This window comes from Actinomadura harenae, assembly GCF_003696215.1.
In the GTDB taxonomy this organism is placed as follows: Bacteria; Actinomycetota; Actinomycetes; order Streptosporangiales; family Streptosporangiaceae; genus Spirillospora; species Spirillospora harenae.
In genome coordinates this window covers 1-56,974 of sequence record NZ_RFFG01000007.1, presented here as the reverse complement: position 1 = coordinate 56,974, position 56,974 = coordinate 1, and the positions used below count along the sequence as shown (strand labels likewise).

Annotated in this window: 49 protein-coding genes, 3 tRNA genes and 1 riboswitch (1 of these 53 cut by a window edge); of the genes, 16 read left to right on the top strand and 36 right to left on the bottom strand. The window is 72.3% G+C overall.

The features are described 5' to 3' along the window. From EBO15_RS05595 to EBO15_RS05580, 4 genes are all read left to right on the top strand, one after another. Positions 1–523: the 3' portion of an amino acid ABC transporter permease gene (locus tag EBO15_RS05595; RefSeq protein WP_122193223.1), read on the top strand. It extends 338 nt beyond the left edge of the window; 523 of the gene's 861 nt are visible here — the last part of the coding sequence; its start codon lies beyond the left edge, outside the window; it ends in the stop codon at positions 521–523. Continuing rightward, the gene (locus EBO15_RS05590) at positions 523–1,272 is read left to right on the top strand and encodes an amino acid ABC transporter ATP-binding protein (RefSeq protein WP_122193222.1); all 750 of its coding nucleotides are present in this window, start codon (positions 523–525) and stop codon (positions 1,270–1,272) included. The genes EBO15_RS05595 and EBO15_RS05590 overlap by 1 nt, the downstream gene beginning before the upstream one ends. A gap of 98 nt (positions 1,273–1,370) precedes the next feature. Continuing rightward, positions 1,371–1,763 carry an NUDIX hydrolase gene (locus EBO15_RS05585; RefSeq protein ID WP_122193221.1) on the top strand — a complete coding sequence of 131 codons (393 nt, stop codon included), beginning with the start codon at positions 1,371–1,373 and terminating at the stop codon, positions 1,761–1,763. A gap of 123 nt (positions 1,764–1,886) precedes the next feature. Beyond that, positions 1,887–2,291, top strand: a complete 405-nt coding sequence (locus EBO15_RS05580; RefSeq protein WP_122193220.1) for a hypothetical protein — start codon at positions 1,887–1,889, stop codon at positions 2,289–2,291. A gap of 426 nt (positions 2,292–2,717) precedes the next feature. On the opposite strand, the gene EBO15_RS05575 is transcribed toward EBO15_RS05580, so the two are convergent. Further along, positions 2,718–3,230: a helix-turn-helix domain-containing protein gene (locus tag EBO15_RS05575; protein ID WP_122193219.1), complete on the bottom strand. Its 513-nt coding sequence runs from the start codon at positions 3,228–3,230 to the stop codon at positions 2,718–2,720. Positions 3,231–3,423: 193 nt separating this feature from the next. Between EBO15_RS05575 and EBO15_RS05570 the strand changes: the two genes are divergently transcribed. Next, positions 3,424–4,764 (top strand): hypothetical protein, encoded by a 1,341-nt coding sequence (locus tag EBO15_RS05570; protein ID WP_122193218.1) that lies wholly within the window; start codon positions 3,424–3,426, stop codon positions 4,762–4,764. 243 nt (positions 4,765–5,007) lie between these two features. On the opposite strand, the gene EBO15_RS05565 is transcribed toward EBO15_RS05570, so the two are convergent. The 11 genes from EBO15_RS05565 to EBO15_RS05515 form a co-directional block, all read right to left on the bottom strand. Further along, a tRNA-Glu gene (locus EBO15_RS05565) sits at positions 5,008–5,080 on the bottom strand. A gap of 156 nt (positions 5,081–5,236) precedes the next feature. Then, positions 5,237–5,309, bottom strand: a tRNA-Glu gene (locus EBO15_RS05560). A gap of 40 nt (positions 5,310–5,349) precedes the next feature. Continuing rightward, positions 5,350–5,421: transfer RNA gene (locus EBO15_RS05555), tRNA-Gln, on the bottom strand. A gap of 207 nt (positions 5,422–5,628) precedes the next feature. Next, positions 5,629–6,267: a DUF2461 domain-containing protein gene (locus tag EBO15_RS05550; RefSeq protein ID WP_122193217.1), complete on the bottom strand. Its 639-nt coding sequence runs from the start codon at positions 6,265–6,267 to the stop codon at positions 5,629–5,631. Between the two features lie 97 nt (positions 6,268–6,364). Then, the gene (locus tag EBO15_RS05545) at positions 6,365–7,129 is read right to left on the bottom strand and encodes a fumarylacetoacetate hydrolase family protein (RefSeq protein WP_122193216.1); all 765 of its coding nucleotides are present in this window, start codon (positions 7,127–7,129) and stop codon (positions 6,365–6,367) included. A 27-nt stretch (positions 7,130–7,156) separates the two neighbouring features. After that, the gene (locus EBO15_RS05540; RefSeq protein ID WP_122193215.1) at positions 7,157–8,764 is read right to left on the bottom strand and encodes a cellulose binding domain-containing protein; all 1,608 of its coding nucleotides are present in this window, start codon (positions 8,762–8,764) and stop codon (positions 7,157–7,159) included. A 110-nt stretch (positions 8,765–8,874) separates the two neighbouring features. Beyond that, positions 8,875–9,234, bottom strand: a complete 360-nt coding sequence (locus tag EBO15_RS05535; protein ID WP_122193214.1) for a hypothetical protein — start codon at positions 9,232–9,234, stop codon at positions 8,875–8,877. Between the two features lie 186 nt (positions 9,235–9,420). After that, the gene (locus EBO15_RS05530; RefSeq protein ID WP_122193213.1) at positions 9,421–9,705 is read right to left on the bottom strand and encodes a GNAT family N-acetyltransferase; all 285 of its coding nucleotides are present in this window, start codon (positions 9,703–9,705) and stop codon (positions 9,421–9,423) included. A 46-nt stretch (positions 9,706–9,751) separates the two neighbouring features. Then, complete coding sequence (gene cimA, locus EBO15_RS05525) at positions 9,752–11,332, bottom strand: citramalate synthase (RefSeq protein ID WP_122193212.1); 1,581 nt, start codon at positions 11,330–11,332, stop codon at positions 9,752–9,754. 270 nt (positions 11,333–11,602) lie between these two features. Then, entirely contained in the window at positions 11,603–12,703 is a 1,101-nt protein-coding gene (locus EBO15_RS05520; protein ID WP_122193211.1) for a branched-chain amino acid aminotransferase, read from the bottom strand. A gap of 191 nt (positions 12,704–12,894) precedes the next feature. Beyond that, entirely contained in the window at positions 12,895–13,950 is a 1,056-nt protein-coding gene (locus EBO15_RS05515) for a 3-isopropylmalate dehydrogenase (protein ID WP_122193210.1), read from the bottom strand. A 97-nt stretch (positions 13,951–14,047) separates the two neighbouring features. Next, positions 14,048–14,235, top strand: a riboswitch (cobalamin riboswitch). Positions 14,236–14,266: 31 nt separating this feature from the next. Between EBO15_RS05515 and EBO15_RS05510 the strand changes: the two genes are divergently transcribed. Continuing rightward, a complete protein-coding gene (locus tag EBO15_RS05510) occupies positions 14,267–14,491 on the top strand; it encodes a CbtB domain-containing protein (RefSeq protein ID WP_122193209.1) in 225 nt (74 codons plus the stop codon). Then, positions 14,491–15,276, top strand: coding sequence for a CbtA family protein (locus EBO15_RS05505; protein WP_233615990.1), 786 nt, complete (start codon positions 14,491–14,493; stop codon positions 15,274–15,276). The genes EBO15_RS05510 and EBO15_RS05505 overlap by 1 nt, the downstream gene beginning before the upstream one ends. Before the next feature lie 76 nt (positions 15,277–15,352). On the opposite strand, the gene EBO15_RS05500 is transcribed toward EBO15_RS05505, so the two are convergent. Next, on the bottom strand, positions 15,353–16,150 hold the full coding sequence (locus EBO15_RS05500) for an MBL fold metallo-hydrolase (protein ID WP_122193208.1): 798 nt from the start codon (positions 16,148–16,150) through the stop codon (positions 15,353–15,355). 47 nt (positions 16,151–16,197) lie between these two features. On the opposite strand from EBO15_RS05500, the gene EBO15_RS05495 reads away from it, so the two are divergent. Next, entirely contained in the window at positions 16,198–16,596 is a 399-nt protein-coding gene (locus EBO15_RS05495) for a MerR family transcriptional regulator (RefSeq protein ID WP_122193207.1), read from the top strand. 54 nt (positions 16,597–16,650) lie between these two features. Here EBO15_RS05495 and EBO15_RS44050 read toward each other — a convergent pair whose 3' ends face one another. Both EBO15_RS44050 and EBO15_RS05485 read right to left on the bottom strand, forming a co-directional pair. Further along, positions 16,651–17,328, bottom strand: coding sequence for a (2Fe-2S)-binding protein (locus EBO15_RS44050; RefSeq protein WP_158628137.1), 678 nt, complete (start codon positions 17,326–17,328; stop codon positions 16,651–16,653). Then, on the bottom strand, positions 17,328–18,545 hold the full coding sequence (locus EBO15_RS05485) for an ROK family transcriptional regulator (protein ID WP_158628136.1): 1,218 nt from the start codon (positions 18,543–18,545) through the stop codon (positions 17,328–17,330). Before EBO15_RS05485 ends, EBO15_RS44050 begins: the two co-directional genes overlap by 1 nt. Before the next feature lie 133 nt (positions 18,546–18,678). Here EBO15_RS05485 and EBO15_RS05480 point away from each other — a divergent pair, with 133 nt between their 5' ends. From EBO15_RS05480 to EBO15_RS05465, 4 genes are read left to right on the top strand one after another with little or no spacing between them, the layout of a single operon-like run. Next, positions 18,679–19,776 (top strand): sugar ABC transporter substrate-binding protein, encoded by a 1,098-nt coding sequence (locus tag EBO15_RS05480; RefSeq protein WP_122193205.1) that lies wholly within the window; start codon positions 18,679–18,681, stop codon positions 19,774–19,776. After that, positions 19,773–20,510 carry an ATP-binding cassette domain-containing protein gene (locus tag EBO15_RS05475; RefSeq protein ID WP_122193204.1) on the top strand — a complete coding sequence of 246 codons (738 nt, stop codon included), beginning with the start codon at positions 19,773–19,775 and terminating at the stop codon, positions 20,508–20,510. Before EBO15_RS05480 ends, EBO15_RS05475 begins: the two co-directional genes overlap by 4 nt. A gap of 53 nt (positions 20,511–20,563) precedes the next feature. Beyond that, positions 20,564–21,748: a sugar ABC transporter permease gene (locus EBO15_RS05470; RefSeq protein ID WP_199744344.1), complete on the top strand. Its 1,185-nt coding sequence runs from the start codon at positions 20,564–20,566 to the stop codon at positions 21,746–21,748. Next, positions 21,745–22,638, top strand: a complete 894-nt coding sequence (locus tag EBO15_RS05465) for an ROK family protein (protein ID WP_122193203.1) — start codon at positions 21,745–21,747, stop codon at positions 22,636–22,638. Before EBO15_RS05470 ends, EBO15_RS05465 begins: the two co-directional genes overlap by 4 nt. Positions 22,639–23,019: 381 nt before the next feature. On the opposite strand, the gene serA is transcribed toward EBO15_RS05465, so the two are convergent. The 4 genes from serA to EBO15_RS05445 form a co-directional block, all read right to left on the bottom strand. After that, positions 23,020–24,609: a phosphoglycerate dehydrogenase gene (gene serA / locus EBO15_RS05460; RefSeq protein WP_122193202.1), complete on the bottom strand. Its 1,590-nt coding sequence runs from the start codon at positions 24,607–24,609 to the stop codon at positions 23,020–23,022. A gap of 263 nt (positions 24,610–24,872) precedes the next feature. Further along, entirely contained in the window at positions 24,873–26,300 is a 1,428-nt protein-coding gene (locus EBO15_RS05455) for a M1 family metallopeptidase (protein ID WP_122193201.1), read from the bottom strand. 150 nt (positions 26,301–26,450) lie between these two features. Continuing rightward, positions 26,451–27,086: a thymidylate synthase family protein gene (locus EBO15_RS05450; RefSeq protein ID WP_122193200.1), complete on the bottom strand. Its 636-nt coding sequence runs from the start codon at positions 27,084–27,086 to the stop codon at positions 26,451–26,453. A 360-nt stretch (positions 27,087–27,446) separates the two neighbouring features. Next, positions 27,447–28,964, bottom strand: coding sequence for a DUF2079 domain-containing protein (locus EBO15_RS05445; protein ID WP_122193199.1), 1,518 nt, complete (start codon positions 28,962–28,964; stop codon positions 27,447–27,449). Between the two features lie 104 nt (positions 28,965–29,068). Here EBO15_RS05445 and EBO15_RS05440 point away from each other — a divergent pair, with 104 nt between their 5' ends. Then, positions 29,069–29,854, top strand: a complete 786-nt coding sequence (locus tag EBO15_RS05440) for a hypothetical protein (RefSeq protein WP_122193198.1) — start codon at positions 29,069–29,071, stop codon at positions 29,852–29,854. A gap of 56 nt (positions 29,855–29,910) precedes the next feature. Here the strand turns inward: EBO15_RS05440 and ilvC are convergent, their stop codons facing one another. The 4 genes from ilvC to EBO15_RS05420 all read right to left on the bottom strand — a co-directional run bounded on the left by ilvC (position 29,911) and on the right by EBO15_RS05420 (position 36,516). Then, a complete protein-coding gene (ilvC, locus tag EBO15_RS05435; RefSeq protein WP_122193197.1) occupies positions 29,911–30,894 on the bottom strand; it encodes a ketol-acid reductoisomerase in 984 nt (327 codons plus the stop codon). A 65-nt stretch (positions 30,895–30,959) separates the two neighbouring features. Continuing rightward, the gene (ilvN, locus tag EBO15_RS05430; RefSeq protein ID WP_122193316.1) at positions 30,960–31,484 is read right to left on the bottom strand and encodes an acetolactate synthase small subunit; all 525 of its coding nucleotides are present in this window, start codon (positions 31,482–31,484) and stop codon (positions 30,960–30,962) included. 5 nt (positions 31,485–31,489) lie between these two features. Continuing rightward, positions 31,490–33,295, bottom strand: a complete 1,806-nt coding sequence (locus EBO15_RS05425) for an acetolactate synthase large subunit (protein ID WP_267898383.1) — start codon at positions 33,293–33,295, stop codon at positions 31,490–31,492. 200 nt (positions 33,296–33,495) lie between these two features. Then, positions 33,496–36,516 (bottom strand): putative bifunctional diguanylate cyclase/phosphodiesterase, encoded by a 3,021-nt coding sequence (locus tag EBO15_RS05420; protein ID WP_122193195.1) that lies wholly within the window; start codon positions 36,514–36,516, stop codon positions 33,496–33,498. Positions 36,517–36,928: 412 nt separating this feature from the next. On the opposite strand from EBO15_RS05420, the gene EBO15_RS05415 reads away from it, so the two are divergent. Next, positions 36,929–38,050, top strand: coding sequence for a PQQ-dependent sugar dehydrogenase (locus tag EBO15_RS05415; RefSeq protein WP_122193194.1), 1,122 nt, complete (start codon positions 36,929–36,931; stop codon positions 38,048–38,050). A 91-nt stretch (positions 38,051–38,141) separates the two neighbouring features. On the opposite strand, the gene EBO15_RS05410 is transcribed toward EBO15_RS05415, so the two are convergent. The 7 genes from EBO15_RS05410 to EBO15_RS05380 form a co-directional block, all read right to left on the bottom strand. Then, positions 38,142–38,681 carry a Uma2 family endonuclease gene (locus EBO15_RS05410; RefSeq protein ID WP_199744343.1) on the bottom strand — a complete coding sequence of 180 codons (540 nt, stop codon included), beginning with the start codon at positions 38,679–38,681 and terminating at the stop codon, positions 38,142–38,144. 197 nt (positions 38,682–38,878) lie between these two features. Continuing rightward, complete coding sequence (gatB, locus tag EBO15_RS05405; protein WP_122193315.1) at positions 38,879–40,363, bottom strand: Asp-tRNA(Asn)/Glu-tRNA(Gln) amidotransferase subunit GatB; 1,485 nt, start codon at positions 40,361–40,363, stop codon at positions 38,879–38,881. A gap of 14 nt (positions 40,364–40,377) precedes the next feature. Beyond that, a complete protein-coding gene (gene gatA, locus EBO15_RS05400; RefSeq protein ID WP_378239641.1) occupies positions 40,378–41,889 on the bottom strand; it encodes an Asp-tRNA(Asn)/Glu-tRNA(Gln) amidotransferase subunit GatA in 1,512 nt (503 codons plus the stop codon). Further along, the gene (gatC, locus tag EBO15_RS05395; protein WP_122193193.1) at positions 41,886–42,185 is read right to left on the bottom strand and encodes an Asp-tRNA(Asn)/Glu-tRNA(Gln) amidotransferase subunit GatC; all 300 of its coding nucleotides are present in this window, start codon (positions 42,183–42,185) and stop codon (positions 41,886–41,888) included. The genes gatA and gatC overlap by 4 nt, the downstream gene beginning before the upstream one ends. A 152-nt stretch (positions 42,186–42,337) precedes the next feature. Then, on the bottom strand, positions 42,338–44,515 hold the full coding sequence (locus EBO15_RS05390) for a putative bifunctional diguanylate cyclase/phosphodiesterase (protein ID WP_122193192.1): 2,178 nt from the start codon (positions 44,513–44,515) through the stop codon (positions 42,338–42,340). 243 nt (positions 44,516–44,758) lie between these two features. Then, a complete protein-coding gene (gene ligA / locus EBO15_RS05385) occupies positions 44,759–46,948 on the bottom strand; it encodes an NAD-dependent DNA ligase LigA (protein ID WP_122193191.1) in 2,190 nt (729 codons plus the stop codon). Between the two features lie 74 nt (positions 46,949–47,022). Then, positions 47,023–48,024: a methionine synthase gene (locus tag EBO15_RS05380; RefSeq protein WP_199744342.1), complete on the bottom strand. Its 1,002-nt coding sequence runs from the start codon at positions 48,022–48,024 to the stop codon at positions 47,023–47,025. A gap of 126 nt (positions 48,025–48,150) precedes the next feature. Between EBO15_RS05380 and EBO15_RS05375 the strand changes: the two genes are divergently transcribed. Continuing rightward, positions 48,151–50,238, top strand: coding sequence for a right-handed parallel beta-helix repeat-containing protein (locus tag EBO15_RS05375; protein WP_122193189.1), 2,088 nt, complete (start codon positions 48,151–48,153; stop codon positions 50,236–50,238). Between the two features lie 61 nt (positions 50,239–50,299). On the opposite strand, the gene EBO15_RS05370 is transcribed toward EBO15_RS05375, so the two are convergent. The 5 genes from EBO15_RS05370 to EBO15_RS05350 all read right to left on the bottom strand — a co-directional run bounded on the left by EBO15_RS05370 (position 50,300) and on the right by EBO15_RS05350 (position 55,232). After that, a complete protein-coding gene (locus EBO15_RS05370) occupies positions 50,300–51,118 on the bottom strand; it encodes an LLM class F420-dependent oxidoreductase (RefSeq protein WP_122193188.1) in 819 nt (272 codons plus the stop codon). A gap of 126 nt (positions 51,119–51,244) precedes the next feature. After that, a complete protein-coding gene (gene mnmA, locus EBO15_RS05365; RefSeq protein ID WP_122193187.1) occupies positions 51,245–52,321 on the bottom strand; it encodes a tRNA 2-thiouridine(34) synthase MnmA in 1,077 nt (358 codons plus the stop codon). Positions 52,322–52,355: 34 nt separating this feature from the next. Further along, positions 52,356–53,141, bottom strand: a complete 786-nt coding sequence (locus EBO15_RS05360) for a DUF3152 domain-containing protein (RefSeq protein ID WP_233615988.1) — start codon at positions 53,139–53,141, stop codon at positions 52,356–52,358. Between the two features lie 100 nt (positions 53,142–53,241). After that, a complete protein-coding gene (locus EBO15_RS05355) occupies positions 53,242–54,810 on the bottom strand; it encodes a multicopper oxidase family protein (RefSeq protein WP_122193186.1) in 1,569 nt (522 codons plus the stop codon). Then, the gene (locus EBO15_RS05350) at positions 54,810–55,232 is read right to left on the bottom strand and encodes a hypothetical protein (protein WP_147481386.1); all 423 of its coding nucleotides are present in this window, start codon (positions 55,230–55,232) and stop codon (positions 54,810–54,812) included. The genes EBO15_RS05355 and EBO15_RS05350 overlap by 1 nt, the downstream gene beginning before the upstream one ends. An 83-nt stretch (positions 55,233–55,315) precedes the next feature. On the opposite strand from EBO15_RS05350, the gene EBO15_RS05345 reads away from it, so the two are divergent. Beyond that, on the top strand, positions 55,316–55,747 hold the full coding sequence (locus tag EBO15_RS05345) for a MarR family winged helix-turn-helix transcriptional regulator (protein ID WP_158628135.1): 432 nt from the start codon (positions 55,316–55,318) through the stop codon (positions 55,745–55,747). Between the two features lie 60 nt (positions 55,748–55,807). Here the strand turns inward: EBO15_RS05345 and EBO15_RS44045 are convergent, their stop codons facing one another. Further along, positions 55,808–56,818 carry a hypothetical protein gene (locus EBO15_RS44045; protein ID WP_158628134.1) on the bottom strand — a complete coding sequence of 337 codons (1,011 nt, stop codon included), beginning with the start codon at positions 56,816–56,818 and terminating at the stop codon, positions 55,808–55,810. Positions 56,819–56,974: the final 156 nt, after the last annotated feature.

Sequence of the window (56,974 nt, the reverse complement as noted above, 5' to 3'; positions counted from 1 at the left end):
GATGCTCGCGGTCGCCTACACCGACGTGTTCCGCGGCATCCCGACGATCCTGCTGGTGTACCTGGTCGGGTTCGGGCTGCCCGCGCTGAAGCTGGAGGGCCTGCCGAGCGACCCGGCCGTGCTGGGCGGGCTGGCGCTCGTCCTGTCCTACGGCGCGTACGTCGCGGAGGTGTTCCGGGCCGGGATCGACTCGATCCACCCGAGCCAGCGCGCCGCCGCCCGGTCGCTCGCCCTGTCCCAGGCGCAGGCGCTGCGGTTCGTGGTGCTGCCGCAGGCCGTCCGCCGGGTCGTCCCGCCGCTGCTGAACGACTTCGCCTCGCTGCAGAAGGACACCGCGCTCGTCGCGGTGCTCGGCCCGCTCGAGGCGCTGCGGCAGGCGCAGATCCACTCGGCCGACACCTTCAACTACACGCCCTACCTCGCCGCCGCCGTGCTCTTCATCGCGCTGACGGTGCCGATGGCCCGGTTCACCGACCACCTCGCGGTCCGCGCCGAGCGGCGCCGCGCCCCCGGAGGCAAGTGATGAGCCGTCCGCTGCTGGAGATCGAGGGCCTCTGGAAGACCTACCACGCGCACCCGGTGCTCCGCGGCGTCGACCTCAAGGTGGACGCCCACGAGGTCGTCTGCCTGATCGGCGCGTCCGGCTCGGGCAAGTCCACGCTGCTGCGCTGCGTGAACCTGCTGGAGGACGTCGACGACGGCGCGATCGTCCTCGGCGGGGACGAGATCACCGCGCCCGGCACCGACCCGGACGGGGTGCGCAAGAAGATCGGCATGGTCTTCCAGTCGTACAACCTGTTCCCGCACATGTCGGTGCTGGACAACATCACCCTCGCGCCCGTCCGCGTGCACAAGCGCGGACGGCGTGACGCGGAGGAGCGGGCGCGCGAGCTGCTCGACCGCTTCGGCCTCGCCGACAAGGCGTCGGAGTACCCGGACCGGCTGTCGGGCGGACAGCAGCAGCGGGTCGCGATCATCCGCGCGATGGCCTGCGACCCGAGCCTGCTGCTCCTGGACGAGGTGACCTCCGCGCTCGACCCCGAGCTGGTCACCGAGGTCATGGGCATCATCCGGGAGCTCAAGGAGCAGGGCATGACGATGATCCTGGCGACCCACGAGATGGGGTTCGCCCGGGACATCGCCGACACCGTCTGCTTCCTCAGCGACGGCGTCCTGCTGGAGCGCGGCCCGGCCGAGCAGATCTTCAGCGAGCCGCGGGAGCCGCGCACCCGCGAGTTCCTGCAGCGCGTCCTCGCGTCCCGCCGTCTCTGACGGAGCGACGACTCGGCCGCTGACGGCACGACGACTCAGCCTCTGACGGCGGGGTCTCCGACGGTCCGGCGGCTCACGTGAACTGGGAGAATCGGGACATGGATCTCGACGTCGTCGCCTGGCTTCACGTCGCGGACGGGCGGCTTCTGGCCGTCCGTTCGCGCGGCCGGGACCTGCTCTACCTGCCCGGCGGCAAGCGCGAGCCCGGCGAGGACGACTGGACGGCGATCACCCGCGAGGTCCACGAGGAGATCGGCCTGGAGCTGGACGAGGCGTCCTTCCAGAAGCTCGGCGTCATCCGGGCCGCCGCGCACGACCAGCCGCGTTACTCGCACGTCCGGATGGCGTGCTTCACCTCGGGCCACTACGGCGAGATCACCGCGGCGGGCGAGGTGGACGAGTTCCGCTTCGTCGGCCGTGAGGACCGGGCGCTGCTGGCTCCGGCGTCCGCCGCGGCGTTCGACCTGGCTGCCGAGCACGGACTACTTTGATCGACAGTCGCGACACGCGGCAACATTGATTGACCGGAACCCCCTCCCCGTCCCACACTAAACCCGTCAGCAACTTAAAGTTACAGAACATGCTGACGTCAGATTCGGCCAACGGGGGTTTCCATGCACGACCACATCGCCTACGCCGCGGGGCGCCTCCGCGCCGCCGAGACCCTGCCGGGCCTGCTCGCCGCCGCCATCCAGGGCCTCGAGCTGGTCGAACGCGCCGCGACCGCGCTCGCCGACCCGTCCCACGGCCCCGTCCGCCCCGGTCTCGACGCCGCCCTCACCGAGGCCGGCCGCGCCTGGTCCGCGCTGTCCGCCGCGCCGACCGTCCAGGCCCCCGACGCCGGCTGCCCGCAGGAGGGCCGCGGCACCCGCGAGACCGTGGACGCCCTGCGCCGCTTCTGCCTCCAGCTCACCTCGGCCCTCGTCGCCGCGACGGCCCACACGCTCGACCCGGCCGACCGCATCGCGTGCCTCAAGGCCGCCCGCCACATCGCCCGCGTCCACATCGTCCTGAACTGACGCCCGCCCACGCACGGCACCCGGCCCACTCGCGGCACCCGGCCCGGCACGGCCGTCTCCGCGCCCGGCCTACCAGCGGAACCCCGCACTCATCTCCGCGAGCCGAACCCGCACTCGCCCCTGCGAGACGGCCCCGCACCCGGCCCTGCGGGACGCACCCGCACCCGCACCCGCACCCGACACCGCGGGACCACCCGCCGTCGACTCTGCGGGACGCACCCCGCGCTCCACCTTGCGGGACGACCCCGCGCTCCACCTTGCGGGACGACCCCGCACCCGGGCCCGTACGGTCGTTCCGCACCCGGCACCACCACCCCGCGCAGTGCCCCGCACGGCCCCCGCGCGCGAGCGCCCCGCACCGGACAGGCCCCCGGGCCACTCCCGGGACCGGCGGCCGTCTCGCGTCCGGACGGCCGCCGGTCCGGTTCAGGCGTGCTCTTCGGCCTCGACGGGTGCGCTGTTGCGGCGGTTCGCGGCCGCGCGTTCGGCGTCGGCCTTCGCGGCGGCGAGGATCATCTCGTCCACGAGCCAGCGGGACTGCGGCGACAGGTCGACCAGGGCGCGCAGCACCTCGGTGCGGACCACGCCCTCCTCCACCTCACGCCGCAGCGCCTTGAACGTCAGGTCGTCGTCGATCGGGCCCGCCTCGGACGCGAAGCCGAAGTAGCCGATCGGGACGCCGAAGAACGTCGCCAGCGCGGTGAGCGTGCGCAGCTGCGGGTTGTCCTGACGGCCGGTGCGCAGTTTCCACACGGTCGTGGACGAGATGTCCTCGCCGGTCGCGTGCGCGATCGCACCGGCGGTCTCGACGTTGTTGCGCGGCGCGGGCGCGTCCGCCGGCCACATGTTCTGGATCAGCCATTCGACCTTGTCGGCGAGCATCGCACCCGGGGTCGGCGGCTTCGTCTCACCGTCGGCTCCGTTATCCGGGTTCTCCATGCATCATCCCCTTCGCTCAGGCAACGACTTTAGTTGACTAGTACGCCAGTCGTCAGCAAGGACACATCATGGGTAACGACAAGTATCGGGCCGATCACGGATCGCGACCCGCCGGTCAGCTTGCGGGACGCCGCGCCGAGCGGGCTGCTTTCATCGTCCTCCGAGCAGGTCGTCCCTGGGGAGGTGCCCACCTGTGAGGGAATCCGTCGCCGCGCTGGCGGCCGGCGTGGTGCTGACGCTGTCGCCCGTGCCGTTAGGGGCCACACCGGCGCAGGCGTCCACGCCGGCACGCCCGGTGCCCGCGCGAACCGGCTGCACCGGGCTGACCGGTGCGGCCGCCATGCTCTTCAACCAGACCGATCTGTGCCGCAGCCTCAGCCGCGAGCTCCTGCGCGGACGCACCGACGACCTCGGGAACGTCCTGCGCGACTCCATGCGCGGCGTGCCGTCGCTGCGGCACATGCACCACTCCGAGGCCCGGCACCGGTTCTTCACGTCGCACCAGAGGCCGCCCGCGCGGCTCCCGGAGCGTCCGCGGCGCCACCCGAGCCCGGCGAGGAACGACCCGGACCGCCGCTCGCCCGGCTCCCTCCCCCGCGGCATCACCCGGCCGAAGGCCACGCCCTCGCACGGGACGCCCTCGCCCAGCGCACCGCCGGGGACGCCGAGGCCGCCCGCCCGCGTCCGCGCGGTGCCGCCCGAAGCCGACCGGCCTCAGTCGTTCGGCATGCTCTCCATCCTGATGGCCGGCCTGGTGATGCTCGGCGTCGTCCTGTTGCACCGGCGGAGCCTGCCCGCGCTCGCGTCGGCGGTGCGCGGACCGCTGCGTCCGGCGCGCCGGGACGGCACGCACGGCGTCGAGCTCGTGCGGCCCTACGTGCCGCCGCCCGCCGCGCCGCCCGCCGACGACCACCCGCTGCCGCCCGTGCCGTTCGGCCCCGAGCGGCCGGAGGCGGCCTGCACCGCGGTCCAGGTCGCCGCCGAGCTGGCCCGCCCGTCCGGCGTCGGCCTCGTCGGGGACGGCGTGGACGGCTTCGTCCGGGCCGTCGTCACCGAACTCGTCACCCGGGACGGTCCGCGCGCCCGCGTCGTCCTGTCGCGCACCGAGCTCGACCGGCTCTACGGCGGCGCGTTCGACGAGCCGCTGCGCTCGGCCCTCGAACCCGAGCTGCGCGTGTGCGAGCTGCTCGAGGACGCGATCGAGCACCTGGAGCTGGAGATCCTCGTCAGCGACGCCGAGCAGGCCAACCCGGACCTCAGCCCCACCCGCGGCCGCGGCATGCCGACCATCTACTGGATCGCCACGCCCGGGCACGACGACGACGTCGTCCTGCCTCTGGTGCGGCGCGGCCCGGCGCACCGCCCGGTGGGCGTGATGTTCGGCGTCTGGACGCATGGCCGCACCTGCTCGGTCGACGCCGACGGGACGCTCACCGCCCCGTCGGGCCCGCGCCGCGTCCCGCTGCTGACGATGGACGAGTCGCTCGCGGCCCTCCGCGCCCACGCCTCGACCGAACGCACCGGCTGGCTCTGACCGGCCGACTCTGACCGGCCGACTCTGACCGGCCGGCTTGACCCTGTCGGCTCTGACCGCCTCCCGAGCGGCCGGCGCGCCGCCCCACCGGGGTTCGGCGCCCGGCCGCCGCGGACGGCCGTGGAAACCACGTGGAAGCCCGGTGGGAGGCGGTGTGAAATGCGCCATCAAATGATCAGGCGATGATCGGCGAAAAACGAACGAGGCCCCGGTCGTGATGACCGGAGCCTCGTTCTTCGCGCGTACCCCCGAGCGGATTCGAACCGCCGTTACCGCCTTGAGAGGGCGGCGTCCTAGGCCACTAGACGACGGGGGCCTGATCTTGCCTTGAGCCTCGCGGTCTCCCGTTCGGCCTCGCTCAGCTTAGCGGATCTCGCCGGGGCCTCCGACCGGGTTTTCCCGAAACGTCCCCTGACAAGATCGAAGCCCCGACCGCGTGTGCGGCGATCAGGGCTCTCACCTGCTGTGTGCGTACCCCCGAGCGGATTCGAACCGCCGTTACCGCCTTGAGAGGGCGGCGTCCTAGGCCACTAGACGACGGGGGCCTGCGCGACACCGATCCCGCTTCCGCGAGATCGGGATCAGCTGGGGTACCAGGACTCGAACCTAGACTAACTGAACCAGAATCAGTCGTGCTGCCGATTACACCATACCCCAGTGCCGTGAGCTTCCCTTTGGCCCTTCCGGGCTTCCGTTTCGCTCGCGCCTCGAAAAGAATACAGGAGTCTGGGGGTAGTGCCAAAACGAAAAGCGGAACCCCTCGACCAGGGGCTTCCGAGCGTCTCGGCGTCGCCCGGAACCCCCCGGCGGTTCCGCCCGTCCGGGGGCCGAACGACGGCCTTCGTCCCCCGGACGAGCAGCGGGTCAGCGACCGAAGTCGGGCGGGCCGACGTGCTCCGCCGCCCACTCCCCGAGCGGGCTCAGCAGGCGCCAGGCGTCCCGGACGCGGTCGACGACCTCCCGGGTGCCCATCCACGGATCGGCGGGCCAGCCCTGGCGCGCGTAGAGCCGCGTGTGGCGCAGCAGCCCGATCCGGGGGTGGTCGGCGTCGAAGCCGCGCGGACGCGTCTTGAGCGTCTCGCCGGCGATCTCCATGCCCGCCTTCTCCAGGTCGTCCAGCAGGGCCTCGAGGGCCTTGCCGGACGCGGGCGCGTGGACGGCGGCGCGGAAGCGCTTCAGCCGCTCCCCCTGCATCGAGTACATGCCGCCCGCCACGGCCATGCCATCCGCGTCGATCTCGACGTAGAGGGGGTTGTCGAGGGCGATCGCGCCCTGGTGGTCCTTGTAGGGCGTCTTGTCCTTGCTGAAGCGGACGTCCCGGTACGGCCGGAACAGCTTGGCCGGGCCGAACTCGGGTTCCAGCTCGTCCAGCAGGGCGAGCATGGGCTCGCGAACGTGCCGCTCGTAGCGCTCCTTGTTCGCCGTCCAGTACTCCCTGCCGTTGTCGGCGAGGAGCCCCTCGTAGAAGGCGAACGCCTCCTCGTCGAAGCCGTCGAAGCTCATCGATCCCCTCCACATGCGAAAACGCGTGCGGCGTCCCCGGGGACGATCTCGGGGACGCCGTACGACGGTCGTGCGCCCGCCGGGGCGCCGGGCGCGGTCAGTCGCGCGCGACGATCCGGTTGGCGAGCGTGCCGATGCCCTCGATCTCGACGGTCACCTCGTCGCCGATCTCCATCGGCCCGACGCCCGCCGGGGTGCCGGTGAGGATCACGTCGCCGGGGAGCAGGGTCATGACCTGGGTCACGTACTCCACCAGCGCCGGGATGTCGTGGCTGAGCTGGGAGGTGCGGGCGTCCTGCTTGACCTCGCCGTTCAGCCGCGTCGTGATCGCCAGGTCGGACGGGTCGAGCTCGGTCTCGATCCACGGGCCGAGCGGGCAGAACGTGTCGAAGCCCTTGGCGCGCGTCCACTGCCCGTCCCGCTGCTGGAGATCGCGGGCGGTGACGTCGTTGGCGCAGGTGTAGCCGAGGATGACGTCCTGCGCGCGGGACGCGGGGACCTCCCGGCACAGCCGGCCGATCACGATGGCGAGCTCGCCCTCGTAGTCGACGCGCTGGGACAGCTTCTCCGGGTAGGCGACGGCCTCGCCGGAGCCGATCACGGTCGTGGACGGCTTGCTGAAGATCACCGGCTCCGCGGGCGGCTCGCCGCCCATCTCCCGGGCGTGCTCGGCGTAGTTCTTGCCGATCGCGATGACCTTGCTGGGCAGGATCGGCGCGAGCAGCCGCACGTCGGCCAGCGGGAAACGGTGCCCGGTGAAGGTCAGATCCCCGAACGGGTGCGCCGCGATGGCGGCGATGGTGTTCTCTTCGACCACCCCGAAGGACATGCCTTCACCGGTGGAGAACCTCGCGATTCGCATGTTCAGCAGCCTAATCGCCGTGCGGACTCAGAATCCGCACGCCCGTCCGGCGAGCTGGCAGCCCTCCGGGCGGGCGGGCACGCCGGTGGCGCCGAAGCGGACCGTCCAGCTGCCGCCGGGCGGGATGGCGACCGTCCCGTCGATCTCCACGTGCGTCCCGCCGTGGACGAGCTCGGCGCCCCAGATCGAGTGGACGTCGGCGCGCGGCGTGTCGAACGTGATCTTCCAGCCGGTCAGTGGGGCCGAGCCGGGGTTGGTGACGACGAACTGGCCCTCGAAGTACCCCTGGCTCTGCTGGACGATCTGGTAGGTGATCCCGTTCCCCCGCGTGACCGGCCCGGACGGCGCGGACTCCGGGGCCTCGGTCGGCGGAGGCGTCGCCCCCGGCGTCCCGGAGGGCGACTCGGACGGACCGCCTGTGGGCTCCTCGGTGGGCGAGGCGCTCCCCGACGGCTCGTCCGAGGGGCCGCCGGTGGGCTCGGGCGACGCGGACGACGTCGGCTCCGGGGATCCGCTCTCCGTCCCCGGCGAGGACACGGCGGGCGTCGCCGTCGCCGCGGCGTCGTCCTTGCCGGACGAGCCGCCGAGCAGCATGGTCGCCCCGACGCCGGCCAGGACGAGCAGCACGCCCACGGCGAGCGCGACCAGGGGCCACGGGCGTCGCCTCCGGCCGCCCGGGGCGGGCGTGGGAGTGCCCGAGGGCGCCATGACGCCCCCGATCCCCGAGCCGCCCCCGGCGGGGGCTCCTGGGGTTCCTGGGGCTCCGCTGGGTCCCGAAGGGCCGGAGATTCCGGAGGGGCCGGTCGGGGGGACGCCGAAGGCCGCCCTCGAACCGGACGGCGGGGTGCCCCCGGCCACGCTCCGGTCCCCGGTGTGCGGCCCGGCGGAGGACGGCGAGGGCGGCCCCGCGGGCGTCCGCCGCGTCTCCGGCTTGGGCGGGATGCCCTCCGCGCCCAGCGCGACCACGGCTTCGCCCGAGGGGGCGCCCACGGGCGGCGTCGGGTGGTCGGGCACGGGCGGCGGTGCGGGCGACTCATGGTGGCCGGGCGCACCCGCGCCTGCGTCCGCGCCTGCGCCTGCACCCGCGTCCGCAGACGGTTCGGCGAGACCGACCGGCTCGGCGCCGAACATGGCCGTCCAGTCGTCTTCGGAGGGTGCGGGCGGCGCAACGGGTTCCGAGGGCGCGGTGTCGTTCGGCGCGGGGGTTCCGAAGGGGATCGCGTCCGGGTCCTCGCGCCGGGGGATCGGGACGTCGGTGACCGTCACGGACGCGAGGTCCAGGTCGTCGGACGGCGGGGGGACGACGTCGACCTCGGCCCCCTCGGGGATCGTGTCGACGTCCCCGGCGGGCACGGCGGGGACAGCGGGCACGGCGGCCTCGGGGAGGTCGGTGACCGTGGCGACGGGCGCCGGGAGATCGGTGACCGTCTCGACCGGGGGCGGATCGTCGGACGGCGGAGGACCGTCGTCCACCTGCGGATCGTCGTCCGGCGGTGGCGGGGCGCCGGGCCCCGGGGCGTCGGTCAGGGTGTCGTCCGGAGTGGGGCCGGGGTCGGCGGATCGCCGTCCGCGGATCGCGAACTCCGCGGTGTTCGTGTGGTCCGGGGGGACGTACCCCGGGGAATCGCCGCTCACCTGGTCACCTCTCCAGCGCGTGGTCTCACGGGATGCGACGGTCGGCGAGGCGTTCCGGTTCGCCCCGGGACGGGATCATTCGCCGGGATGGACGGACGGCGCCGGGACGGCTACTCCCCGGAGCCGCGGCGGGCGGCGCGCCGCTGGTGCCGGTTGAGCATGTCGGTGATGAGGCCGATCGCGTCCGGGGTGGTGGTGTCCGGGGCGCCGCTGAGCCAGCGGGTGGCCTCGGCGAGCAGTTCCTCGGCGGAGTCGCCCGCCCGGCGCTCGTCGGCGAGGCGGCCGAGGACGTCGCCCAGGCGCAGCGCGGCCCCCGGGCTGCCGGCCTCGGCGGCGCGCCGGTACCAGGACGCGGCCTGTTCGAGGTCGCCGTCGCGTTCGAAGGTCTCGCCGAGGCCGAAGGCGAAGCCCGCGAACGTCTCGCCCTCGCCGGTCCGTACGGACTCGGGACGCCAGGTTCGGACGGGCATGGGTCTCTCCGGGGTCGGCTTGCGGAAAGGGCGCGCACACCGGTTGTCCCGCGGCGCGCGATCTCGAATCACTCATGGTGGCCGTCCCGCACCGCCTCCGCCACCTGTTTGGCCATGTTCACCGGCTTTTCTGGTGTTCGTGCACCTACTTCGTGTCACATCACCTGGTCAGGGCACATCTCCAGGTCAGTGGACGAGGTCCTGGTAGTCCGGGTGCTTCTCGATCCAGCCCTTGATGAACGGGCACAGCGGGACGACCGTCCGGCCGCCGCCCCGGACGTCGTCGAGGGCGCCGCGGGCGAGCGCGCTCCCGACGCCCTGCCCCTCGTACTCCGGGAAGATCTCGGTGTGGACGAAGACGACGATCCCGCCGTTGGCGCGCAGTGCGTACTCGGCGAACCCGGCGAGGGTCCCGTCGACGGTGATCTCGTAGCGGCTCTGCTCGCGGTTGTCCGTGACGACTTTGCTCATGCCCCGACAATGCCCGATCGGCGCCGGGGATTCCCGTCCGGGGCGGTCAGTTGGCGGGCTCGTGTCCCGCGTGGAGCAGGCAGTAGGTGACGGCCTCCTCCAACGCCTGCCAGGACGCGGCGATGACGTTGTCCTCGACGCCGACGGTCCCCCACTCGCGCTCGCCGTCGCTGGACTCGATGAGCACGCGGGTGCGGGCGTCGGTGCCGTGCGTCCCCTCCAGGATGCGGACCTTGTAGTCGGTCAGCTCCATGCGGGCGAGCTCCGGGTAGAGGCGTCCGAGCGCGAGGCGGAGCGCGTTGTCGAGGGCGTTGACGGGGCCGTTGCCCTCGCCCGTGGCGATGATCCGCTCGCCCTTGGCGTGGAGCTTCACGGTGGCCTCGGAGACCATCGAGCCGTCCGGGCGGCGCTCGACGATCGTCCGCCACGACTCGACGTCGAAGTGCCGGGGCCGGACGCCGGTGAGCTCCTCGCGCAGCAGCAGTTCGAAGGACGCGTCGGCGGCCTCGAAGGTGTAGCCGGTGGACTCCAGGTCCTTGACGCGGGTGACGACGGAGGCGGCGAGCTCGCCGGACAGGTCGTAGCCGAGTTCGCGGCCCTTCAGCTCGACGGACGCGCGCCCGGCCATGCTGGAGACGAGCATCCGCATGTCGTTGCCGACGGCGGCGGGGTCGATGTGCTGGTAGAGGTCCGGGTCGACCTTGATCGCGGACGCGTGCAGCCCGGCCTTGTGCGCGAACGCCGACAGCCCGACGTACGGCTGCTGCGAGGACGGCGCGACGTTGGTGACCTCGGAGACGGCGTGCGCGGTGCGGGTCATGAGCGCGAGCTGGTCGTCGGAGACGAGCCGCATCCCGCGCTTGAGCTGGAGGTTCCCGACGAGGGTGAAAAGGTTGGCGTTGCCGCTGCGCTCGCCGTAGCCGTTCGCGCAGCCCTGGACGTGCGTGGCGCCCGCGCGGACGGCGGCCAGCGAGTTGGCGACCGCGCAGCCCGAGTCGTCGTGGCAGTGGATGCCGACGCGCGCGCCGACGGACACGACGTCGTGGACGACCTCGGCCAGCTCGTCCGGCAGCATGCCGCCGTTGGTGTCGCAGAGCGCGACGACGTCGGCGCCGGCCTCGGCGGCCGTCCGGACGACCTCCAGCGCGTACGCGCGGTTGGCGAGGTAGCCGTCGAAGAAGTGCTCGGCGTCCAGGAAGACGCGCCGGCCCTCCGCGCGCAGGTGGGAGACCGTGTCGCGGATCATCGCGAGGTTCTCCTCCAGGGTCGTGCGGAGGGCCAGCTCGACATGGCGGTCGTGGCTCTTGGCCACGAGCGTCACGACGGACGCCCCCGAGTCGCGCAGGGCGGCCACCTGAGGGTCGTCGGCGGCCTTCACTCCGGCCCGGCGGGTCGCGCCGAACGCGGCGAGCTGCGCGTTCCCCAGCCCCAGCTCTGTTCGAGCGCGGCGGAAGAACTCGGTGTCCTTGGGGTTGGCACCCGGCCAGCCGCCCTCGATGAAGCTCACGCCGAGCGCGTCGAGGTGACGCGCGACGGCGAGCTTGTCGTCCACGGAGAGGTTGAGGCCCTCCTGCTGCGAGCCGTCACGCAGCGTGGTGTCGTACACGTGAAATGCGTCGCCCTGCATGTGTGAACCCTTCGAGGGAGACGGGACCGCGCCGGAAAACAGAAAGACCCCTCACGGACGTGAGAGGTCTGCGCGCCGGCGGTGTTCCGTCAGATGCCGGCGCGCCAGCCAATAATCACCAGGCTGATGCGCATGATGCCCCGAGCATGCCACACCCGTCTCAAAATCACCAACTCCCGTCTCATATAACGAGACAACACCTGGTCATGGGCATGAGAAAGCCCCGCACAGCGTCCAAAAGGGCTGTGCGGGGCCGTCTCACGAACCAGGTCAGGAGACCTTGTGGACCCAGCCGTACGGGTCGGGGCGGTGGCCGAACTGGATGCCGATCAGTTCCTCGCGCAGGCGCATGGAGACCGGTCCGGGCTCCCCGTCGCCGATCGTCCACGCGCGGTCGGTGCCCTTGACGGCGCCGACCGGGCTGATGATCGCGGCGGTGCCGCAGCCGAAGACCTCGGTCAGCTCGCCGGACTCGCAGCCGTGCTGCCACTCGTCGATGTTGATCTTGCCTTCCTCGGCCTGGATGCCGAGGTCGGGCGCGAGCGTGAGCATCGAGTCGCGGGTGATGCCGGGAAGGAGCGTCCCGGTCAGCGCCGGGGTGAGGATGCGCGCCTGGGAGCCGGAGCCGTAGACGAACATCAGGTTCATCGAGCCGACCTCCTCGACCCAGCGGTGCTCGACGGCGTCCAGCCAGACCACCTGGTCACAGCCGTTCGCGACGGCCTGGGCCTGCCCGGCGAAGGACGCGGCGTAGTTGCCGCCGGTCTTGGCCGCGCCCGTGCCGCCGGGGGCGGCGCGGGTGAAGTCCTGGGACAGCCAGACGGTGACGGGCTTGATGCCTCGCGCGTAGTAGTTCCCGCACGGCGAGGCGATGATCGTGAAGAGGTACTCGTCCGCGGGCTGGTTCACGCCGAGCTGCCGGGTCGTGGCGATCATGAACGGCCGCAGGTAGAGGCTGTGCCCCTCGGTCGTCGGGACCCAGTCGCGGTCGGTGGAGACCAGCACCTCCAGGGCCTTGACGAACAGCTCCTCGGGGATCTCCGGCATCGCCATGCGCTGGGCGGAGGCGTTCATCCGGGCGGCGTTGGCGTACGGGCGGAACATGACGATCGAGCCGTCCACCTGGCGGTAGGCCTTCAGGCCCTCGAACAGCTCCTGCGCGTAGTGCAGGACCTGGGCGGCGGGGTCGAGCGTGATCGGGCCGTAGGGCTCGAGCTTGGCGTCGTGCCAGCCCTTGTCCTTGTGATAACGGATCGTGATCATGTGATCAGTGAAGTACTGGCCCCACCCGGGATCGGCCAGGATCCCCGCGCGGTCCTCCGCCGAGACGGAGTTCTCGTTGCGGATGATCTCGAAGTCGAGCGTGCTCATCGTGGATGTCCTCTCCCGGATCGCCAGGCGGCTCCGTTGCCGCCCGACCTTCCCTAGTGCCTATTGTCGTACTTAGTCCAGACCTGGTTAACGACCTGGCCGGACCGACTTCGCCGGAGACGGCGGGCACGATGGGAAAACCGGGCGCGCCGTCTGCGGCGCGCCCGGTCATGGCTGGTCGGCGAGCGCGCCTACCCGGCTACTCGCTTGGCGATGGCGTCGCCGATCTGCGCGGTGGAGCGGACGCCCGATCCCGCGCGCTCGACGAGGTCCTCGGCCACGGCGGACTCGACCCGGCGCGCGGCCGCGGTCTCTCCGAGGTGGTCCAGAAGCATCACGACGGACAGGATAGTGGCTGTCGGGTCCGCCTTGCCCTGCCCGGCGATGTCCGGGGCGCTGCCGTGGACCGGCTCGAACATGGACGGGGCGGTGCCGTCGGGGTTGACGTTGCCGGACGCGGCGAGCCCGATGCCGCCCGCGACGGCCGCGCCGATGTCGGTGATGATGTCGCCGAAGAGGTTGTCGGTGACGATCACGTCGAACCGCCGCGGCTGGTTGACGAAGTACATCGTCGCCGCGTCCACGTGGCAGTAGTCGGTCTCGACCTGCGGGAACTCCTCGCCGACGCGCTTGAGCGTGCGCTGGTAGAGATCACCCGCGTAGGCGAGGACGTTGTCCTTGTGGACGAGCGTCAGCTTCTGCCGCGGACGCGCCGCGGCCTGCTGGAAGGCGTACCGGACGACCCGCTCGACGCCGAAGGCGGTGTTGACGCTCTCCTGCGTGGCGATCTCGTGCGGGGTGCCCTTGCGGATCACGCCGCCGGTGCCCGCGTAGAGGCTCTCGGTGCCCTCGCGGACGACCAGCATGTCGATGTCGTCCGGGCCGACGCCCGCGATCGGGGAGGTCGCGCCGGGCAGGAGCTTGACCGGCCGCAGGTTCGCGTAGTGGTCGAACTCGAACCGGGTGCGGAGCAGCAGGCCGCGCTCCAGCAGCCCGGACGGCACGGACGGGTCGCCGATCGCGCCGAGCAGGATGACGTCCTGGTCGCGCAGCTCCGTGAGGACCGAGTCGGGGAGGACCTCGCCGGTGCGGTGGTAGCGCGCGGCGCCGAGGTCGTACTCGGTCTGCTCGAACGTCAGGTCGTGGGCGGGGGCGACGGCCTCGAGAACCTTCAGCCCCTCGGCGACGACCTCGGGGCCGATCCCGTCACCGGGGATGGCCGCGAGTCGGATGCTGCGGGAAGCCATACGCAGACTGTACCGCATTGTCTCAGTCAATGAGCATGCGTCTCACACAGTGAGACCCTCGGAGGCCGATCGGACTTGACGGCCCAACCCCCCAAAGGGGACGCTTCGGCTGACAAGTTCACATTGAGGCGACGGTGTGCAGGAACCCGGTGCGATTCCGGGACGGTCCCGCCACTGTGACCAGGGAGCCTCCCCCGCTCGTGACCACGGCCCGACACCGGCCGGAAGGCCGGCGGGAGGCGGAGATCTGGGAGTCAGGACACTGACCCGTCGTCCTCCCGCTACCGGGGCGAGTGCACCCCGTGAGGAGACCCTGATGGCCCAGTCCGTCGTTTCGCCGCAGACCGCCGTTTCGCGGCCCGCGCCGCTGCGGATCCCCGTCCGCGACATCGTCCCGTGGGCGGTGTTCGCCGCCGTCCTCGGACTCGTCCTGATCTACTTCGTCGGCGCGGAGCAGGGCGCGACGTCCCTGATCTCCGGGACGTGGGTCCACGAGTTCACCCACGACGGCCGGCACCTGCTCGGCTTCCCCTGCCACTGATGGCGTCCTCGAACGTCACCGGCTCGAACGTCAACGCTTCGACGACCGCGGCCCCGGACGCCGGCGCGCCCGCGCAGGCGATGACCATGCGCGCCCTGCTGGTCCGGGGGATGCTCGTGGGGATCGCCGGGGCGGCGCTGGCGCTCGTCGTCGCGTGGATCTACGGAGAACCGCAGGTCGGAGCCGCGATCTCCTTCGAGGAGGCGCACGCCGGCCACGCCGGGCACGAGCCGGAGGTGGTGTCGCGGGCCGTCCAGAAGTCGGCCGGGCTGATCACCGCGGTCGGGTTCTACGGCGTCGCGATCGGCGGGATCTTCGCCATCGCGTTCGCCTTCGCCTACGGACGGCTCGGAGCGCTCCACGCGCGGGCCACGGCGGCGCTGGTGGCGCTGCTGGGGTTCGCCGCGGTCGAGGGCGTCCCGTTCCTGAAGTACCCGGCGACTCCCCCGGCCGTGGGCAATCCGGACACGATCGGCAGCCGGACGGCCCTGTACTTCGGCATGGTCGCGATCGGGATCGCCACCGTCGTCGGAGCGGTGATCGTCTGCCGCAGGCTCGTCCCCCGGTTCGGGACGTGGAACGCGGTCACCCTGTCGGCCGTCGCGTTCGCGCTGGTCAACGCGGTGCTGTTCCAGGTGACCCCGAAGCCGGACGCCATTCCCGAGCACTTCCCCGCCGAGACGCTGTGGGACTTCCGCATCGCCTCGCTGGGGATGCAGGCCGTCCTGTGGGCGACCCTCGGGCTGCTGTTCGGGTGGCTGACCGAACGGTCCGTACGGAAGTGAGCGGGCGGGGGCCGGCGGGTTCGCCGGCCCCCACCACCGGCCCCACCACCGACCCCACCGGCGACCCCGCGTCCGGTCAGAGGTAGCGGGCCAGTTCCCACGGGTCGTGCGCGGAGAACACCTCGACCTCGTCGCCGTGGTCGCGGACCAGTTCGCGCAGCCGGGCCTGCGTGCCGATCCGCAGGTCCTCGTGGATCTGCGACATGGTCTGGACGGCGTCCATGAGGGGGTGCGGTTCCTTCGCGTCCTGCATCTCGCGGTGGTAGTAGTACGCGTCGCCGCAGTGCAGGAGCCACCGGTCGGCGTCCCTGACGGCGACCCCGGTGTGGCCCTCCGTGTGACCGCCCAGCGGGACGAGCTTGACGTCCGCCTCCAGGCCCTTCAGCGGGATCGCGCCGAAGCCGAACCAGCGCTCGTCGGGCGTGGCGTCGTAGGCGACCCACTTGGGGTCGTGCGCCCAGTGCGCCGGACGGTAGCGGCCGTCGGCGCCCTCCGCGAGCGCGGCGTCCCGCTCGGCTCCGAGGAGGTGGACGGCGGCGTCCGGGAAGTCGGGGAGGCCGCCGCTGTGGTCGACGTCCAGGTGGGTGACGACGATGTGCCGCACGTCGGACGCGTCGTAGCCGAGCCGCTCGACCTGGCGGACGGCGGTCTCCGACTCGTCCAGCGTGGGCCCGGCCATGGCGACCCAGTCCGCGCCGAGCGTCCCCTCGGGGTCGCGGACGTTCCCGAGCCCGAGTCCGGTCTCGACCAGGACGAGACCGTCGGAGTCGGTCTCGACGAGCAGGCAGTGGTTCACGGCGGCCTTCGGCTCGGGGCCGTCGTAGGTCGCCTCGAGGGTCGTCATGGAGCCGCAGTTCAGGTGGTGGATTCTCATGCCGGATATGCTGCGACTTGAAGCGCGGTTCAAGTCAAGGGAGTTCCGTGAACGAGGCACTGCTGGACATCGGCGAGGTCGCGCGGCTCTCCGGCCTCGCGCCGTCCGCGCTCCGGTTCTACGAGTCCAAGGGCCTGATCGAGCCCGCCGGACGCAACGGGCACCGGCGCGCGTACCGTCCCGTGGTGCTGGAACGCCTCGGGGTGATCAAGTGCGCGCGCAGCGCCGGGTTCTCGATCGCCGAGGTCGCGAGCTTCCTGACGGCCCGTCCGGGGGACGGCATGCGCGAGCGCCTGACGGCGAAGGCCGATTCGCTGGACGACCAGATCGCGCAGCTCACCCGCCTCCGCGACAGCCTCCGTCACGCGGCGGTCTGCGAACACGACCCGGTCGTCGAATGCCCCGACTTCAGGCGGGCCATTGGCCGCGTCCCCGCAAGGGACTGAGCCGCGTCCCCGCAAGGGACTGAGCAGTGTCCCGGCCGGGGACTGAACGGCGACTCAGACAGACCGGCGGTCCAGGAGGGCGCAGTCGCCGCACATTTCGCCGCCGGGTGGGACCTTGTAGTACAGGCAGCAGCTTCGGCGGACGTAGCCGTACCGGGTGAACTCTCCCGCGGTGTCGAAGGGCGGGCGCGTCAGGAGGGCCTGGACGAACGGGGTCAGGGTCGGGGCCAGGTCGGGCGCCATGCGGGCCGCGTAGAGGGTCCCGGACAGGGCGGACGCGGCGTTTCCCCAGATCAGGCCGTCCGCGAGCTTGGCGACCTTCAGCATCGTGTCGCGCAGCGGGCGGAGCTGGCCGTCCACGACGGTCTCGAACGCGTTGGCCGGGGTCGCGGGCAGGCCGGTCGGGGCGGCCAGCCATAGCGCGATGGGCGCGCCCGGGGCCCAGCGCCAGTGCAGGGACGCCAGGTCGGGGACGACGCCGAGAGCGCCCGCCACGACGACCGGGGACCAGAGGCGGGACGCGATGCCCTGGAACAGGATGCTCGCGGCGACGCGCCGGTCCCCTGTCCCGAGGCGCTGGGCGTACTGGTCGATGAGGCCGTCCAGGCGCTCGGGGTCGGTTTCGGGGAGGGGACGCCAGGTCAGGTCGACCTCCTCGTCCGGGTCGGTCGAGACGGCGAAGTACGGGCCGAGGCCGGCGGCGCGGCGGAGGGCCTCCTTGACGTCGCGCATCAGCCGACCGCCGGTTCCGCGACGGTGCGGTGGAAGACGATGTCCATGGCCGTGGTGACTCCGATCGCGAGGGCGCCGAGGACGGTGGCGTCCGCTCCCAGGGCGGACGGCTCGACGGGGGGCGGGTCGAGGGGGGTCATGTCGGCGAGCCGCTCGCGGACGGCGTCCAGCAGGACGTCCTGACCGTGCCGGACGAGGCCGCCGCCGATCACCACCAGGCGCGGGTCCAGGACGGCGATCACGCTGGCCAGGGCGCGGCAGACGTTCCCCGCCTCGTACCGGACGGCCTCGGCCGCGAGCGGGTCGCCCGCGCGGGCCGCGTCGTACACCCCGGCCGTCGTCAGCCGGCCCGGCATGCCGAGACGCCGGGCCGTGGCGACGAGACCCGCGGCCGACAGCACGCTCTCCAGCATGCCGTGCCGCCGCGCCCCGGGCGCGCGGGTGAGCGGGTCGGTCTCGACGAGCGGCAGGAAAGCGATCTCGCCCGCGGCTCCGCGCGCGCCCCGGAAGAGCTCGCCATTCAGGACGATCCCCATGCCGAGGCCCGTCCCGACGGAGAGGAACACGAAGTCGGGGACGCCGCGTCCGAGCCCGTGGGCCTGCTCGCCGAGGGCGGCGAGGGCGATGTCGTTCTCGACGAGGACGGGCGCGGGCAGGCGTCCGACGAGGTCGCGGGTGACGCCCGGAACGTCCCAGCCGGGCAGGTTGGGCGCGAGGCGCAGCCGGTGCTCCCCGGTGTCGTGGACGCCGGGGGTTCCGATCACGATGTGCGTCAGGTCGGCGGGCGCGCATCCGGCCTCGGCGGCGAGCTCGTCCACGAGGGCCACCAGCTGGTCGGTCAGCTCGCCGGGACCGCCCGCCCGCGACCGGACGTCCCGCCTGACCAGCACCTTTCCGTCGAGGCCGCAGAGCGCCGCGCGGACCCACTCGCGGCCGACGTCGATGCCGACGGCGCGTCCCGCGTCGGGGTGGATCTCGTACAGCATCGCGGCGCGTCCGGCGTGGCCCGTCCGGTGCCCGACCGTGCGGACGAGCCCGGCGCGCTCCAGGTCGGCCAGCGCGAGCGACACGGTCGGCTTCGACAGTCCCGTCTCGCGCGCCACCTCGGGGCGGGACACCGGGCCGAGCTCCCGGATCCGCTCGTACACCGCCCGCTCGTTCATCACCCTCAGCACACTGGTGGTGCTGGCCACCGGCCTGCCGATCGCCGCCGTCACCCCTGGTCCCCCCAACACTGCGTCCGCGGGTGTCCACCGCGTCCCCGAACCGGATCGTCGCATGCCCTTGTTTTGTTAGGAAGCCTCTCTTACTTTCAACTCAACGGCGAGCCGACCCGAAGGCGGTGCGTGCATGCACTCCACGACCCGGTTGCGATTCCCACGAACCGCCGCTTCGGCGGCGATCCTCCTCCTCGCCCTCACCGCCTGCGGAGGCGGGGGCGGAGGCGGCAAGGGCACGTCCTCCCACGACTCGGCGACCATCGCGCTCCTGCTGCCCGAGTCCAAGACCACCCGGTACGAGGCGTTCGACCACCCGCTGTTCGAGCAGCGCGTGAAGCAGCTGTGCCCGCGCTGCTCCGTCATCTACGCCAACGCCGACCAGGACCCCGCCAAGCAGCAGAACCAGGTCGAGTCCGCGCTCACCCGGGGCGCGAAGGTGATCGCCCTCGACGCCGTGGACGCCAAGGCCGTCGCGCCGCAGGTCAACGAGGCCGGACGGCGGCACGTCCCGGTCATCGCCTACGACCGGCTCATCACGGGCGTGAACTACGCCTACTACGTCTCGTTCGACAACGTCCGCGTCGGCCGGATGCAGGGCCAGGCGCTCCTGGACGCCCTGAACGCCCGGCACACCCTCGGCAAGGGACGCGTCGTCATGCTGAACGGCTCGCCCACCGACCCCAGCTCCGCCGACTACAAGAAGGGCGCGCACAGCGTCCTGGACGGCAGGGTCCCGATCGGCCGCGAGTTCGACACGCCCGACTGGAGCCCCGACAAGGCGCAGCAGGAGATGGAGCAGTCCATCACCGCGCTCGGCCGCGACTCGATCATCGGCGTGCTGTCGGCGAACGACGGCATGGCGGGCGGCGCGATCACCGCGATGCGCCGCGCCGGATACCGTCCGCTCCTCCCGGTCACCGGGCAGGACGCCGAGCTGACGGCCGTCCAGCGGATCCTCTCCGGCGACCAGTACATGACCGTCTACCTGAACATCAAGGCGCAGGCGTACAAGTCGGCCGAACTCGCCGTCGCGCTGGCGCGCGGGGAGAAGCCCGCCGCGCCGGCGAAGGTGTCCAACGGCTCGGGCGAGGTCCCGGCGTTCCTGCTCGCCCCGACGGCCGTCACCCGCGACAAGGTCAAGGACACGATCCTCAAGGACGGCTTCTACACCGTCTCCCAACTCTGCTCCGGCAACGCCGCCACCTGCAAGAACGCGGGGCTCCAGTGACCGCGCCCGTCCTGTCGGCCCAGGGGGTCGGGCGGTCCTTCGGGGCCGTCCGGGCCCTGGACGGCGTGACGCTCGACCTGGGCGCCGGGGAGGTGACCGCGCTCGTCGGCGACAACGGCGCGGGCAAGTCCACGCTGGTCAAGATCCTGTCCGGGGTCGTGACGCCGGACGCCGGGCGGATCGTCCTCGGGGGCGAGCCGGTCCGGATCGTCCGGCCGCACGACGCCCGCGCGCTCGGGATCGCGACCGTCCACCAGGACCTCGGGCTCTGCGAGAACCTCGACGTCGTCGCGAACCTGTTCCTCGGCGCGGAGCCGCACCGCTGGACGCTGCTGCGCTCGCTGCGGATGGAGCGCACCGCGCGCGACCTGCTGGCGTCCCTGGACGTCCGGATCCCGGACCTGCGCACCCCGGTCGCGTCCCTGTCGGGAGGCCAGCGGCAGTCCGTCGCGATCGCCCGCGCGCTGCTCGGCGAGCCCCGCGCCGTCCTGCTGGACGAGCCGACCGCCGCGCTCGGCGTCGAGCAGACCGCGCAGGTCCTGGCGCTGATCCGCCGGCTGCGCGACCGCGGGCTCGCCGTCCTGGTCATCTCGCACAACCTCGCGGACGTCCGGGCCGTCAGCGACCGCATCGCCGTTCTGCGCCTGGGCCGCGACGCGGGCGTCTTCCGCACCGCGGACACCTCGACCGAGACCGTCGTCGCCGCCATCACCGGGGCCGAGGCCGCCGCGTGACCAGGAGGGCCGCGTGACCAGGACAGCCCCGTGACCAGGACAGAGGAGCAGACGTGAACCCGTCACTCGACCTGCCCGGACTCGGCGACCGGCGGCTCCGGCTGCCGCGGCCGTCCGGGAACGATCCCGGGGCGCTGCCCGTCGTCGCCGGGCTCGCGCTGATCGCCGTCGTGTTCGGCTCGCTGAACGGCCACTTCCTGTCCAGCGAGAACCTCACCAACCTCGCGCTCCAGATGGCCGCGACCGGCACCATCGCGCTCGGGATCGTCCTGGTGCTGCTGCTCGGCGAGATCGACCTGTCGGCCGGGTCGGTGAGCGGGCTGACGGCCGTGGTGATGACGGTGCTGAACGTCCACGAGCACGTGCCGTCCGGGCTCGCGGTGCTGCTCGCGCTCGGCACGGCCGCGCTGGTCGGGCTCGCGCACGGGCTGATGTTCACCGTCCTGCGGATGCCGTCGTTCGTGGTCACGCTCGCCGGGCTGATCGGCTGGCAGGGCCTCATGCTGTACCTGCTCGGCCGCGACGGGACGATCAACCTCCCGTTCGACGGCCCGGTCTCCACGCTGAGCGACACCTGGCTGCCCGCCTGGCTGAGCTGGGCGATCGTGGTCGCGGCGGGCGCGGCGTCCCTGGTCGCGGGGCTGCTCGTCCGCCGGGCGAGGACGCGGACGGGACTGCCGGTGTCCGGCCCGGTCCCGCTCGCGCTGCGCACGGGCGCGCTGGTGGCGGTGCTCGCGGCGGCCGTCGCGGTCATGTCCGGCGACCGGGGCGTCCCGCTGACGCTGGTGGTCTTCGGCGGGCTGGTCGTCCTGCTGGACCTGGCGCTGCGGCTCACCCTGCCCGGACGCTGGGTCTACGCGGTCGGCGGGAACGCCGAGGCGGCGCGGCGCGCGGGGATCGCGGTGACGCGCGTCCGCCTGCTGGTCTTCGCCGGGTCGTCGGTGCTGGCCGGGGCGGGCGGGATCCTCGCGGCGAGCCGCCTGTCGGCGGTGAACCAGAGCTCGGGCGGTAGCGACATCCTGCTGAACGCGATCGCCGCGGCCGTCATCGGCGGGACGAGCCTGTTCGGCGGGCGCGGACGGGCCTACGCCGCGCTGCTCGGCATCCTCGTCATCCAGTCCGTCGCGAACGGGATGCTGCTGCTCAACGTGGACTCCTCGGTCCGGTTCATGGTGACGGCCGGGGTCCTGGCGCTCGCCGTCGCGATCGACTCGGCCGCGCGCGGCGGCCGCCGGTGAGCGCCGGGTTCGTCCTCGGGATCGACTTCGGCGGCACCAAGATCGCGATGGCGGCGGCCGCGCCGGACGGGACCGTCCTCCGGAGCGTCCGGCTGGCGACCCGGGCCGGGGACGGCGCGCCGGTCGTCCTGGAACGCGCCCTGGAGGCGGCGCGGCGTCTCGCCGCCGAGACCGAGCGGGACGAGGGTCCCCTGGTCGCGGCCGGTGTCGCCACGTTCGGCGTCGTCCGGGGCGACCGGGTGCTGCTCGCGCCGAACGTGCCGGGCTGGGAGGAGCTGCCGCTCCCCCGGCTGCTGCGCGACGGGCTCGAGGCGCCCGTCGTCCGGCTCGACAACGACGTCAACGCCGCGACGGCCGCCGAGCTGCGCTGGGGCGGCCTCGCGGGGACGGGCACCGGCCTGTACGTGAACCTCGGGACCGGCCTCGGCGCGGGCGTCGTCGCGGGCGGGCGCCTCGTCCGCGGCGCGAACGGCGCGGCGGGCGAGATCGGCTACCTGCTGCGGTCCCCCGGCGAGCCGGGCCACGGCGCGGGACGCGCGCCCCTGGAGGAGCACGTGTCGGGCGGCGGGCTGGCGCGGCGCGCGTCCGCGCTCACCGGGCGGGAGGTCACCGCGCCCGAGCTGTTCGGGCCGTCCGTGCCCTCGGAGCTGCGCGTCCTGCGGGACCGGGCGCTCGGTGACCTGGGCATGGCGGTCGCCAACCTGGCGATCATCCTCGATCCGGAGCGGATCGTGCTCGGCGGCGGCATGGCCGCCGAACCGGCCCTGGTCTCCCGGGTCGAGCACCTGCTGGCCCGGGCCGTGCCGTTCCCTCCGGCGCTGGAACCGGCCCATTTCGGCGCGGACGCCGCCCTGCGCGGAGCCCTCGCCCTCGCGCTGGACTCCCTGTAGCGGCAGGCCGCCGGGGTCAGAGGCCGCGGCGGTCCAGGGCCGTCTGGAGGGCGCGCTTGGCCTCTTCGGCGGCGTCGTCGGACAGCGTGGCGATGGTCTGAGACGGCATGACGGAACTCCGGTCGTCGCTGGTGGTGTGGGATGCGGGGAGGGCTCGGGACCGTGGTTCGCACGTCCCCGGGTCCGGTCGGAACCCGCTCACGGCAGCGGAGGATGTCCGCGGAACGCCGCTTTCGCTCCCTTGTGACGTTACCTCCGGATCGACGACTTGTCTTGACCGGTGGCGTTTCGTCTCACCATCCGAGACGACATATGGGGTGAACTGGGCAAAAAGAACGGGCGGGTGGTCGACACCACCCGCCCGTCCCGGAATCCGGAGCCTCAGGAGTCGAGGTCGACCCGGCGGCCCATGTCGGCGCCGACCTCGGCGGCGATGGCGTCCACCAGCTGCGCCGGAATCGCCTCGTCCACGGTCAGCGCGATCAGCGCCCGGCCGCCCTTGACGTCCCGGCCGACCTGCATGCCCGCGATGTTGACGCCCGCGTCGCCGAGCAGCTTGCCGACCACGCCGACGATGCCCGGGCGGTCGCTGTAGGAGAAGAACGCCATGTGCGCCGTGGGCAGCAACTCCATGTCGTAGCCGTTGATCTCGATGATCCGCTCGTGGTGCTTCGGCCCGGTCATCGTGCCGGAGACCGAGATCACCGCGCCGTCGCCCATCGTGCCGCGCACCTGGACGATGTTGCGCCAGTCCGGGCTGTCCTCGGACGTGGTGAGCGACACCTCCACGCCCCGGTCACGGGCCAGCAGCGGCGCGTTGACGAACGTGACCGACTCCTCGACCACGTCGGAGAACACGCCCTTGAGGGCGGCCAGCTCCAGCACCTTCACGTCGTGCCCGGTGATCTCGCCGCGGACCACGACGTCCAGCCGCACCGGGACGCCGCCCGCGAGCGCGGTGAAGATCCGGCCGAGCTTCTCGGCCAGCGGCAGGCCCGGCTTGACGTCCTCGGCGACCGCGCCGCCCTGGACGTTCACGGCGTCCGGCACGAACTCGCCGGACAGCGCCAGCTTCACCGAGCGGGCGACCTGCGTGCCCGCCTTCTCCTGCGCCTCGTGCGTGCTCGCGCCGAGGTGCGGGGTGGCCACGACGTTGTCGTGCACGAACAGCGGGCTGTCGGTGCAGGGCTCGGTGGAGAACACGTCCAGGCCCGCGCCCGTGACCCGGCCCTCCTTGAGCGCCAGGTCGAGCGCGCCCTCGTCCACGATGCCGCCGCGCGCCGCGTTCACGATCCGCACGGACGGCTTGACCATGCGCAGCTCGCGGTCGCCGATCAGCCCGAGCGTCTCGGGCGTCTTCGGCAGGTGGACGGTGACGAAGTCGGACTCGGCGAGCAGCTCGTCCAGCGTGACCAGCCTCACCCCGAGCTGCGCCGCGCGGGCGGCCTGCACGTACGGGTCGAACGCGATCACGTTCATGTCGAACGCGGCGAGGCGCTGCGCGACCAGGACGCCGATCCGGCCGAGGCCGAGGACGCCGACGGTCTTGCCCTGGAGCTCGACGCCGGTGTACTTGGACCGCTTCCACTCGCCCTGCTTCAGCGCCGCGTGCCCCTGCGGGACGTTGCGGGCGATGGCGAGCAGCAGCGCGATCGCGTGCTCGGCGGCGGTGACGATGTTGGAGGTCGGGGCGTTCACGACCATGACGCCCGCCTTGGTGGCGGCCTCGACGTCGACGTTGTCGAGGCCGACGCCGGCGCGGGCGACGACGCGGAGCTTCGAGGCGTGCTCGAAGACCTCGGCGTTGACCTTGGTGGCGGAGCGGACGATCAGCGCGTCGACGTCGGCGACGGCCGGGAGCAGCGCGGCGCGGTCGGCGCCGTCCACGTGGCGGACCTCGAAGTCGTTCTCGAGGACCGCGAGGCCGGCCGGGGAGAGTTCTTCTGCGACAAGGACGACAGGCTTGCTCAAGGAACAGTCCTTCGGATGGTGGATTGTCAGCACTGGCTGTGCGAATACATCGCGAGCTCACCCCGTCGTGCCCTCGCCTGCCCTCCGAGTCTATAGGGAGCCCGGAGGCCGGACGGCGGCCCCCATGACACTCACGGGTAACCGCTGCCGGACCCTCTCGACCTGCGGAAACCCCCACGGGGAAAGGCGGAGAGGCCACCGGCCCGCCCGCTGATCGCGGACGGGCCGGTGGCCTGGGGGGAGGGAAGGAAGGACCCTGGAGATCAGTGTCCGGGCGCGACGGCCGGACGGCCCGCCGTGTACAGCCAGGTCTTGACGATGTCGTCGATGTTCTTGCCGGAGACCCGCTCGAGGTGCCGGACGAACTGGGCGACGGTCGCGTCCCCGCCGCCCTTGGCCGCCTGCCAGGTCCGCAGCGCCTTGAAGAACGCCTGGTCGCCGAGGCGCAGCCGGATGGCGTGGACGGCGAGGGCGCCCCGGTCGTAGACCTGGTCGGCGAACGGGTCCTGCGCGCCGGGGTCGCCGGGCAGCAGGTTCCACCACTCGTCGCCCGCCGGGTGCGCGTTGTAGACCTTGTCGGCCTCCGCCTGCGTGGTCGACTCCTTGGCGTGCTCCGCCCACAGCCACTCGGCGTAGGTCGCGAAGCCCTCGTTCAGCCAGATGTCCTTCCAGTTGTGGACGGACACGTTGTCGCCGAACCACTGGTGCGCGTTCTCGTGGACGACGACGCTGAAGTCCGGCTTGCCCTTGGCGAAGAACTTGGGGCTGTAGAACGGCCGCGTCTGGGTCTCGATGGCGAACCCGGCCTTGGTGTTCGGGACCGTCCCGCCGACGGCGTCGAACGGGTAGCGGCCGAACAGCGAGCTCTCCCACTTCAGGATCTCGGGAGTGCGCTTCAGGCTGGTCAGCGCGTTGGCCTTGGTGTCGGCGGGCAGGTCCGAGCCGATCGCGTACTCGTACGGCAGGCCGTTCGGGGTGCGTCCCTTGACGATGTCGAACTTCCCGACGGCCAGGGTCGCCAGGTAGGTGGCCTGCGGACGGTTCTCGCGCCAGCCGTAGGTCGTCCACCCGTTCCTGCTGTGGACGCCGGTGGACACGCCGTTGCTGATCGCCTGGTGCCCGTCCGGGACGGTGACCGAGACGTCGAAGGTGGCCTTGTCGCGCGGGTGGTCGTTGCTCGGGTACCACCACCAGGCGCTCTCGGGCTCGTTCGCCGCGACGCCGCCGGTCGTGGTCCGCTGCCAGCTGGTGAACCCGTAGATCTTCACCGAGGACGGCACGCCACTGTAGGTGACGACCGTGGTGAACCGCTTGCCCTTGCGCAGCGTCCTGGGCGGCGTGATCACCAGCTCGTGCGCGCCCTCGGCGGTGAACTTCGCCGCCCGGCCGTCGACCGTGACCTTGCTGACCGACAGCCCGAAGTCCAGGTTGAACCTGGTCAGGCCCTGCGTGGCGCGGGCCTCGACGGTGGCGACTCCGTCGAGTTGATCGGTCGCCGGCTGGTAGTGGAGCTTGAGCCCGTAGTGGGAGACGTCGTAGCCTCCATTGCCATAGTCCGGGTAGTACGGGTCGCCGATGCCCGGTGCTCCCGGCCCGGCGGTCGGCGGGGCCGCCTGCACGGCGGCCTGTCCGCTGAGCAGGACGCCGGCGGCCCCGGCCGCCGCGATCGCGGCGCGCGCGCTGCTGCGCATTCGCACTCCTTTGTGTGAAGGGGGAATTGATCGCTAAACCTACTGGAAAAGTAGGAAATACCCTGGAGCGACACTCGTGACCTTGATCACATTTGCGCAAACGGGAAACCCTGCCCTGGTCAGCCGCCTATGCTCCGCCGTCCTCTCCGGTCAGGCGGCCTCGGGCTGGGCGGCGAGGATGGACGCGACGCGCTCCGCGTCCCGGACGGCGATGTGCGGGACGTCGATGAACACCCGCATCGGCCCGGACGGGAGGCCCAGCTCCTCGGCGACCTGAAGCTGCACCTCGCGCAGCGGGACGTAGGAGAGGTACGCCCGGTGCACGTCCTGCGAGCGGTACATGGCCGTCATGACCAGCCGGTACTCCCGCAGCCGGAACGCGAGCGCCACCAGGCCCGGGACGCTGTCGGCGGCCTCCCCCGGATCGGTCAGCGACACCCACGCGCTCGTCGTCCAGGGACGCGCGCGCAGGAGTCCGGCCGCCCAGTGCAGCTGGTCGGCGCCGTGCCGGTCGCGCAGGCGCCCGCCGATCCCGTCGGCCACCTCGGCGCGCTCCCGCGCCATCCGCGACCAGTGCGCGATCCGGGCCCGGTCGCCGTACGCGGCCAGGACCGGATCGTCCCAGCTCAGCGAGGCGACCTCGAAGAGGACGGGCGGGCCCTCAATGATCGGCCCGCGCTCCTCCATGCCCGCCTCACCGGCATGCCAGACGTGCCGCAGCAGGCCGATCCACGCCTGCCCGCACGTCTCCCAGTGCTGGAGGTCGCCCCCCACGGTGGGGACCACCTCACACCCCCACCGGCGGTGATTCCGGACAGGCCACAAGGAACTGCAGAGAATCACCTTCTCGCCCGCCGCGTCGCCGGCGGTCGTTCACCGTCCGAGCGTCCCGGTCCCACCCCCTGGTCCGGTCCGCGAAAGCGCCGTTCATCACTCTCGCCCCACTGCCGCTCGGGGCGCGGTCGCCATCGCAGGTTCGCGCCGGTGCGCGGAATCACCACGGCCGTCACGGCTTGACTTCAGTATCCGACAGCGAACCCCGAAAAGGTAGATTCCCCTCGCCTTTCGGTTCGGGAAATCTTTACACGGCGTGCTGACCGAGCCGTATCGGACGTCCCGTCCAACGACACCGGGAACGGCCTCCGGCTACCGGTGCAGGACGACGTAGCCGTCCCGCGAGAACACCGTCCGGTAGCCGTCGCGCGCGAGCAGGGCGACCCGCTCCCGCTGCTCGTCCACCGAGGTGAAGGGGAACTGCGCGTAGGCGACGTCGCCGACGACCCAGTCGGCCCAGCGCGGCGTCCGGTCCCAGAGCAGGACGTGCGTGCGACCGGACAGCGCGGGACCCGCGTGGTTGACCGCCTCGACCTCCACGCCGGACGGCACCCGCGACACGGCCGCGGCGGCGGCCAGCTCGCGCGCGCTCCGCGCGTAGAGGGAGCCGTCGGCGAGGGACCGGAACGCGAACGCGGGGACGGTGACGAGCGTCCCCGCCAGCATGCCCGCGACCAGCCACGTTCCGAGCCGTTCCAGCACGGGGGCGGCGTTCGCCGAGGCCGCGCGCCGGATCCGCGCCCGGTCCTGGACGCGCGTCGCGCCGTCCACCGCCGCGAGGACGAGGACCGCGACGAGGAACGCGTTGTAGTGGTAGTGCGGCGCCCACCAGTTGTCGAACTTCCCGGACAGCATCCGCTCCAGCAGCGGCGGGACGACCACGAGCGTCAGCGGCGACACCAGCGGCAGCGCCAGGAACGGCAGGACGAGCAGCGCCATCGTCCCGAGCTTCTCCGGCGGCGTGCCGAGCGCCGTCACCGCGTCCCACGGATGCGTCAGGACGTGCAGCGCCGCGCTCCTCATGTCGTGCCCGAAGTCGGTATAGGCGAAGTAGTAGTTCCCGTTCCCGCCGAACGCCGGGACCAGCACGCGCGACGCGACGGCCGTGGTCGCGAGGCCGACGGCCACCAGCGCCATCCCCAGCGGACGGTCGCCCCGCAGCGTCCGCCTCCGGCCGAGCCCCGTCGTCGGCCGCATCACCAGCAGGGACAGGCCGAACCCGGCGACGAGCAGGCCGGAGTCCTCCTTGACCAGCAGCAACAGGACGGCCGCGACCGCCGCCCGCCCGCGGCGTCCCGCGTCGAACCGCTCGATCGCGAGGGCCGTGAGCAGCGGCGCGAACGCGACCTCGTGGAAGTCGAACCGCAGCGCCTCGGCGATCGGCCAGGACAGCGCGTACGCGAGCGACGCGCACACGGCGGCGCCGCGTCCGAGGCGGCGCCGCGCGAACCGCCAGATCGGGACGATGGCCAGCGCGAACAGCACGGCCTGCGCGACCAGCAGCGTCGCCGGGCCGTCGTGCAGCCGGTAGAGCGGCGCGATCAGCGCCAGGATCGGCGAGAAGTGATCGCCGAGGATCGAGAAGTGCGGCCCGAACCCGTTGTGAACGCCCTTGACCGGCGCGACCGGAGGCCCGAAACGACTGTAGGAGCGCACCGCCTGATCGAAGATGACCAGGTCGTACGTGCTCGTCCGGAACGCCCGGAGCCGGAGCAGCGCGAACGCCGTGTAGACGGCCGAGGCGAGGAGGACGAGCACAAGAGGCGTTGCCCAGCCGCCCGGCCGGACGCGTCCCGCGGTCCTGTCGCCCGCCGTCACCGGAGCAGCCATCAGCCGGACGCTACCAGCCGCCCCGACACGCTGTGACGATTTCACGGTGCGCAGCCGCCTGGCCCTTTAACGTAACCGTGGACCCCGCCTCGACTGGAGAGCCCGTGACCCCGGACTGCACGATCAGTGTCCTGCACGACGTCCTGCGCGTGTACGACCACCGCTTCCTGGATCTCGACCGCGCGCACCGGGACCGGCTCATGGACGGCACCCGGCGGTTCCTCGGCGAGTCCGGGCTGAGCGACGACGTCCGGTCCGCGCTGCCCGCGTCGTACCGGCTGCGGGCGTTCTGCATCCAGCGCGGCCTGCGCGACGAGCTGGAACGCCTGATCCGGGACGAGGTGGCGGGCAGTCCCGGCGGCGCGGTCGTGGTCGGCGGGCGCGTCTACGCCATGTACCCCTACCTGCGCGGCGTCCCCCGGCAGGACGCCGACATCACGGCCGAGGTCGGCGTCGAGCACCGCCTGGAGGCGCTGGCCTGGAAGGACGGTCGCGTCCGCGTCACCGGCCACGCCGCCGTCGAACGCGTCGAGACCCCTCGCACCCACGTCGAGGTCCTGCTGCGTGAACGCGCCGCGCGCAGCGAGCACCGCGTCGCCGCCGAACCGTCCGGCGGCGGGTTCCGGGTGTTCCTCGACCCGTCCGTCCTCGCGCCGGGACGCTGGGACGTCCATGTCGCGGCGACCGCGCACGGCGTCACCCGGCAGGCCCGGTTCGGCCGCGTCCGCGAGCCGGGCCTGAGGCTGGACGACTCGTTCCGGCACGTCCCGGGCCGGGACACCGAGGCGGGCCTGTACCTGACCCGGGGCGGCCACCTCGCGCTGCTGGTCAGGGAGGCGCGCGGCCCCGCCCCGCTGCGCTCCAAGATCATTCGCCGTTTCACCCGCTGACCCCGGGAACGCGAAGAGGCGGGCGCCGGAGCACCCGCCTCTCCCAGGGAACGACGTCAGTCGTTCAGCCAGCTCATCATCGGACGGAGCTTGGCGCCGGTCTCCTCGATCGGGTGCTCGGCGGTCCGCTTGCGGTACTCGGCGAACTTCGCCTGGCCCGTCTCGAACTCGTTGATCAGTTCCTTGGCGTACTCGCCGGACTGGATCTCGCCGAGGATCCGCTCCATGGCCTTCTTGGTCTCCGGCGTGATGACGCGCGGGCCGCGGGTGAGGCCGCCGTACTCGGCGTTGTCGGACACCGACCAGTACATCTTGGAGATGCCGCCCTCGTACATGAGGTCGACGATCAGCTTGAGCTCGTGCAGCACCTCGAAGTAGGCGACCTCGGGCTGGTACCCGGCCTCGGTCAGCACCTCGAACCCGGTCTTGACCAGCTCGGACGCGCCGCCGCAGAGCACGGCCTGCTCGCCGAACAGGTCGGTCTCGGTCTCCTCGGTGAAGGTGGTCCTGATGCCGCCCGCGCGCAGGCCGCCGATGCCCTTGGCATAGGCGAGCGCGAGGTCCCACGCCTTGCCGGACGCGTCCTTCTCGACCGCGACGATCACCGGGACGCCGCGTCCGGCGGTGAACTGGCGGCGGACCAGGTGGCCCGGGCCCTTCGGCGCGACCATGGCGACGTCCACGCCCTCCGGCGGGTCGACCAGGCCGTAGCGGATGGAGAAGCCGTGGCCGAAGAACAGCGCGTCGCCCTCGACCAGCGCCGGCTTGATGTCGTTCTCGAAGATCTCGCGGTGGTGGTGGTCCGGCGCGAGCAGCATGATCAGGTCGGCCTCCTCGGCCGCCTCGCGCGGGGTGAGCACGCGCAGGCCCTCGGCCTCGGCCTTCTCCCGGCTGGCCGAGCCCTCGCGCAGGCCGACGCGGACGTCGACGCCGGAGTCGCGCAGCGACAGCGCGTGCGCGTGCCCCTGGCTGCCGTATCCGATCACGGCGACGTGCCGGTCCTGGAGGACGCTGAGGTCGGCGGCGTCGTCGTAGAACATCTCAGCCACTTCTATGAGCCTTTCGTTGCGGATTCAGGGTCGCGATTCGTGACGCGGACGCGGAACTAGGCGGAGCGGTCGATGGCGCGGAGCGAGCGGTCGCTGATGGACCGCGAGCCGCGTCCGACGGCGACCATGCCGGACTGGACGAGCTCCTTGATGCCGAACGGCTCCAGGACGCGGATGAACGCGTCCAGCTTCTCGCGGTTGCCGGTGGCCTCGATGGTGACCGCGTCGGGCGCGACGTCGACCACCTTGGCGCGGAACAGGTTCACCGTCTCCAGCACCTGCGAGCGGGTCTCGGCGTCGGCGCGGACCTTGACCAGGACCAGCTCGCGCTGGACGGACTGGGACGGGTCCAGCTCGACGATCTTGAGCACGTTGATCAGCTTGTTGAGCTGCTTGGTGACCTGCTCGAGCGGCAGGCTCTCGACGTTCACCACGATCGTCATGCGCGAGATGTCGGGGTGCTCGGTCGTGCCGACCGCGAGCGACTCGATGTTGAAGCCGCGCCGCGAGAACAGGGCCGCGACCCGGGCCAGGATGCCCGGCGTGTTCTCCACCAGCACCGAGAGGGTGTGTTGGGTCATCGGGGTCACTCTCCGTTCTCCCAGTCGGGAGCCAGGTCCCGGGCGATCTTGATGTCGTCGTTGGTGGTCCCGGCGGCGACCATCGGCCAGACCATGGCGTCCTGGTGGACGACGAAGTCGATGACGACCGGGACGTCGTTGATCTCCATGGCCTTGGCGATCACCGCGTCCACGTCCTCCGGACGCTCGCAGCGCAGGCCGACGCAGCCGTACGCATCGGCCAGCTTCACGAAGTCGGGGATCCGCTTCGAGTGGAGGTTGGTGTTGGAGTAGCGCCCGTCGTAGAAGAGCGTCTGCCACTGCCGGACCATGCCGAGGTTGCCGTTGTTGATGACCGCGACCTTGATCGGGATGCCCTCGATCGCGCAGGTCGCGAGCTCCTGGTTGGTCATCTGGAAGCAGCCGTCGCCGTCGATCGACCAGACGGCCGAGTCGGGGCTGCCGACCTTGGCGCCCATCGCCGCCGGGACGGAGAAGCCCATCGTGCCCGCGCCGCCCGAGTTCAGGAACGCGCCCGGACGCTCGTACCTGATGAACTGCGCGGCCCACATCTGGTGCTGGCCGACGCCCGCGACGTAGTAGGCGTCCGGCCCGGCCATGCGACCGATCCGCTCGATGACGTACTGCGGCGACAGGCCGCCGTCCTCCGGCAGGTCGTAGCCCAGCGGGTAGGTCTCGCGCCACGCCCGCAGCTGCCGCCACCAGTCGGTGTAGTCGCCGCGCCGTCCGGCGTCGTACTCGGCCTGGACCGCGACGACCAGGTCGGCGATCACCTCGCGGGCGTCGCCGACGATCGGGACGTCCGCGTGCCGGTTCTTGGAGATCTCGGCCGGGTCGATGTCGGCGTGCACGACCTTGGCCTTCGGGGCGAAGCCGTCCAGCTTGCCGGTGACCCGGTCGTCGAACCGGGCGCCCAGCGCGACCAGCAGGTCCGACCGCTGGAGCGCGCCGACCGCGCCGACGCTGCCGTGCATGCCCGGCATGCCCATGTGCAGCTCGTGGCTGTCGGGCAGCGCGCCCTTCGCCATCAGGGTCGTGACGACCGGCGCGCCGGTCAGCTCGGCGAGCACCTTCAGCTCGGCCGCCGCGTTCGCCTTGAGGACGCCGCCGCCGACGTACAGGACGGGCCGCTCGGCCTCGACGATCAGCTTCGCCGCCTCGCGGACCTGCTTGGAGTGCGGGCGCGTGACCGGCCGGTACCCCGGCAGCCGCATCTGGACGGGCCACTCGAAGTCGAACGTGGACTGGAGCGCGTCCTTGGCGATGTCGACCAGGACCGGGCCGGGCCGTCCGGTGGAGGCGATGTGGAACGCCTCGACGATCGTCCGGCCGATGTCCTCGGGCTGGGTGACCAGGAAGTTGTGCTTGGTGATCGGCATCGTGATGCCGGAGATGTCGGCCTCCTGGAACCCGTCGGTCCCGATCAGCGAGGTGGCCACCTGGCCGGTGATCGCGACCATCGGGGTCGAGTCCATGTAGGCGTCGGAGATCGGGGTCACCAGGTTCGTCGCGCCGGGGCCGCTGGTGGCCATGCACACCCCGACCTTCCCGGTCACGGCCGCGTAGCCCTGCGCCGCGTGTCCCGCGCCCTGCTCGTGCCGGACGAGGATGTGCCGGATCCTGCGGGAGTCGAACAGCGGATCGTAGGCCGGGAGGATCGCCCCGCCCGGGATGCCGAACACGGTGTCGACGCCGACGTTCTCCAGGGCGCGGACCAGCGCCTGGGCTCCCGTCATCTGTTCGGTCGTCATGGTTCTGATTCCTTGGGGAGAGGCCCGCGTCCGGACGGCCGCGGGTGCGCTTCGGGTCACTCGGCCAACAAAAAACCCCCGCCCGCCCGGATGGCGGTCGAGGGGTGCGCGCAGGTGGAAGTGCTCGATCAGCCTGCGCGCCGACCAAGTACTACGAGAATGGTGTGGAAGCTCTGCACGTTGACCACTGTGGCCGACGTTCCGGCCTGCGGTCAAATCCTTGGACACTTTGTCTCACCATGTGAGATGTGAGTGAGTCGTCAGGTGGTCAGCGCGGAGCCTTCCAGCGGCAGCTCGATCCGCCCGGGAGTCCCGCGCAGATTGGTCCGGACGAGCGATTCGACGCGTCCGGCGGCCATGGGACGCGCCACCAGGAAGCCCTGGCCGCGCGGGCAGTCCATCTCGCGCAGCAGCTCCAGCTGCTCGGGCCGCTCGATCCCCTCGGCGACCACGGTGAGACCGAGGTCACGGCCGAGCCGGACGATCGTCCGGGTGAGCAGCGTGAGCGTCTCGTCCCGGCCGAGCCCGGCCACGAACGAGGGGTCGATCTTGATGATGTCCACCGGCAGCTGCCCCAGGTAGGCCAGCGAGGCGTACCCGGTGCCGAAGTCGTCGATCGCCAGCCGGACGCCGAGGTCGCGCAGCCTCGACAGCCGCTCGACGTTCTGCCCGGCGTCCTCGACGAGCACCTCCTCGCGGACCTCCAGGGTCAGCGCGGACGGCGGCAGCCCGGTCTCCTCCAGCGCCGCGGCGACCGACTCCACGAACCGCGGGGCGGCGATCTGCCGGGCGGTGAAGTTCACCGAGAGCCCGATGTCCCAGGAGTCCGCGCGCCAGCGCGCCACCTCCCGGCACGCCTCGTGCAGCACCCAGTCGCCGAGCGGGATCATCAGGCCGGACTCCTCGGCCGGGCCGATGAACTCCTCCGGCGGGACCGGCTCGCTCCCCCGCCACCAGCGGACCAGCGCCTCCACCCCGGTCACCCGGGACGTGCCCAGCTCCACGACCGGCTGGAACTCGACCGCGAACTCCTCCTCGGCGAGCGCCCGCTGCAGGTCGCTGCCCAGCTCGAGGCGGCGTACCGCGTCGGCGTGCATGTGCGGAGCGAACACCTCGACGCGTCCGCCGCCGAGCTCCTTCGCGCGCGCCATGGCCAGGTCGCCGTTGCGGATCAGGTCGGCCGCGCTGCGCCGCAGCGCCGCGCTCCCGCCGCCCGGCTCGGCGCTCCTGCGGGGCACCGCCGGGTCGTCCAGGGGGTCGGAGTCGCCGGTGAACGCGATGCCGACGCTCGCGGTCAGCGCGATGTTCTTGCTGCCCACCCGGTACGGCTCGGTCGACAGGACGCGCAGCAGCCGCTCGGCCAGCTCGACCGCGAGCTGCGAGTCGCTGCCCGGGAGCTGGAGCATGACGGCGAACTCGTCGCCGCCCCAGCGGGCCACCGTGTCGTCCGCGAGGACGGTGCCGCGCAGCCGCCGCGCAGCCTGCGCGAGGACCTGGTCGCCCGCCGCGTGCCCGGCCGAGTCGTTGATGTCGGTGAAGCCGTCCAGGTCGACGAAGACGACCGCGACCGTGCCCTTGCCGCCGGGCTCGCCGTCCTCGCCGGGCCGCGCGCCGGGGTGCTCCAGGCGGGACAGCACCTCGCGGGTGCGCTCCTCGAAGTACGAGCGGTTCGGCAGGCCGGTCAGGCCGTCGTGGAAGGTGAGATGCGCCACCTGGCGCTGGAGCGCGGCCTGCTCGGACAGGTCGCGGGTGGTGACCAGCAGCCGTCCGGTCGCGCCGCCCGCGCCGCTGTACCGGGACACCGTCGACTCGGTCGGCAGCCACGTGCCGTCCGCGGCCCGTACCCGGCACGCCACCCGCAGCGACCGGCCGGGCACACGGCCGGTGAGGATCGGCGGGGGCCCGTCGTCCAGGTCGTCGTCCAGATCACCGGACGCGTCGGGCAGCAGGTCGGACGCGGGGTCGGGCAGCGCGGGCGCCGCGGCGCCGCCGTCCCCGGCCAGGAACGCCGCGAACACCTCGCGGACGCGCGGCAGGTCCTCCGGGTGGATGATGTCGCCGAGCGGACGGCCCAGCAGCTCGGCCGCCTCGTAGCGGTAGGTGCGCAGCGCGCCCGCGCTCGCGTACTGGACGACCGCGTCCAGGTCGCAGATCAGCACCGCGTCGTTGATGCTCTCCGACAGGGCGCGGAAGTGGTCCTCACCGGTCTCGACGGCACGGCGGAGGGCGTCGTTCTCGCGCAGCAGCTCGGCGAGGCGCGCGAGGAGGACGAGCGTGGCCGTCCCGGCGACGATCGGCACCACCGGGTCGATCCCGGAACGTCCGGTCAGGGAGTGGCCCGTGACGAACAGGGCGGCGAGCGCGGCCACGGCCGCCGTCGCGAGGCCCGGGCCGATCATCCGGCCGCGCCGGAGCCCGGCGGTGGGGGCCGCGCCCGTGTCCCCCGGTAGCCACGGCACCAGGACGAGCAGGAGCAGGCCGGCGAGACGCAGTATGTCGGCGGGGTCGTCGGCGGGCGCGCCGCCGCGCAGCCGGACGACCGTGGTCACGACGTCCGCGCCCGCGAACGCCGTCAGCGCCCCGAACGCCAGCCAGGCCGGACGCCGGTCGCCGCGTCCGGCGCCGAGGACGAACGGCAGCGATCCGCAGACCAGGACCGTTCCGACCAGCGGATACAGCAGCTCGAGGAGGAACTCGCCCGGGGATTCGCCGGACCGGTGGAACAGCGTGCCGAACAGCGCCACCCAGCCGAGCACGAACAGCCCGGCGACGCAGACGTAGGTGTCGGCGGCGTACCGCGCCCACAGGCGCGGCGAGCGCGGCAGCCTGATCGGGAGGACCAGGCCCGTGACCAGCGCGAACATCGCCACCAGGTAGAACGGGTCGGTGACCGAGAGGGCGAGCGTGCCGCCGCCGTGCAGCATCGCCGACAGCGTCCGGCTGAGCGCCCCGATCCCCCAGGCCGCGGCGGCGACCCCGAACCAGCGCCAGGGCGCCCGGCCGAGCGCCTGCTCGTCAGGGGGTTCGTCCTCCGGGACCACGAGATCGAGCTCGGGGTCGAGGTGGGGGTGGGCGGCCTCGGCGGCGCGGCGGTCGCGACGCAGCGCCTGCGGAAGGAGGCAGAGCGCGGCGGCGGCAGCGGCGGCCGTCTCGGCCCAGCCGAGATAGGCCGGGCCTCCCCAGCCGAGCAGCGATCCCAGGGCGTAGAGCACGCCGATGATCGCGACCATCCCGACCGGGACCGCCCAGGACGGCAGCCGCCTGGCCCTCTCGCCGCTCATCGCGCCGTGTCCCCTCCTGCCCGGGGGACCTCACGGTCCCCGGCGCGCGTGGCGCGCACCGATGCTCTCTCGTCTCCCGTCACCCGCCGGTCGCAGGGTCAACGCCCGATGCCGGTCGGATCGTGCCCCACGCACGGACGGCCGTGGGGGCGGCGGCGAGCGTTCGGCTGCGCAGGCGGTGGGACAGCGACGTTGCTGCATGGCGGGATCACCGTGATGCTCAATGTACGTTCCGTAGGTCACGGAGCGATTGAGGCTGGGCGTCCTCCCGGCGACAAACGGGCTCCTGACCGCCGGTCCCGCAGTGTGCATCCAAGATCACTCGGATTTCGCGCGACACGCCGGACGTGACGCTGAGTAGCCATCGGCGCGGGTGGTTGGAGCGCCGCCCGGCCGGGGATTGAATGAACCTATGCGCACCAAAGGCACGTCCGGGAGCCTGCGGCTGCTCGCCGCCGCCGCCGTCGGGGTCGTCCTGCTCGGCGGGTGCGGCACCGGGGCCACCACCCGCACCGCGCAGACCCCGCCGCCCGCCTCCCCCGCGCGCGACTCGCCGCCGCCCGGATCCGCCGTCCCGGGCACGCCCCGCGACCTGGTGACCGGGCTGTCCGTCCCGTGGGCCATCGCGTTCCTGCCGGACAAGAACGCGCTCGTGACCGAGCGGGACACCGCCCACCTGCTCCGCGTCACGCCGGACGGGAAGCGCGCCGACCTCGGGCGGATCCCGGGGGTCGACGCGTCCGGCGAGGGCGGGCTGCTCGGCGTCGCGGTCTCACCGTCCTTCGACCGCGACCACCTCGTCTACCTGTACCTCACGTCGTCCACCGACAACCGGCTGGTGCGCCTCACCCTGGACGGCGACCGGCTCGGCGCCCCGCAGCCGCTGCTGACCGGCGTCCCGAAGGGCGAGAACCACAACGGCGGACGCATCGCGTTCGGCCCCGACGGCATGATCTACATCTCCACCGGCGAGACCTACCACCGCGAACTCGCGCAGGACCGGAACTCGCTCGGCGGCAAGATCCTCCGCGTCACCCCCGAGGGCAGACCCGCGCCGGGCAACCCGTTCGGCTCCCCCGTCTGGACGTGGGGCCACCGCAACGTCGAGGGCCTGGCCTGGGACGACGCGGGCCGCATGTACGCCACCGAGTTCGGCCAGGACCGCTTCGACGAGATCAACCTCATCCAGAAGGGCCAGAACTACGGCTGGCCGGACGTCGAGGGCTTCGGCAAGGACCCCCGCTTCACCAACCCCCTCCTGACCTGGCCGGTGTCCGAGGCGTCCCCGTCCGGCCTGGCCTACGCCAAGGGCTCCCTGTGGGCCGGCGCCCTCCGGGGCACCCGCCTCTGGCAGATCCCCCTGAAGAACGGCAAGGTCAGCACGCCGATCGCCTACTTCAACGGCACCTACGGCCGCCTCCGCGCCGTGGTCCGCTCCCCCGACGGCGACCTCTGGGTCACCACCAGCAACAAGGACGGCCGAGGCACCCCCAGGGACGGCGACGACCGCATCATCGTCATCCCCCTCCACTGACCGGGAGCGGCGGAGGCTCAGTACTCCAGCTCGGACCAGGTGATCGTGACCGGCAGCGGCTCGCTCAGCTTCGGCTCGCCGCCCGCCTCCTTCATGAAGGTGCCCACGTGCTTGTAGATCCCGGCGGCCCGGTCGAGCTGGTGGCGCTCATCACGGACACACCCGTGCCTCCCGTGCGCACGATCCAGTAGTGCGGGATCCCCGCCCTGGCGTACTCCCCGAGCTTGTCGACGGTGTCCTGGGTCTCGGACCCCGAAGAGACGACCTCGCAGACCAGCAGGCCATGCCCGGGACGCAGCCGCTCCCCGCCGCCCCGGTCAAGGCACTCGTAGAGGACGACATCCGGCCGTCGGTTCAGGAACGGCGCGTCACGAAGCCTGAGGTCGATGTCGAAGTCCACCTCGACGCAGGGGCGGCCCCGGTCCATCGCCTCGCGAGCATGCCGCTCGATGAGGGTCGTCAGGCGCCGCACCACCCGCTGGTGCTCGGGTGTGGGAGCCGCGCAGAAGACCACATAGCCGTCCACGACCTCGATGGTCTTGGCTATCTCCTCCGGCAGCGCCTCGTACTCCTCGGCGCTCACCCGCTTCGGCTGCGGCCGCAGGCTCAGCAGCCAGTGGTCGTCCGGCATCGCCGGCATGCGGCCCCCAGTCATCGCAGTGGTCGCTACCACGGCACAGCATAAGCGCCTCGCGCGCTCGGGGTGATCGCTCCCTGCGGAACTCACTGAGTCGGCGTCTCCGCAGGTGGAAGGCCCACTCTGTCCGGAGTCGGCAGGAATGGCGGCGGCCGCCGCCCGGGAGGGGCGGCGGCCGTCGGTGGGGCGTGTCAGGCCTGGTCGAGCTTCTTGAGGAGCAGCTCGCGGGCGCCGGCGGCGTCGGCCTGGCCGCGGCTGGCCTTCATGACGGCGCCGACGAGGGCGCCGACGGCGGCGACCTTGCCGGAGCGGACCTTGTCGGCGGCGTCGGCGTTGTCGGCGATCACCTGGTCGATGATCGCCTCCAGGGCGCCGGTGTCCGACACGACCTTGAGGCCGCGCGCGGCGACGACCTCGTCCGGGCCGCCCTCGCCCGCGAGGACGCCCTCGAAGACCTTGCGGGCGAGCTTGTCGTTGAGCTCCTTGGCGTCCACCATCTGCTGGACGCGGGCGACCTGCGCGGGCGTGATCGGCAGGTCGGCGAGCTCGACGGACTGCTCGGTCGCGCGGCGGGACAGCTCGTTCATCCACCACTTGCGGGCGGACCCGGCGTCCGCGCCGGCCGTGATCGTGTCCTCGATCAGGTCGAGCGCGCCCGCGTTGACGACGTCGCGGAGCTCCAGGTCGGTGAGACCCCACTCGCCCTGGACGCGGCGGCGGCGGGCGGCGGGCAGCTCCGGCAGGGTCGCGCGGAGCTCCTCGACCCACTCGCGGGCAGGCGCCATCGGGATGAGGTCGGGCTCCGGGAAGTACCGGTAGTCCTGCGCCTCCTCCTTGGAGCGGCCGCTGGTGGTCGTGCCGGTCGCCTCCTGGAAGTGCCGGGTCTCCTGGGTGATCCGGCCGCCGGCGGCGAGCACGCCCGCCTGCCGCTCGATCTCGGACCGGACGGACCGCTCGACCGAGCGCAGCGAGTTGACGTTCTTGGTCTCGGTGCGGGTGCCCCACTCGTCCGCGCCGCGCGGCATGAGGGAGACGTTGACGTCGCAGCGCATCGAGCCCTGCTCCATCTTCACGTCCGAGACGCCGAGCGAGCGGACCAGGTCGCGCAGCTCGCCTGCATAGGCGCGGGCCACCAGCGGGGCGCGCTCACCGGTCGCGGTGATCGGCTTGGTGACGATCTCGACCAGCGGGATGCCCGCCCGGTTGTAGTCGACCAGGGAGTAGTCCGCGCCGTGGATGCGCCCGGTCTCGCCGCCGACGTGCAGCGACTTGCCGGTGTCCTCCTCCATGTGGACGCGCTCGATCTCGATCCGGTACGTCTCGCCGTCGACCTCGACGTCCAGGTGGCCGTCGACGCACAGCGGCTCGTCGTACTGGGAGATCTGGTAGTTCTTCGGCATGTCCGGGTAGAAGTAGTTCTTCCGGGCGAACCGGCACCACTCGACGATGTCGCAGTTCAGCGCCAGGCCGATCTTGATGATGCCCTCGATCGCGGCCCGGTTGGTGACCGGGAGCGTCCCCGGCAGGCCGAGGCAGACCGGGCAGACCTGGGTGTTCGGCTCGGCGCCGAACCCGGTCTTGCACCCGCAGAACATCTTGGACACGGTGCCGAGCTCGATGTGGGTCTCGATGCCCAGCACCGGCTCGAAACGCGCGAGCGCGTCGTCGTACTTCATCGGGGTCTCCACGCTCACTCGCCCGCCTCCAGCTTCGGGGCCTTCGCCAGCAGCGGGCCGCCCCAGCGCTCCTCGAGGGCCTTCTCCAGGGCCGCGCCCACCCGGTAGACGCGGTCGTCGGCCAGCACCGGCGCCATGATCTGGACGCCGACCGGCAGGCCGTCCTCGTCGGCGAGGCCGCACGGGACGGAGATCGCCGGGTTGCCCGACAGGTTGGCCGGGATGGTGCACAGGTCGGCCAGGTACATCGCCATCGGGTCGTCGGCGCGCTCGCCGATCGGGAAGGCGGTGGTCGGGGTGGTCGGCGAGATCAGCACGTCCACCTGCTCGAACGCGGCCTCGAAGTCGCGCATGATCAGGGTCCGGACCTGCTGGGCCTTGCCGTAGTAGGCGTCGTAGTAGCCGGACGACAGGGCGTAGGTGCCGAGCATGATCCGCCGCTTGACCTCGGCGCCGAAGCCCTCGGCGCGGGTCAGCGCCATGACCTCCTCGGCGCTGTGCACGCCGTCGTCGCCGACGCGCAGGCCGAACCGCATGGCGTCGAAGCGCGCCAGGTTGGACGAGCACTCCGACGGCGCGATCAGGTAGTACGCGGGCATCGCGTAGGTGAAGTGCGGGCACGACACCTCGACGACCTTCGCGCCCAGCGATTCCAGCAGCTCGACGGTCTCGTTGAACCGGTTGAGCACGCCGGGCTGGTAGCCCTCGCCGGCGAACTCCTTGACGACGCCGACGCGCAGGCCCGCGACGTCCGCGCGGCGCGCGGCCTCCACGACCGGCGGGACGGGCGCGTCGATCGAGGTGGAGTCCATCGGGTCGTGGCCGGAGAACGCGGCCTGCATGAGCGCGGCGTCCAGCACGTTGCGGGCGAACGGGCCCGGGGTGTCCAGGGACGACGCGAACGCGATCATGCCGTACCGGGACGCGCCGCCGTAGGTCGGCTTCATGCCGACCAGGCCGGTGACGGCGGCCGGCTGGCGGATCGAGCCGCCGGTGTCGGTGCCGGTGCCGAGCGGGGCCTCGTGGGCGGCGACCGCCGCCGACGAGCCGCCGGACGACCCGCCGGGGATGCGGGTGAGGTCCCACGGGTTGCGGCTCGGCCCGAAGGCGCTGTTCTCGGTGGACGACCCCATGGCGAACTCGTCCATGTTGGTCTTGCCGAGGATGACCATCCCGGCGGCGCGCAGCCGCGCGGTGACGGTCGCGTCGTAGGGCGGCCGCCAGCCTTCGAGGATCTTGGACCCGGCCGTGGTCGGCATGTCCTTGGTGGTGAAGACGTCCTTGTGGGCGACGGGCACGCCCGCCAGGGGGCCGAGCTCCTCGCCCGCGGCGCGGCGCTCGTCGATGCTCCGCGCCTGCGCCAGCACGCCCTCGCGGTCCACGTGCAGGAACGCGTGCACCTCGGCGTCGACCGCGCGGATGCGGTCGAGGTGCGCGGTGGCGACCTCCACGGCGGAGGTCTCGCCCGAGGCGATCAGCTCGCCGAGTTCGGCGGCGCCCTTTCCGGTCAGCTCGCTCACGCTCACGCCTCCTCGTCCAGGATCCGCGGTACCCGGAAGCGCTGCTGCTCGGCCGCCGGGGCGGCGTCGAGCGCCTGCTCCGGCGTCAGCGAGGGCCGGTTCTCGTCGGCCCGGTAGACGTTGGTCAGCGGCAGGGCGTGCGAGGTCGGCGGGATGTCCTCCGCCGCGACCTCCTGGACCCGCGCGACCGCGGAGATGATCTGGTCGAGCTGGGCGGCGAGATGGTCGAGCTCGTCCTCGCCGAGCGCCAGCCGGGACAGCCGGGCGAGGTGCGCGACCTCGGCACGGGTGATCGCGGACATGTGCGGACTCGTTCCTACGGGTTGACTGGATTCCCCCTCATCCTAGAGGTCACCTCTCTCTGCCCCGACGCGTTTATCCAGCGTGATCCGCCACGTCCCGCGCTCCGCCGGGCGGCCCGCGGGCGGCCTGCGGGCGGCGGAGCGCGGGAGCGCTACGCCAGGCGGGGGGCGGGGGGCTCGGTGAGGACGGCGTCGTCCCCGGCGCGGGCGGCGCCGTTGGCGCGCATGCTCCGCCGCAGGTAGGAGGTGGCGCGGACGGCGTCCATCGGGCGGGCGAAGTGCCAGCCCTGGGCGGCGTCGCAGCCCATCTCGCGCAGCAGCGCGGCGGTCTGGCCGTCCTCGACGCCCTCGGCGACCGAGCGCAGGCCGAGCGTGCCGACCAGTTCGACGACGGAGCGGACGATCACCGCGTCGTCCGGGGAGGCGGTGAGCCGGTGCACGAACGAGGAGTCGATCTTGACCTCCTCGATCGGCAGCCGCTTCAGCCGGACGAGCGAGGAGTAGCCGGTGCCGAAGTCGTCCAGGCTGAGGGCGACGCCGAGGTCGGTGAGGGCCGCGACGGTGCCGGAACCGGACGCGGGCTCGCCGGTCAGCACGCGCTCGGTGATCTCCAGCTGGAGCGCGGCGGCGGGCAGGTCGCGTTCGACCAGGCCCTCGGCGATGGTCTCGGCGAGGTCGGCGTCGAGCAGGTCGCGTCCGGACACGTTCACCGCGACCTGGACGGTCAGCCCCTCCCGCCACCACGCCTCGGCCTGCGCGAGCGCCATGCCGACGACCTCCTGCGTGATCGCGCGCATGAGGTAGGTCTGCGCGGCGACCTGGAGGAACTCCTCGGGGCCGAGGACGCCGCGCTCGGGGTGGCGCCAGCGCAGCAGCGCCTCCATGCCGACCAGGCGGCCGTCCCGCAGCGCGATCTTGGGCTGGTAGAACAGCTCCAGCTCGCCGCGGTCGAGCGCGCGGCGCAGGTCGCCGAGGAGGCCGAGGCGGGCGGGCGAGTTGCGGTCGCGGTCGGGTGAGTAGACCTCGACGCCGGTGCGGCTGCCCTTGGCGTGGTACATGGCGACGTCCGCGCGCTGGAGCAGCAGCTCGAAGTCGGGCGCGTGGTCGGGGTACAGCGCGATGCCGACGCTGCCCTCCAGGTCGAACGACACGCCGTCCAGCCGGACGGGCTCGCTCAGCGCGGCGCGCAGGCGGGCGGCGACCTCGCGGGCGGCGGCCTCGTCCCGGACGGTCGGGAGCAGCACCGCGAACTCGTCGCCGCCGAGCCGGGCGACCAGGTCGCCGGGGCGGACGCTGTGCGTCAGGCGGTGCGCGACCAGCTGGAGCAGCCGGTCGCCGGTCGGATGCCCGAGGGTGTCGTTGACCTCCTTGAACCGGTCGAGGTCGAGGAGGAACAGGCCGACCCGCTGGGACGCGTCGTCGCCACCGCGGCGCAGCAGGACCCCTTTGGGCGCCGCCTCCCCGGCGGGCGGGGCGGGGTTCCCGTGCGGACGGTGGTGCGGACGGCCCAGGTGCGCGATCGCGCCCTCGGTGCGGGTGATCAGCAGCTTCCGGTTCGGGAGCCCGGTCAGGCCGTCGTGCAGGGCCTGGTGCTCGCGCCGCACCGACACCGACGCGTTCAGGTACACGGCGATGAACGGCAGCACGATCAGCGGGACGAACGCGGCGGACCGGTCCATGGCGATGACCATCAGCGGGGCGAGCCCGAGCAGCGCCAGGTGGACGAGGATCTGGTACGGCAGGTCCCAGCGCAGCGCCCGGACGAGGGTGATCCGCTCGTGCAGCGCGATGGCCGACCCGACGAGGGTGACGTTGGTGACGAAGTAGGCGATCCCGACGAGCGCGATGGCGGGCAGGTCGCGGCCGTCCGGCACCCAGGGGGCGGCCGGCGAGGGGTGGATCCCGAACACGTTGAGGACCAGCGCGGACGCGCCGAGGCTGAGGACGTACTGCGCGGTGTTGAACGCGATCCGGTGCGGGCTGCGGCCGCGGAAGACGCCGCAGGTGATGGCGGCTGCGGCCTGGAGCGCGGCGGCGACCGGCAGGCCCGCGTAGAGCAGGGCCGCGATGGAGAACGTCGTGGAGGTGGTCGCGCCGCTGGTCTCGGTGAGGCCGGGCGCGATGATCGGGCGCATCTCGCCGACCACGATGAAGGCGCCGAGCAGCCAGAAGACCGGGTTGGTGACCACGGCGTCCAGGTCGGCGCGGGCGAGTCCGGCGAGGGCCGCCGCCCCGGCCGCGACGCCGAGCCCGATGCTGACGGCGAAGAAGATCCACAGGGGGGAGCCCCGGCGCGGTGAGGTGTTCCGCGTGTTGTTCGGGTCCTTCATCACTTCCTCGGGGGGTCCGGGAGGTCATCCCCTGGCGGCGAGCGGCGGAAGGGACCCGGGAGCCGGTGGACCGGCCCCGGAGTCCGCCGTGATAGGTGGGAGGGTACGGCTTTCGGTCAACTTCGCGGAACCGGTTGGGTACGTACCGTTATGCCCTTCCCGTGCGGACAGGCTACCAGTAGGTAGTCGAAAAGTACCCTTAAGTAACTACCCGCTGGTCATCCGTTCCGATGTCACCGCAGGTCAGTCCTCCGAGCTTTCGGTTACGGCCTTGGCCGCATCCGGCCCGTCGGCGAGCAGGACGTCGAAACCGTCCTCGTCCAGCACGGGAACGCCGAGTTTGACGGCTTTGTCGTACTTGGAGCCGGGGCTGTCCCCCACCACGACGAAGCCGGTCTTCTTCGACACCGAGCCGGAGACCTTGCCGCCGAGCCGCTCCACCGCGTCCTTCGCCGAGTCGCGGCTGTACCGCTCGAGCGAGCCGGTGATCACGACGGTCACGTCGTCCAGCGGGCGCGGGCCCTCGTCCGCGCCCTCGTCGGCCATCCGCACCCCGGCCGCGCGCCACTTGTCGACGATCTCGCGGTGCCAGTCGACGGCGAACCAGTCCCGGATGGACGCCGCGATCGTCGGGCCGATGCCGTCGACCTCGGCGAGCTCCTCCTCGGTGGCGTTCGCGATCGCGTCCATCGAGCGCAGGGCGCGGGCCAGGTCCTGCGCGGCGCGGGGGCCGACGTGCCGGATCGACAGCGCGACCAGCACCCGCCACAGCGGCTGCCGCTTCGCCTTCTCCAGCGACTCGAAGAGCAGCTCGACGGTCTTCTTCGGCTCGCCCTCCAGGTTGGCGAAGAACGTGACGATCTTGTCCTCGCCGGTCTTCGGGTCGATCTTGGCGGTGCCGGTGTCCTGGTCGAGGACCATGCTGCGGATCGGGAGCAGCTGCTCGACGGTCAGGTGGAACAGGTCGCCCTCGCCCCGGACCGGCGGCTCCTTCGGCTCCAGGGGCTGGGTGAGCGCGGTCGCCGCGACGTAGCCGAGCGCGTCGATGTCGAGCGCCTTGCGGCTGGCCAGGTAGTAGACGCGCTCGCGCAGCTGCGCCGGGCAGTACCGGGCGTTCGGGCAGCGGATGTCGGCGTCGCCCTCCTTCTCGTACGCCAGCTCGGTGCCGCAGTCGGGGCAGTGGGTCGGCATCACGAACTCGCGCTCCGAGCCGTCCCGCAGGCCGGTGACGGGCGCGACGATCTCGGGGATCACGTCGCCCGCCTTGCGCAGCACGACGGTGTCGCCGATCAGGACGCCCTTGCGCTTCACCTCGCTCGCGTTGTGCAGCGTGGCGCGCTCGACCGTGGACCCCGCGACCTTCACCGGCTCCATCACGCCGTAGGGGGTGACGCGCCCGGTGCGCCCGACGCCGACCTTGATGTCGAGCAGCTTGGTGTTGACCTCCTGCGGCGGGTACTTCCAGGCGATCGCCCAGCGCGGCGCGCGCGAGGTCGACCCGAGCCGCCGCTGCAGGACGAACTGGTCGACCTTGACGACCACGCCGTCGATCTCGTACTCGGGGTCGTGCCGGTGCTCGCCGTGGAAGGCGATGTACTCGCGGACCTCGTCGAGCGTCGCGACGACCCGGTACCGGTCGCTGGTCGGCAGGCCCCACGACTTCATCAGCTCGTACGTGCCGGCCTGCGACGTCGGCCGCTCGCCGCCCTCCCAGGCCCCGAACCCGTGGACGAGCATGCTCAGCGGACGGGACGCCGTGACCCTCGGGTCCTTCTGGCGCAGGGACCCGGCGGCGGCGTTGCGCGGGTTGGCGAACGGCTCCTTGCCCTGCTCGACCTGGACCTCGTTGACCTTCTCGAAGCCCTCGACCGGCAGGAAGACCTCGCCGCGGACCTCCAGCACCTCGGGCCAGCCCTCGCCGGACAGCCGGTCCGGGACGGCGGCGATCGTGCGGACGTTGAGCGTGATGTCCTCACCGGTGCGGCCGTCGCCGCGGGTGGCGCCGCGCTCCAGCACGCCGTTCCGGTAGGTCAGCGCGACGGCCAGGCCGTCGATCTTGAGCTCGCACAGGTAGGTGGCCTGGCCCTCGCCGACCTCCTTGACGACCCGGTCGTTCCACTCGAGCAGCTCGTCGGCGTTCATCGCGTTGTCGAGGCTCTGCATGGGCTCGAGGTGCGCGACCGTCGCGAACTCGGTGACGAAGGGGGCGCCGACCCGCTGGGTGGGCGAGTCGGGCGTGACGAGCTCGGGGTGACCGGCCTCCAGGGCCTGGAGCTCGCGCATGGCCGCGTCGTACCGCGCGTCGGTCAGCGTCGGCTGGTCGAGCACGTAGTAGCGGTAGTTGGCGTCGTCGACCTCCTGGCTCAGCTCGGCGTGCCTGTGCCTCGCGTCCGCCGGAACCCCGCTGCCCGAAACACCGTCGCTCAAGGTCATGCCCCCATTCTCGCGCGCCCCACCGACATTTCCGGGGGCTCCGACGGGGTGTCGCGCCCGAAGGCGCGACCCGCCTACTCGTCGGTTTCGTGGAGCATACGCGCCGTTTCGTGGCAGCGTTCCAGGGCCGCGCGCACGTATCGGGGCGAGGCGCCCGCGAGCCCGCACGCGGGCGTCACGACCACCTGGTCGCCGAGTGTCGCGGCGGGGAACCCGAGCCTGCGCCACAGCTCCCGGACGGGCTCGGCGGTCTTCGCGAGCCGCGGGAGCGGCGCGTCCGTGCCGGGGACGATGCCCAGGAACAGCGCCACGCCGGCGTCGATGGCCTCGCCGACCGCGTCGTCGTCCTTCCGGGGGACGCGCCGCATGTCGACCGAGATGCCCTTGGCCCCGGCGCCGCGCAGGAGGCCGAAGGGGACGTCCGAGGCGCAGCAGTGGACGAGCGGGAAGACGTCGCCCGCCGCCTCGAAGACGTCGCGGAGTCCCTGTTCGGCCACCGGGGCCTCGACCGCGCGCAGGCGCGTGAGGCCGCTGGCGGTCGGGACGCGTCCGGCGAGGACGGCGGGCAGGCCCGGCTCGTCCAGTTGCAGCAGGATCGTGGCGTCCGGGACGGCGCGGCGGACGTCCGCGACGTGCCGGGAGACGCCCTCGGCCAGGGAGGCGACCAGGTCCCGGACGGCGCCCGGGTCACGCAGCGTGCGCTGGCCGTTGTGGAGCTCGATCGCGGCGGCCAGTGTCCACGGCCCGCAGACCTGGATCTTGAGCGGCCCGTCGTGCCCGTGGAGCAGCTCCTCCAGGACGTCCAGGTCGTGCCGGAGATGGTCGGCGGCGCGCCGGTTGTCGCGGCCCGGCCGGTCGCCGAACCGCCAGCCGGACGGCTCGACGCGGACCGGCAGGTCGACCAGCATCCCGGCGGTCCGGCCGATCATGTCGGCGCCCGGGCCGCGGGCGGGCAGCTCGGGCAGGTGCGGCAGCTGGGGCACCTCGCCGAAGATGACCCGCAGGGCCTCGGAGGGGTCCTCGCCCGGGTAGGACCCGACGCCGGTCGCAGTTCCGGACATCCATGGAAACGCCATGTCACGGCAGCTTAACGGGCTTCCCGGATGCTTGACCGCACCCCGCCGACGTGAAACCTTCTCACCACTTTCGATCACCCCTTTCGCAGCATTCGGAGTCTTGCCGCAGCACGAAGGGAATCATTGGTGAGCAGAGCCACGTCCCGCCGTCTCCTGACGTCCTCACTGATCGCCTGCCTGGTGGTCCTGGGGCTGACCGCCCCGGCCCAGGCCCACATCGAACGTCCTTCCTACTGGCCCGATCCCAAGCCGGACTGCTCGGTCAGCCCGTGCGCGGGCGGGAAGGTGCCGACGGCCCGGACCCTCGCGTCGGCCCTGCAGCCGGGCAGCCGGACGCACGTGGTGTGCCAGTCCGACTCTCTGACCCGCCTGCGCGCGTCCATCGACAAGGCCCGGCGCGCGGGCTACTACATCCGGCCGCATGACCACAGGAAGCTCGGCAAGGCCGAGGCCGACGCCTTGTGGAAGACCAACAAGGCGTTGTTCGCCCGCTGCTCCTTCCATGAGATCCAGGCCGCGGTGACGGCGTCCGGCAACAACGACCGTGTGGTCGTCCTACCGGGGGTCTACACGGAGCCGACGTCCCGTAAGGCGCTCACCCACGACCCGGCCTGCAAGCAGTACGAACTACTGTCCGGGGCGTATTCCTACCTGGGCGAGTACAGGTGCCAGAACGACGCCAACCTCATCGCCGTCATGGGACGCACGCCCGGAGCCGGTAAGGACCCCGACCCGCCGCTCGTGGACAGGCACGGCATCCCCAACCTCGGCTCGTGCATCCGATGCAACCTGCAGATGGAAGGGTCCGGGGTCGGCGCCGACGACGTCGTCGTGGACGCCGGACGCGTCGCCTCCGGAAACGGCGGCCCGCGCGGCTCCGCCAAGGACGTCGCCCTGCGTGTCGACCGCGCCGACGGGTTCGTCCTACGGAACATGAACGTCCGGCACGCGAACGAGCACGGGATCTACGTCCTGGAGACGGACGGCTATCTGCTCGACCGGTTCAAGGCGTACTACTCGGGTGAGTACGGCGTCCTGACGTTCGTGGAGGACCACGGGCTCATCCAGAACTGCGAGGCTGCCGGCAGCGGCGACTCCGGCCTCTACCCGGGCGCGGGCGCGAAGACCTCGGCCGGACGCGACACCAAGTGGTACCCGGCGTTCCGCTACAGCCAGGAGATCCGCTACTGCGACTCCCACCACAACACCAGTGGCTACTCGGGAACGGACGGCTCGGCCACCCACGTCGACCACAACAACTTCTACGGGAACTCGCTCGGATTCACCACGGACGTGTTCACTGCCGCCGGCCACCCCGGCTTCCCGCAGCAGGGTGATCTGGTCGAGGCCAACAACTTCTACTCGAACAACTACAACCCGTACCTGCCGGGCTCGGACGTCTCCCCGACCGTGCCCGTGCCCGTGGGGACGGCCCTGTGGATCGCGGGCGGCAACGACAACGTCGTCCGGCAGAACCACATCTACGACAACTGGCGGCGCGGGCCGATGCTGTTCTCGTCCCCGGACGCGGCCGTGTGCGGGAACCGGAACGACATCCCCGGCTGCAACCCGCTGACGGTCTCCACGTCCTACCGCAACAAGTTCTATGGCAACACCATGGGCGTCTCACCCACCGGGACGGTCGCCCCGAACGGCGTGGACTTCTGGTGGGACGCGTTCCCCGGCAACACCGGCAACTGCTGGTGGGGCAACAAGGCCGCGCCGGGCAAGAAGGTCACGTCGTCCCCGGCGAACCTTCCGGACTGCTACAGCGGACGCGCGCCCTGGCTCAGCGTCGGGTTCGGCAACCTGAGCAACGAGGCGGAGCTCCTCACCTGCATCACGCAGGACACGCGCGCGCCCGGTGGCGCATGCCCCTGGTACACGACTCCGGCCAAGCCCGGCACCGCGAACAGGACGGCTCCCGGAAAGACCGCCGCCGCCAACGAGAACGAGGAGGACGGCAGCCTCTCGCACGTGGACTGCCTCTGGTGGAAGACCGTCACGCCCGCCCAGCGCCAGCACATGCTGGACGTCATGCGCCAGGTGTTCGGCGCGCGCATCGGATCCAGCGACCACGCCGCCATCGGAGGCACGCTGACCGACGAGCAGGCCACGACCGTGTTCGGTAACGCGTGCGCGCCCGCGTACGCGACGGCCTTCAAGCTGTACAAGCTCTACAACCACGCCGCCGCCTTCATGGCCAAGCGCTAGAACGACGACGAAACGGGGAGCCCCTCGCCACGCGGGGGCTCCCCGTTTCGTTCGGACGGGATCAGAACAGCTTGGCCAGCTCGTCCAGGGTCCGCAGCGTCTCGTCCTCGGGCCCGGTGGGGAGATTGAACAGGATCTCGTCCACCCCGGCCGCCTCCAGCTCGTCGACGGCCTCGGCCTTCCGCGGGACGTCGAACACCGTCACCGGCAGGCGGCGTCCGGCGCGTTCACGCAGGTCGGCGACCTGGTTCCGGAGGTCTCCGGTGCCCCGGCCGTAGATCGGCATCCAGCCGTCGCCGAACTCCACGACCCGGTCGAACGTGGTCGGACCGGACCCGCCCAGCAGGATCGGCGGATGCGGGTCCTGGACGGGCTTCGGGTAGGAGAACACCGGGTCGAAGTCGACGAACTCGCCGTGGAACTCCGCCTCGTCCTTCGTCCACAGCTCCTTCACCGCGAGGACGCGTTCGCGCAGCAGCCTCGTGCGCGTGCGCGGGTCGGTGCCGTGGTTGCGCATCTCCTCACGGTTCCAGCCCGCGCCGACGCCCAGGACGGCCCGTCCACCGGACACATGGTCGAGCGACGCGACCTCCTTCGCCAGGATGATCGGGTCACGCTGGACGATCAGGGCGATGCCCGTCGCGACCGTGAGGCGCTCGGTGACGGCGGCGGCCGCGCTCAGCGCCACGAATGGGTCGTAGGTCCGGTAGTAGCGGCGCGGCAGCTCCGCGCCGCCCGGCCACGGCGACTCGCGGCTGACCGGGATGTGGGTGTGCTCGGCCAGGAACAGCGAGCCGAAGCCCCGCTCCTCCAGGGCGCGTCCGAGCGCGGCCGGGCCGATGCCGTCGTCGGTGACGAACGTCGAGACGCCATGTCTCACGGGCGGCTCCTCTCACGTGGGGATGCCCACGGGAGCTTACGGACCCGGCCCGCCGGTGCCCAGGGCCGCGCCCACCCGGAACGGGCGCGGCGCGGCCGCCCGGATCAGGCGGGACCCGGCCCGCGATCAGGCGGGGACGCGGGTCGCCTCGGAGATCGTCGCCGAGCCGAGAACGCGGTCACCCACGTAGAGGACAGCGGCCTGACCTGCGGCGACGCCGCGCGCGGGACGGTCCAGGCGGATGCGGACGCCGTCCTCGACGGGCTCGGCCGTGCAGTCGTGGACCTCGCCGTGCGCCCGCAGCTGCACCTGGCAGCCGACCGGTCCGGCGGGCGCCTCGCCCAGCCACACCGGACGCTCCGCCGTGATCTCGTGGACGTCCAGCGCCTCGCGCGGCCCGACCGTCACCGTGTTGGTCACCGGGGAGATGTCCAGGACGTAGCGGGGCCTGCCGTCCGGGGCGGGACGGCCCAGCCGGAGCCCCTTGCGCTGCCCGATCGTGTACGCGTACGCGCCCTCGTGCTCGCCGAGCTCCTCGCCGTCGACGTCCACGATGGGGCCGGGCGCGGCGCCGAGCCGCTCGGCCAGGAACCCCTTGGTGTCGCCGTCCGCGATGAAGCAGATGTCGTGGCTGTCGGGCTTCTTGGCGACCTGGATGCCGCGCCGGTCGGCCTCGACCCGGATGTCGGCCTTGGTGGTGTCGCCCAGCGGGAAGATCGCCCGGGACAGCTGCTCGGGCGTGCAGACGGCCAGGACGTAGGACTGGTCCTTGGCCCCGTCGACGGCGCGGCGCAGGGTCGCGCCGTCCCAGCGGGCGTAGTGGCCGGTGCAGACGGCGTCGAAGCCGAGCGCGACGGCCCGGTCGAGCAGCGCCTGGAACTTGATCTTCTCGTTGCAGCGCAGGCACGGGTTGGGCGTGCGGCCCGCCGCGTACTCGCTGACGAAGTCGTCGATCACGTCGTTCCGGAAGCGTTCGGCCAGGTCCCAGACGTAGAAGGGGATGCCGATCGCGTCGGCGGCGCGGCGCGCGTCCCGGGAGTCCTCCAGGGTGCAGCAGCCGCGCGCGCCCGTCCGGTAGGACTGGGGGTCGCTGGACAGGGCCATGTGGACGCCGGTGACATCGTGCCCCATCTCGGCGGCACGGGCGGCGGCCACGGCGGAGTCGACGCCGCCGGACATGGCGGCCAGTACGCGCAGAGTCATAACCCCTCCAGCGTAAGGGCCGCCCGCCACTCCTTCATTCGGACGGATACGGCCAGGGATTCGGGCGGCATCCGTACAGCGACTTGGTCTGCTGGACCATCGCGGGCGCGCGGCGTCCCGGGCCGGGGCACTGCTCGTGGCCGTGGCCGAGCGCGTGCCCGACCTCGTGGTTGATCACGTACTCGCGGTAGGCGGCCAGGTCGCCCTTGTACCAGGGGACGCCGGTCCCCCAGCGGCGCGCGTTGATCACCGAGCGGGAGCCCTGGCGGCAGGACAGCTCCCCGCCGGTGACGAGCGGCGCGCACAGCCGGTCGGTCAGGGCGGGGCTGGACAGCGCGACCCGGAACGAGACCGGCCCCTGGGCGACCCGGACGAACCGCATCGTGCCGCCGTGCCCCCAGCTCCGCGGGTCGTTGAGCACCCGGTGGACGTTCGAGGCGAACTCGGTGAGGTCGAACGGCAGGCCGCGTTCCATCTCCACCGTGTACCGGACGATCGTGCCGCGCGCGCCCGCGGGGGGCCGCGCCGTCCCCTTCGCGACGGCGTACCGGCCGCTCGCGGACCGGGGGACGCGGACCGTCGGCGGCTGGGCCCGTCCGTTGACCATGCGGAGCCGCGAGGCGTTCGGGCTCGGCGCCCCGGACCGGGTCGGGGCGCCGTCCGGGGACGCCGTCCTCGACGGCCCGGCCAGGCCGGACGGCCCCGACGACCGCGCGCCGGACCCGGACGACCCGAGGTACGACTGCGCGCCCCACCCGGCCGCCACCACCGCCGTCAGTCCCACGGCCGCCCCGGCCACCGCCAGTCCGCGCTTGCGCACACCGTCCCCCGAACGTGATCGTCATTTGGCGATCACCGGGGCCGCTCTTGTCCCGGTGATCGCCGATCAGGGTAACGGTCAAGGAAACTTGGCCGGACACTTACTCCGTGGTGAAATCGGCCATCATCGCCATGTCCTCGTGCTCGAGGTTGTGGCAGTGGAACACGAACGCGCCCGGGTAGTCGGTGAACCTCACGGCGACCTCGGCGGCCTCGGCCGGGCGCAGGTCCATCGTGTCCTTCCAGCCGTGGTCGTACGCGCCGAGGCCGCGGGTACCGCGCGCGATCACCTGGAAGGCGTCCAGGTGCAGGTGGATCGGGTGGTGCAGGTCCGTGACGAACCGCCACCGCTCCAGCTGCCCGAGCCTCGGGCGGGCCAGCGGCCTGCCGGGCTCGTACTCGCGCCCGTTGATCTGCCAGCTGCCCCCCTTCTTCTGGAGCAGGAACGTCCTGGTCACCACGGCCTTCGCCGGGTCGAGCCGGGGGATCCTCGACAGGTGGGCGGGGACCTTGGAGTCCTCGTGCGGCGCCTTGGACGAGGACGACACGTCGAACGCCATGACCTCGCGCGTCCGGCCGTCGCCCAGCTGGTTCACGAGCCGCACGCGCGTGCCGGGGCGGTACCGGGCGAAGTCGACGACCACGTCGAACCGCTCCGCCGGGGCGGCGTCGATGCCGTCGTGCGCGATCGGCCGGGAGAGCAGGCCGCCGTCCGAGCCGATCTGGACCAGGCCCTTGCCGCCGGGCGGCGGCGGGTCGAGCGCGAGCCGGTAGTTGCGGGAGTTCGACGCGTTCAGCAGCCGCAGCCGGTAGCGCAGGCGCTGGACGGGGTGCACCGGCCACGGCACGCCGTTGACCAGGATGACGTCCCCGAGGACGCCGTTCATGTGGGCCGCGTGGACGCCGGGCACGGTCTCCAGCGTCCGGTCGATGGACGGGTAGGAGAACGACCCGTCCGCGGCGAACGACCGGTCCGTGATCATCAGCGGGAGGTCGCGGTCGCCGCGCGGCAGCGGCAGCCGCTCCTCCTCGTCGTCGTGGACGAGGTGGAACCCGGCCAGCCCGCGCCACACGCTCGCGCCGGTGAACCCCATCCGGTGGTCGTGGTACCAGAGCGTCGCGGCCCGCTGGTTCATCGGGTAGGTGTAGTCGCGGCTGCCGATGACGGGCTTGCCCGGCATGGGGTGGCCGCCCATCGCCATGGTCGGCTTCCCGCCGGCGGGCAGGATCTCGTCGCCCGGGTAGCCGTCGCTGTCGTGCGGCGTGTGGCCCCCGTGCAGGTGGACGACCACGGGCCGCGGCAGCCGGTTGGTGTGCTTGACGACCGTCCGGCGTCCCGAGCGGGACACGATCGTCGGGCCCGGGAACGTTCCGCCGTAGGTCCAGGCGGTCGTCTTCACGTCCCCCAGGATGTCCAGGTCGGCGGCGCGCTGGGTGATCTCGTAGTAGTCGGTCGTCGCGTCCGCGTGGGCGGGCCTCAGGACGGGCGGCAGCCGCAGCGGACGTTCGAAGGGCCTGGGCAGCGGCCGCCTGCTCGCCAGCAGCCTGCCGGGCTGGGCGGTGCCGAGGTACTTCGCACCGCCGAGCGCCACGGCGCCCGCGCCCACGCCGACGGCGATCCCGGCTCCGATGAAGCCGCGCCGTGACAGCGCCCCCCGGTCGCCCGCCATCACACGACCTCCGTGACGCGCTCGGCCCGGGAGGGGGCGTCCTTCCCGGAGCCGAGCCGGAAGGCGAGGCGGACCAGGGTGAGCGCGCCGACCAGCAGGGCCGTCCCCAGCGGGACGTGCAGGGTCAGCACCCGGCCCATCCCGAGCCCCATCTGGACGGTCTCCAGGACCACCATCACCACGGCGGGGATGATCGGCCGGGCCGGGCCGCCGCCCGGCCGCCACACGAGCACGGCGGCGGCGATCGCGAGCATCCCGACGAAGGTGGTGAGCATCGCGTTGGCGCTGTGCATGCTCAGCGCGCCGTATCCGCCGGACAGGAAGCGACCCGCCAGGATCGCTTGGAGGAAGATCAGCAAGGCCTGGAGAACGGCCGCCACCCGGAAGAGCAGCACCGTCCAGGGTCGGGGGGTTCGTCGCATCACGGTCACCAGTTTCACGTGGGATGGTCTCAGATGAATCTATCTCAAATGAAACCATCTCAGGCGGTCTAGACTGGGAACCTGTGACGAACAACCCGCACGACCCGCCCGTGGGCATGCTGCTGCGCCTCGCCCACGTCCACGCGCGCGAGGTCTTCACCGAGGCCCTGCGTCCGATGGGCCTGAAGAGCTTCCAGTACGGGGCGCTGGCCGTTCTGGACCGGAGGGGCCCCTGCAGCCAGCGGCGGCTGGCCGACGAGCTGTCCATGGACAAGTCCACGATGGTCCGCCTCGTGGACGACATGGAGCGCATGGGGCTGATCACCCGGACGCCCGTCCCGAGCGACCGCCGCACGCAGGCCATCACCCTCACCGACCGGGGCCGCGAGGTCTTCGCCGAGGCCGACGCCGTCGCCGACGCGGCCCACGAGTACCTCCTCGAGGACTTCACCGACGACGAGCGCCGCACCCTGCGCGATCTCCTCATCCGCTTCACCAGGTACGACCAGGCCTGACGCCGGTTCGTCAGGCGGCGCCGGTTCGTCAGGCGGGCGCCGGACCGGAGGCGGTGGACGTCAGGTGAGGAGGCCCCCGAGGCTGCGGTTCTGCGACACGGCGGTGTCGAACGCGAGCGGGCAGGCGAGCGTCAGCGTCCTGAACGGCTCGGGCAGCTGGACGAGCTGGCGCAGCACGTACCGGTCCGATCCGGTGAACGCCTGGGCGAGCAGGTCGCCGAACCCCTCGCTGGCACGGCGGAACAGGGCCAGGTCGTTCTCCGCGTTGTCCTTGACCCGACCGGTGTACAGCTCGTAGTAGCCGATCTGCCGGTCGTAGGCGTCCAGCATCTCCCACCCGCGCAGCGCGCGTTTCCGCAGGTAGCCGATGGGCTGGTTGTGCGGGGACAGGATGTGCATCTTGGGCGTGTGCGCGAACCCGTACGGCTTGTAGAAGGTGAAGAGCGGCATGCCGTCCGGGCGCATGATGGTCAGGCGGCGCTCGGCGTTGTTCTGCGTCCCCTGGTTCAGGGCGCGGAACACCTTGCGCGCGCCGTTGACACCCTCTTCGCGGACGTACGCGGCGGGCCGTCCGTCCGCCGACCAGATCGTGTAGTTCGCCTCCACGGAGAAGAAGCCTTGTGGCTGGTCATAGACCAGCAGCGACTGGGCATAGAGATCGGCCGGAGCCCCCTGCGGCGGCCCCGGCCGGTACGCCTGCTGCGGATAAGGCTGCTGCTGATACTGCTGCGGAGGCGCCGCGTACTGCTGCGGGGGCGCGGGCGGCGGCGCGGCGTACTGCGGCGGCGCAGGTTGCGGCGCGTACTGCGGGGGTGCGGGCTGCGGCGCGTACTGCGGGGGTGCGGGCTGCGGCGCGTACTGCGGGGGTGCGGGCTGCGGAGGAACCGGTTGCGGCGGCGCAGGCTGCGCGTACCCCTGATGCGGCGGCCCCGGCTGGACGAATCCAGGTTGCGGCTGGGGCGCGTACGGCTGAGCCGGATTCTCGGGCCGCGGCGCGTAGGGCTGCGCAGGGTGTCCCTGCTGAAGCGGCGCGTACCGAGGATCCCTCGGGGGCGTGGGGGGATGGCTCATGAGGCTCCTCGTCACAGAACAAACGCACTCTAGTGCGCTGACCGGGAAGGTTTGCCGGGTTTGGTCACGCGGCTTTGCTGCGGGGGCGGCCCCATCGTTGTTGGCGTTGGCTGCGGATGCGGGCGCGTTCTCGGCGTTGGGCTGCCAGGATGTCGG

What these genes read in the sequence shown, in the direction of transcription:
- EBO15_RS05590 (WP_122193222.1), top strand. Translation starts at nt 523, where the DNA reads ATGAGCCGTCCGCTGCTGGAGATCGAGGGCCTCTGGAAGACCTACCAC.
- EBO15_RS05585 (WP_122193221.1), top strand. Translation starts at nt 1,371, where the DNA reads ATGGATCTCGACGTCGTCGCCTGGCTTCACGTCGCGGACGGGCGGCTT.
- EBO15_RS05580 (WP_122193220.1), top strand. Translation starts at nt 1,887, where the DNA reads ATGCACGACCACATCGCCTACGCCGCGGGGCGCCTCCGCGCCGCCGAG.
- EBO15_RS05575 (WP_122193219.1), bottom strand. Translation starts at nt 3,230, where the DNA reads ATGGAGAACCCGGATAACGGAGCCGACGGTGAGACGAAGCCGCCGACC.
- EBO15_RS05550 (WP_122193217.1), bottom strand. Translation starts at nt 6,267, where the DNA reads ATGAGCTTCGACGGCTTCGACGAGGAGGCGTTCGCCTTCTACGAGGGG.
- EBO15_RS05545 (WP_122193216.1), bottom strand. Translation starts at nt 7,129, where the DNA reads ATGCGAATCGCGAGGTTCTCCACCGGTGAAGGCATGTCCTTCGGGGTG.
- EBO15_RS05535 (WP_122193214.1), bottom strand. Translation starts at nt 9,234, where the DNA reads ATGCCCGTCCGAACCTGGCGTCCCGAGTCCGTACGGACCGGCGAGGGC.
- EBO15_RS05530 (WP_122193213.1), bottom strand. Translation starts at nt 9,705, where the DNA reads ATGAGCAAAGTCGTCACGGACAACCGCGAGCAGAGCCGCTACGAGATC.
- cimA (WP_122193212.1), bottom strand. Translation starts at nt 11,332, where the DNA reads ATGCAGGGCGACGCATTTCACGTGTACGACACCACGCTGCGTGACGGC.
- EBO15_RS05520 (WP_122193211.1), bottom strand. Translation starts at nt 12,703, where the DNA reads ATGAGCACGCTCGACTTCGAGATCATCCGCAACGAGAACTCCGTCTCG.
- EBO15_RS05515 (WP_122193210.1), bottom strand. Translation starts at nt 13,950, where the DNA reads ATGGCTTCCCGCAGCATCCGACTCGCGGCCATCCCCGGTGACGGGATC.
- EBO15_RS05510 (WP_122193209.1), top strand. Translation starts at nt 14,267, where the DNA reads ATGGCCCAGTCCGTCGTTTCGCCGCAGACCGCCGTTTCGCGGCCCGCG.
- EBO15_RS05505 (WP_233615990.1), top strand. Translation starts at nt 14,491, where the DNA reads ATGGCGTCCTCGAACGTCACCGGCTCGAACGTCAACGCTTCGACGACC.
- EBO15_RS05500 (WP_122193208.1), bottom strand. Translation starts at nt 16,150, where the DNA reads ATGAGAATCCACCACCTGAACTGCGGCTCCATGACGACCCTCGAGGCG.
- EBO15_RS44050 (WP_158628137.1), bottom strand. Translation starts at nt 17,328, where the DNA reads ATGCGCGACGTCAAGGAGGCCCTCCGCCGCGCCGCCGGCCTCGGCCCG.
- EBO15_RS05480 (WP_122193205.1), top strand. Translation starts at nt 18,679, where the DNA reads ATGCACTCCACGACCCGGTTGCGATTCCCACGAACCGCCGCTTCGGCG.
- EBO15_RS05455 (WP_122193201.1), bottom strand. Translation starts at nt 26,300, where the DNA reads ATGCGCAGCAGCGCGCGCGCCGCGATCGCGGCGGCCGGGGCCGCCGGC.
- EBO15_RS05445 (WP_122193199.1), bottom strand. Translation starts at nt 28,964, where the DNA reads ATGGCTGCTCCGGTGACGGCGGGCGACAGGACCGCGGGACGCGTCCGG.
- ilvC (WP_122193197.1), bottom strand. Translation starts at nt 30,894, where the DNA reads ATGTTCTACGACGACGCCGCCGACCTCAGCGTCCTCCAGGACCGGCAC.
- ilvN (WP_122193316.1), bottom strand. Translation starts at nt 31,484, where the DNA reads ATGACCCAACACACCCTCTCGGTGCTGGTGGAGAACACGCCGGGCATC.
- EBO15_RS05420 (WP_122193195.1), bottom strand. Translation starts at nt 36,516, where the DNA reads ATGAGCGGCGAGAGGGCCAGGCGGCTGCCGTCCTGGGCGGTCCCGGTC.
- EBO15_RS05415 (WP_122193194.1), top strand. Translation starts at nt 36,929, where the DNA reads ATGCGCACCAAAGGCACGTCCGGGAGCCTGCGGCTGCTCGCCGCCGCC.
- EBO15_RS05410 (WP_199744343.1), bottom strand. Translation starts at nt 38,681, where the DNA reads ATGCCGGACGACCACTGGCTGCTGAGCCTGCGGCCGCAGCCGAAGCGG.
- gatB (WP_122193315.1), bottom strand. Translation starts at nt 40,363, where the DNA reads ATGAAGTACGACGACGCGCTCGCGCGTTTCGAGCCGGTGCTGGGCATC.
- gatC (WP_122193193.1), bottom strand. Translation starts at nt 42,185, where the DNA reads ATGTCCGCGATCACCCGTGCCGAGGTCGCGCACCTCGCCCGGCTGTCC.
- EBO15_RS05390 (WP_122193192.1), bottom strand. Translation starts at nt 44,515, where the DNA reads ATGAAGGACCCGAACAACACGCGGAACACCTCACCGCGCCGGGGCTCC.
- ligA (WP_122193191.1), bottom strand. Translation starts at nt 46,948, where the DNA reads ATGACCTTGAGCGACGGTGTTTCGGGCAGCGGGGTTCCGGCGGACGCG.
- EBO15_RS05380 (WP_199744342.1), bottom strand. Translation starts at nt 48,024, where the DNA reads ATGGCGTTTCCATGGATGTCCGGAACTGCGACCGGCGTCGGGTCCTAC.
- mnmA (WP_122193187.1), bottom strand. Translation starts at nt 52,321, where the DNA reads ATGACTCTGCGCGTACTGGCCGCCATGTCCGGCGGCGTCGACTCCGCC.
- EBO15_RS05355 (WP_122193186.1), bottom strand. Translation starts at nt 54,810, where the DNA reads ATGGCGGGCGACCGGGGGGCGCTGTCACGGCGCGGCTTCATCGGAGCC.
- EBO15_RS05350 (WP_147481386.1), bottom strand. Translation starts at nt 55,232, where the DNA reads ATGCGACGAACCCCCCGACCCTGGACGGTGCTGCTCTTCCGGGTGGCG.
- EBO15_RS44045 (WP_158628134.1), bottom strand. Translation starts at nt 56,818, where the DNA reads ATGAGCCATCCCCCCACGCCCCCGAGGGATCCTCGGTACGCGCCGCTT.